The sequence below is a fragment of the Bacillus sp. LUNF1 genome, assembly GCF_011008975.1.
Lineage (GTDB): Bacteria > Bacillota > Bacilli > Bacillales > Bacillaceae > Bacillus > Bacillus velezensis.
Map to the genome: position 1 here is coordinate 12,501 of NZ_CP048876.1, position 57,671 is coordinate 70,171.

Consider the following 57,671-nt stretch of genomic DNA (forward strand, 5'->3'; position numbering starts at 1 on the left):
GAAGCAAGACCGGAAGGACTTGTGGAGCGCTTAGAAGTGAGAATGCCGGTATGAGTAGCGAAAGAGGGGTGAGAATCCCCTCCACCGAATGCCTAAGGTTTCCTGAGGAAGGCTCGTCCGCTCAGGGTTAGTCGGGACCTAAGCCGAGGCCGAAAGGCGTAGGCGATGGATAACAGGTTGATATTCCTGTACCACCTCCTCACCATTTGAGCAATGGGGGGACGCAGGAGGATAGGGTAAGCGCGGTATTGGATATCCGCGTCCAAGCAGTTAGGCTGGGAAATAGGCAAATCCGTTTCCCGTGAAGGCTGAGCTGTGATGGCGAGCGAATTATAGTAGCGAAGTTCCTGATTCCACACTGCCAAGAAAAGCCTCTAGCGAGGTGAGAGGTGCCCGTACCGCAAACCGACACAGGTAGGCGAGGAGAGAATCCTAAGGTGATCGAGAGAACTCTCGTTAAGGAACTCGGCAAAATGACCCCGTAACTTCGGGAGAAGGGGTGCTCTGTTAGGGTGCAAGCCCGAGAGAGCCGCAGTGAATAGGCCCAGGCGACTGTTTAGCAAAAACACAGGTCTCTGCGAAGCCGTAAGGCGAAGTATAGGGGCTGACGCCTGCCCGGTGCTGGAAGGTTAAGAGGAGCGCTTAGCGTAAGCGAAGGTGCGAATTGAAGCCCCAGTAAACGGCGGCCGTAACTATAACGGTCCTAAGGTAGCGAAATTCCTTGTCGGGTAAGTTCCGACCCGCACGAAAGGCGCAACGATCTGGGCACTGTCTCAACGAGAGACTCGGTGAAATTATAGTACCTGTGAAGATGCAGGTTACCCGCGACAGGACGGAAAGACCCCGTGGAGCTTTACTGCAGCCTGATATTGAATGTTGGTACAGCTTGTACAGGATAGGTAGGAGCCTTGGAAACCGGAGCGCCAGCTTCGGTGGAGGCATCGGTGGGATACTACCCTGGCTGTATTGACCTTCTAACCCGCCGCCCTTATCGGGCGGGGAGACAGTGTCAGGTGGGCAGTTTGACTGGGGCGGTCGCCTCCTAAAAGGTAACGGAGGCGCCCAAAGGTTCCCTCAGAATGGTTGGAAATCATTCGCAGAGTGTAAAGGCACAAGGGAGCTTGACTGCGAGACCTACAAGTCGAGCAGGGACGAAAGTCGGGCTTAGTGATCCGGTGGTTCCGCATGGAAGGGCCATCGCTCAACGGATAAAAGCTACCCCGGGGATAACAGGCTTATCTCCCCCAAGAGTCCACATCGACGGGGAGGTTTGGCACCTCGATGTCGGCTCATCGCATCCTGGGGCTGTAGTCGGTCCCAAGGGTTGGGCTGTTCGCCCATTAAAGCGGTACGCGAGCTGGGTTCAGAACGTCGTGAGACAGTTCGGTCCCTATCCGTCGCGGGCGCAGGAAATTTGAGAGGAGCTGTCCTTAGTACGAGAGGACCGGGATGGACGCACCGCTGGTGTACCAGTTGTTCTGCCAAGGGCATCGCTGGGTAGCTATGTGCGGACGGGATAAGTGCTGAAAGCATCTAAGCATGAAGCCCCCCTCAAGATGAGATTTCCCATTCCGCAAGGAAGTAAGATCCCTGAAAGATGATCAGGTTGATAGGTCTGAGGTGGAAGTGTGGCGACACATGGAGCTGACAGATACTAATCGATCGAGGACTTAACCAATTTGAATGTATGCTTACTGTTATCTAGTTTTGAGAGAACACTCTCAATGGTTTGGTGGCGATAGCGAAGAGGTCACACCCGTTCCCATGCCGAACACGGAAGTTAAGCTCTTCAGCGCCGATGGTAGTCGGGGGTTTCCCCCTGTGAGAGTAGGACGCCGCCAAGCTATCATTACGGTAAAGGCAGCTCATAATGAGCTGCCTTTTTTGTTTATAAGTATTGCTTCAGGAAATTAGAAACGTAATACGGAAATTTGCGTTCCGTGACATCTAAGAACCGGCGGATCATCACATAATCATCACTGACATGCTGTGTCAGCAGTTCATACCACCACTCCGTTTCATATCTCGCAATCATCCCGATATTGTAGAGAACCAAATAATGAGTAATCATTTCCGGAAGATGCAGGAAGTGATCACGCTGAGAGGGAATATAATATTGATTTTTCTCCAAGTGAAACAATAAATTTGGCGAAGACCAAGGTTCTCTGTCTATCGGGTCAGCCTCAAAAACCAAGTGGTTATGGTCTTTCCTCAGAAAAGACCACTTCAAATGTTGGCTGATATACTCAGCAAAGCGGGAATCAGACATATTGTAATGAATCACCGCATGCTCAGGCACTGAAATAAGGTCATCTTTCAGCTCTACTCGGGTCAGCCAATTCTTTTTCTCTTGGAAGTAAAAGACAGTATGCAATTCAGGTATGGCTGTCAGCAATTTCTTCATTGTGTACCGTTCTTCCTCAAGACCAGCTATCCCGAATAAGTGCTTCATTACATGAATACATAAGCCATTGCGCTGCACCTTCACTTCATCATCCCTAAAGGAGTAATTTTGCTTTTTGCGTTTCCGGGCAGTCACGCCATGCGCGAGTACTGAGGCGTGGCTTGGATAGCTTGGATCTGTGGTCAGAAGGCAGGCTTTCAGCAATTGTGACATCCCGTAAAACAACAGAATAGGCTTAATTTCTAAAGGGGAAAGAGATGCCTGCTTATAGAAGGACTCGGCGTGTTTGATAAAGAATATGAAGCGCTCACTGTTCTTAAACGCATATCGTTTTGGTTCTTCCATGCCGCTTTCTGTATAGACTTTATTTAGAAATTTCTGGGAAGATTCTACGGAATAAAATAATGATAACTCTTTCCACTCATGATCTCTCATATGTATTTTTAAACCCTTTCCTTTATCTAAATATTTCAACTCTTTTTCGCTTCCTTGACATGCTGTTTTCTAGTTGATAATCTACATATAATATTTTGCCGAAAAGAGGGGGATTTACTAATGTGGGAAAGTAAATTTTCAAAAGAAGGCTTAACGTTCGATGATGTACTGCTCGTACCGGCTCAATCAGACGTACTTCCGCGTGATGTGGATTTATCTGTTGAACTGACAAAGACGTTAAAGCTTAACATTCCTGTCATCAGTGCGGGAATGGATACAGTAACAGAATCAGCTATGGCGATTGCGATGGCCAGACAGGGCGGCTTGGGCATTATCCATAAAAACATGTCCATCGAACAGCAGGCTGAACATGTTGACAAAGTCAAACGTTCTGAACGGGGCGTTATTACAAATCCCTTCTTTTTAACACCTGATCATCAAGTATTCGATGCGGAGCATTTGATGGGGAAATACAGAATTTCCGGTGTTCCGATCGTAGATAATAAAGACGATCAAAAGCTTGTCGGTATCATTACAAACCGTGATCTTCGCTTTATCTCTGATTATTCAATGAAAATCAGTGATGTCATGACAAAAGAAGAGCTGGTTACGGCTTCTGTGGGAACCACATTAGACGAAGCAGAAAAAATCTTACAGAAACATAAAATTGAAAAACTTCCGTTAGTGGATGACCAAAACAAATTAAAAGGTCTTATCACGATCAAAGACATTGAAAAGGTTATCGAATTCCCGAATTCATCTAAAGATGAACACGGACGCCTTATTGTCGGCGCTGCGGTAGGCGTGACAGGCGATACAATGACACGCGTCAGCAAGCTTGTTGAAGCGAATGTCGACGTTATCGTGGTTGATACGGCTCACGGACATTCCAGAGGCGTACTGAACACAGTTGCGAAAATCCGTGAAACATATCCTGAACTGAACATTATCGCAGGAAATGTTGCAACGGCTGAAGCGACAAAAGCTCTGATTGAAGCCGGAGCAAATATTGTCAAAGTGGGAATCGGACCTGGTTCTATCTGTACGACACGCGTCGTTGCAGGTGTAGGCGTACCGCAGATCACTGCCATTTATGATTGTGCCACTGAAGCGAGAAAACACGGCGCGACAATTATCGCAGACGGCGGTATTAAATTCTCCGGAGATATTACGAAAGCGTTGGCTTCAGGCGGACATGCCGTAATGCTCGGAAGCCTGCTTGCCGGTACTTCAGAAAGCCCGGGAGAGACTGAAATCTATCAAGGCAGAAGATTTAAAGTGTATCGCGGTATGGGTTCTGTCGCTGCCATGGAAAAAGGCAGTAAAGACCGATATTTCCAAGAAGAAAATAAGAAATTCGTCCCTGAAGGTATCGAAGGACGGACTCCGTACAAAGGTCCTGTAGAAGAAACAGTGTATCAGCTTGTCGGCGGTCTTCGTTCAGGTATGGGATATTGCGGTTCAAAAGACTTGCGCGCTTTAAGAGAAGAGGCACAATTTATCCGTATGACAGGTGCCGGACTTCGCGAAAGTCATCCGCATGATGTCCAAATTACGAAAGAATCACCAAACTACACAATCTCATAATTGTTACAAATAAAAAACATTTGACAGGGTCGCTGACTCTGTCTATTTTTTTTATATCGAGTGTGATAAAATTTATACTGTTGTATTTTGAATTTGAATATGTCCTTAACGGCTTAATTATAGATTTAAAATGAATGACGGAGGTCGTAAGATTGAACATCACGAAATGGAAACAGCTGTTGGTGTCATTAGTGGTACTGGCACTGGCCGCAACTTGCTTTGTTCCAATGTCTAAAGCGGAGGCAGCCGGCAATGACCCGATTGATGTCAACGCATCAGCTGCGATAATGATTGAGGCTTCATCGGGAAAAATTTTATACAGTAAAAATGCAGACAAAAGACTGCCGATTGCCAGTATGACAAAAATGATGACTGAATATCTGCTTCTGGAAGCCATTAAAGAAGGAAAAGTGAAATGGGATCAAACGTATACTCCTGATGATTATGTCTATGAAATTTCTCAAGACAACAGTTTATCAAACGTCCCCCTTCGAAAAGACGGCAAATACACGGTTAAAGAACTGTATCAGGCTATGGCGATTTACTCTGCCAACGGAGCCGCGATTGCAGTTGCCGAAATTCTTGCCGGAACTGAAACGAAATTTGTCGCTGAAATGAATGCGAAAGCCAAAGAATTAGGCATGACAAACTATGATTTTAAAAATGCCACAGGGCTTGTGAATGAAGACCTTCACGGCAAGCAGCCGCAAGGAGAAGGCGTTAAAGAAGAAAGTGAAGTTTCTGCTAAAGACATGGCGCTTCTTGCAGACCGCCTGATCACTGATTATCCGGAAGTTCTCAAAACAACAAGCATCGCTAAGACGAAATTCAGAGCCGGCACTGATGATGAAATGGACATGCCGAACTGGAACTTCATGTTAAAAGGTCTTGTTTCTGAATACCCTGGCGTTGACGGCTTAAAAACGGGTTCTACCGATTCTGCGGGATCTTGTTTTACAAGCACAGCACAGCGGAACGGAATGCGGGTCATCACCGTTGTACTAAACGCAAAAGGCAACCTGCATACCGGACGTTTTGATGAAACGAAAAAAATGCTCGATTACGCATTTAAAAGCAATTTCTCAATGAAAGATCTTTACCCTGAAGGCTCTCAAGTAAAAGGGCACGAAACGATTGACGTTGAAAAAGGGAAAGACAAGCAAGTCGATATTGTTACTGACAAGGCGCTTTCTATTCCTGTGAAAAGCGGGGATGAAAAGAACTATAAAGCCGAAGTGACTTTAGATAAAAAAGAAATCACGGCTCCTGTGAAAAAGGGAACGAAAGTCGGAACGCTGACAGTTACATACAAAGGCAGTGACAAAGACTATGGCTTCCTCAAATCCAAAGAGTTCAGCGTGAATCTTGTAACGAAAAATGATGTAGATAAAGCGAACTGGTTTGTTCAGATGATGCGCGGCATCGGCGGATTCTTCTCCGGAATCTGGAACAGCGCCGTTGACACGGTAACAGGCTGGTTTTAAGAAATAAGAAAGAGCTCTGATGAAAGTTAGGGCTCTTTTGCTTAATATACTGAAAAAACCAAATTATTAGTAAAAAATGATATCTATCTTATTCATCTCGCTGTAAAATAAGAATACCCATATGAAATATTGTATTTCTGGGATACAATAAGAGATAGAAATTATCTAACTATACATTGACTAGGGGGACCAAATAATGGCTCAAACAGGTACTGATCGTGTAAAACGCGGCATGGCGGAAATGCAAAAAGGCGGCGTCATCATGGACGTTGTAAATGCTGAACAAGCGAAGATTGCGGAAGAGGCGGGAGCTGTTGCCGTAATGGCGTTAGAACGCGTTCCGGCTGATATTCGCGCTGCCGGCGGTGTTGCCCGCATGGCTGATCCGACAATCGTTGAAGAAGTAATGAATGCTGTATCCATTCCCGTAATGGCAAAAGCGCGTATCGGACATATCGTTGAAGCGCGTGTCCTTGAAGCAATGGGAGTAGATTACATCGATGAAAGTGAAGTTCTGACTCCTGCTGACGAAGAATTTCATTTAAATAAAAACGAATATACAGTCCCGTTCGTATGCGGCTGCCGTGATCTCGGCGAAGCAACGCGCCGTATCGCCGAAGGAGCTTCCATGCTTCGTACAAAAGGCGAACCAGGAACAGGAAACATTGTGGAAGCTGTCCGCCATATGAGAAAAGTAAACGCGCAAGTGCGCAAAGTTGTTGCGATGAGCGATGATGAGCTGATGACTGAAGCTAAAAACCTCGGCGCTCCTTATGAACTGCTTCTTCAAATCAAGCGTGACGGCAAACTGCCTGTAGTGAACTTTGCTGCCGGCGGAGTAGCGACGCCTGCTGACGCGGCATTGATGATGCAGCTTGGCGCTGACGGCGTATTTGTCGGTTCAGGTATTTTCAAATCAGACAACCCTGCTAAATTCGCCAAAGCAATTGTTGAAGCAACGACTCATTACACAGACTACAAACTGATCGCTGAGCTTTCTAAAGAATTAGGCACAGCAATGAAAGGCATCGAAATCTCAAATCTATTGCCGGAACAGCGTATGCAAGAACGCGGCTGGTAAAACCATAGGAGAGCTGGAAGCATGTTAACAATTGGTGTACTTGGACTTCAAGGAGCAGTAAGAGAACATATTCGTTCAATTGAAGCATGTGGTTCAAAAGGTGTCGTCATTAAGCGTCCTGAACAGCTGAATGACATCGACGGCTTAATCCTGCCGGGCGGGGAAAGCACGACGATGCGGCGTTTAATGGATACGTATCATTTTATGGAGCCGCTTCGCGAGTTTGCCGCCCAAGGCAAGCCGATGTTCGGCACATGCGCCGGTCTGATTATTTTAGCCAAAGAGATAGCAGGAACGGATAACGCTCATTTAGGGCTGTTGAACGTTGTCGTCGAGCGTAATTCCTTTGGCCGTCAGGTCGACAGCTTTGAAGCTGATCTGACGATTAAAGGCCTTGACGAGCCGTTTACGGGTGTATTTATTCGCGCGCCGCATATTTTAGAAGCTGGAGAAGATGTTGAAGTGCTTTGTGAGCATAACGGACGCATCGTGGCTGCAAAGCAGGGGAATTTCCTCGGCTGCTCGTTCCATCCTGAACTGACGGATGATCACCGGGTGACAGAGCTGTTTGTGAAGATGGCGGAAAAGCATAAGCAGGAAACAGCTGTATAAAACAGTTGAAAACCGCTGATACTTATAGTACATTATAAACACAAATAAAGATCGAAAAGCGTTGACAGGAAGCAGTAGGGAGCCCCTCTTTCAAAGAGAGCCGATGGGTGGTGCGAATCGGTGAAAGATGCTGTCCGAATCCGTCCTTGAGCGAAATGCTGAAAACAAGTAGGCATTTACGGGAAAACCGTTATGTGTTAAAGCGGGAAGCAAGTGTGAGCTTGTTTTCAATCAGGGTGGCAACGCGAGAGCTCTCGTCCCTTTTAGGGGATGAGGGCTCTTTTTTATTTTCGATAAAAACAGATAGGAGTTGTTAGGCATGATTGATACGAAGGTGCTGAGAGCCAATTTTCAAGAGGTAAAAGCGAAGCTCATTCCAAAAGGCGAAGACTTATCTGACTTTGACAAGTTTGAAGAGCTGGACGAAAAGAGAAGAGAGCTTATCGGTAAAGTAGAAGAACTGAAGGGAAAACGCAATGAAGTGTCTCAGCAGGTCGCCGTTTTGAAACGGGAGAAAAAAGACGCTGATCATATTATTAAAGAGATGCGTGAAGTGGGCGAAGAAATTAAGAAGCTTGATGAAGAGCTTCGTACTGTCGAAACGACGCTCGAAACCATCCTTCTGTCCATTCCGAACATCCCGCACGATTCAGTGCCCGTCGGGGAAACGGAAGATGATAACATTGAAATTCGCAAGTGGGGAGAGGCGCCGGCATTTTCATATGAGCCGAAACCGCATTGGGATATCGCAGACCATTTAAACATTCTTGATTTCGAACGCGCTTCAAAAGTAACAGGCAGCCGGTTTGTGTTTTATAAAGGATTAGGCGCCCGCCTCGAACGCGCGCTCTACAACTTTATGCTGGATCTTCACGTTGATGAATATGATTACACAGAAGTCATCCCTCCTTATATGGTAAACCGTACGAGCATGACAGGTACGGGACAGCTTCCTAAATTTGAAGAGGATGCTTTTAAAATCAGAGAAGAGGATTATTTCTTAATTCCGACGGCGGAAGTGCCGATTACAAATATGCACCGCGATGAAATCTTATCCGGTGAGAAGCTGCCGATCAATTATGCCGCATTCAGCGCCTGCTTCCGTTCAGAAGCGGGATCTGCCGGCCGTGATACACGCGGTTTGATCCGCCAGCATCAGTTCAACAAGGTTGAGCTTGTGAAATTCGTGAAGCCGGAAGATTCTTATGAGGAGCTTGAAAAACTGACAAATCAAGCCGAGCGGGTGCTTCAGCTGCTCGAACTGCCGTATCGTGTCATGAGCATGTGTACCGGTGATCTCGGCTTTACAGCCGCGAAAAAGTACGATATTGAGGTATGGATTCCAAGCCAAGACACATACCGTGAAATTTCTTCTTGCAGTAACTTTGAGGCCTTCCAGGCGAGACGCGCAAACATTCGATTCAGACGCGAAGCGAAAGGCAAGCCGGAGCATGTGCATACATTAAACGGTTCAGGCCTTGCAGTCGGCAGAACAGTAGCTGCCATCTTAGAAAACTACCAGCAGGAAGACGGAAGTGTCATCATTCCGAAAGTGCTTCGTCCTTATATGGGAAATAAAGAAGTCATCAAACCGTAAAAGGTGCGCCCTAGAGGCGCGCCTTTTTTGCTGCCCGGTATAGAGCGGCGGCATTCCGGGCTGTGCTTTCAAGGTTAAAACGGCCGGATGCTAAGGCGTCTTCAAGACTTACAGCGCCGGGTACGATAGAAAATACAGCTGTTATTCCTGCGCTGTAAACATGCTCGAAATTTTTGCCTAAGGAGCCCGCCAATGCGATAACGGGAATTTCTTGAGCAGATGCGCGTGCGGCGATCCCGGCGGGGGTTTTGCCGAATATCGTTTGTTCGTCTATCTGCCCCTCTCCGGTAATGACAAGGTCAGCGCCTCTTATCTGATCTGAGAAGGACAGTGTATCTAATACAACATCAATCCCGCTTTGAAGTTCTGCCTGTAAGAAAGCGATCAGTCCGGCGCCCAGTCCCCCTGCGGCGCCCGCGCCTTTTACGGTATCCGCTTCGATATCGTGCTGACGTCTCAATATGTCAGCGAAATGGCGTAAGTTGCGATCCAATACAACTTTAGTCTTCTCGGACGCCCCTTTTTGCGGGCCGAAGACATATGATGCGCCGTTTTCGCCGGTCAGGGGATTTTCGACATCACATGCGGCACGGATACGGATATGTTTCAGTTCAGGGGAGAGACCGCCTATATCAATAGAAGCTAGGGTGTGCAGAGCGCCTCCGCCGTCAGGTATCTCCTGACCTTCCTTATTTAAGAAACGCACACCGAGCGCGCTCGCCATTCCTGTTCCGCCGTCATTGGTTGCGCTCCCGCCAAGCCCGATGATGATCTCACCCGCCCCGCGGGAAGCTGCATCTGCTATCAGTTCACCCGTTCCTCTTGTCGTTGTGTTCAACGGATCTCTGAGATGGCGGGGAATGAGATGAAGCCCTGATGATTCCGCCATTTCAATGACTGCCGTGCGTCCGTCTCCCAGAAGTCCATATGCGGCGTTTACCGGCGTTCCCAGCGGACCGGTCACAGTTTTTTTGATGATGCTTCCGCCAGTGGCATCCGTCAAAGCCTGAACGGTTCCTTCTCCGCCGTCGGCCGCGGGTATCTTGATATATTCCGCGTCAGGGAAGACCGCTTTGAATCCTATTTCTATACTGTCAGCGGCTTCTTTTGATGTCATGCTTTCTTTGAAAGAATCGGGTGCAATGATGATTTTCATTATGTTCTCCACCTTTATGAGCAGGTTATCTGTTTGAATATATTCTTGATTTTTACTGTGTTTTCCTGCCCGTATGGCATACTGAGGTTGAATTGAACGCAAGACTTTTGTATGATAGTAAAGCTGACGGACAAGCCGTTTAAGAAATGAAATAAAAAATATGAAAAAGCGCTTGACTGAAATTTAGGTCATGTGGTATATTATTAAATGTCGATACGGAGGAATACCCAAGTCTGGCTGAAGGGATCGGTCTTGAAAACCGACAGGGGTGTCAAAGCCCGCGGGGGTTCGAATCCCTCTTCCTCCGCCATATTGATTTTAAACCTAATGAAACTCGAGCATATATTGGAGATTGTTTTGTCCGCTGCATGTGATGCAGCGGATTTTTTATATGCAAAAAAAGCGATTTTCTCTGTTCGGGGAAAATCGCTTTGCTATTTTTATTTATTTCTGTTTTCGTTGATCACGTGACTGATTTTTTCGATCAAAGGTTCCAGTGACTGTTCATCAGCTTCAAGGTCATAATCTTCAATGCGTACTTTCAGCACAGGGCAGGCGTTAAAACCGCTGATCCAGTCTTCGTACCGTGTATACATCTCTTCCCAATAGGAGCGGTTTGTCTGCAGCTCCATCTCGCGGCCCCGCTTTTCAATCCGGTTTATAATGTTTTCAAGGTCGCCTTCTAAATAGATCAAAACATCAGGATGCGGGAAGTACGGCGTCATGACCATCGCCTCAAATAGGCTTGTGTATGTTGTGTAATCTGTCAGCGACATGGTTCCTTTATCGGCATGCATTTTTGCGAATATGCCTGTATCTTCATAAATCGAACGGTCCTGCACGAATCCGCCGCCTGATTCAAACATGTTTTTCTGCTCTTTGAACCGCTCAGCCAGAAAATAAATTTGCAAATGGAAGCTCCAGCGTTCAAAATCGTGATAAAACTTCTCTAAATAAGGGTTTTCATCCACTTCCTCAAGTGAGGTATGAAACCCGAGCCGTTTTGCCAAAGCTTTGGTCAAAGTCGATTTTCCGACTCCTACCGTTCCCGCTACTGTTATAATGGCGTTGTTTGGAATATGAATGTCTTTCATTTAATAAGCTCCTTTACCTGACGGGCAATTCTTTCATAGTCTGTCTTATTCAAAACAAAGTCTTCAGTATCACCGTCAATGGTCAGTACAGATATATCCGGATCTTCTTCCTGAAGCTGTCTGATGGCTGTGTCGTAATCTGCAATGAGACGTTCCAGATATTGATGTTCGATATTTTTTTCAAACGGGCGCCCGCGTTTTTCAATGCGTTGAAGCAATGTCGGCAGGCTTGCCTTTATGTATACAATAACATTCGGTTTCGGCAAGTCGTGAGTGAGCAGATGATAAATCTGCTTATATTTCTCAAGCTTTTGGCCGTGCAATGTACGCTCTGCGAAAATAACATTTTTATAAATATGATAATCGGACAAAACGGGCTGTCCTTGTTTTAAATAATCTCGGTCGGTGTCTTCAAGCTGTTTATACCTGTGACATAGAAAAAACATTTCAAGCTGGAAACTCCACTCCTCGATATTGTCATAAAACTTATCGAGATAAGGGTTGTCTTCCACAATCTCATTAATCATAGGAAAACCGAGCTCTTCAGAAAGCATCGTAGCGAGTGTCGTTTTTCCTGCCCCGATAGGACCTTCTACCGCGATAAAAGGGGCTCTGTTCATTGAAAATCCTCCTTAATTCTGCAAACATCCGTCAGCTGCCGGCCTTTATATTGTATCACAATCTCAGAAAAGCCCATGAAAAAAGACGCTTCCAATTAACGAAACGTCTCTTTTACAATATGAAATTGATCGTTGAGCAAAAGCCAGTTTTGCGGGAAAGAGAGGCCGAGTTTCCAATAGCTGATTCCTCTTAAATGAAGTTCTTTAATTAAATTGAATTTCGCTTGAATGGATCGTGCGTCTTCAAACCATACTTCATGCCGTCTCTGATTTTCATCCGTGTAACGAAAGAATGGAGCCTGGGCGGTTTCGTCATATTGAATGTCGACTTTATGGCGTGCTGCCAGAGCGATTGCCTGCTGAGGACTGACGGCTTTCGCTGTCGTTCCCTGTTTGAAAGGCAGTGTCCAATCATAGCCGTACATATTCTGGCCCATGACGATTTTTGAAGAGGGCATTTCTGTCAGCGCATACTCAATGACATTCCTTACAGGGCCGATTGGTGATACGGCCTGAGCCGGGCCCCCGCTGTATCCCCACTCATATGTCATGATGACGACAAAATCGACGATTTCTCCATGTGCCCTATAGTCATGTGCTTCATACCATTTGCCGGCCTGGGTCGCGCTCGTTTTCGGAGCAAGCGCCGTTGAAATCTTCCAGCCTTGACGGTGAAAAATGGTCCTCGCTTCACGTAAAAAACGATTGTAGGCTTCTCTGTCCTGAGGACGTAAATATTCGAAATCAAAATGAATATCGCGAAAGCCGTGCTGCTTAGCCGTGGAGACGATTTCCTGAAAGAGTTTTGTTTTCACAGTATTATCATTCAAAATGAGCCGCCCGAGATCATCGCTGAATGCGTCATTTTCAAGGTTGGTGATGATCATCATCAGTGCGGTGTTGTGCCTGTCACTGATGCTTCTTAAATTGGTGAGAGGCGGTTCCTTTAAAGTCCCGTTCCGCTGCACTTGAAAACTGAATGCGCCGAGGTATGTTAAATAAGGAGAGGCCTCCCTTGCCGCCTGCTGGAGATTAGCGCTTACGCTCGTTCCCCGCGGTTCTATATATGCGTTTGATTCGATGTCGGGCTTATTCGCCTGCTGCGGAATGTAAAGGCGGGTTCCGACTCTCAATGTGGTGCTGGGCTGAATTCCGTTCACCCTCGCAAGCTCCGCGGCCGATATATGAAAACGGCCGGCGATTGCCGCGAGAGTATCACCTTGTTTCACTTCGTAATATTGACCCTCAATCGGGATGACAAGGGTTTGTCCGACAACCAATGTATTCGGATTAGGCAGTTTATTTGCTTCTGCAATGACATTTGCGGCTGTCCGGTAGCGCGCCGCAATAGCGGAAAGTGTGTCGCCCCGTTTCACTATATAGATCTGAATGAAAAACGCCTCCTTTCATATCCGCTATCAAATATATGAAAAAAGGAGGCTGATCATGTTTATTTTTCGGCGGTAATTTGTTTTTCCGTGGTTATTTCTGCGAAGAGAACATTCTCCATCATCGTCAAAGCGAAATCATTGTCTTCGTCGTTATTGGAAGCGGTGCAGTCTTTCGGAATGGTAATGCTGTATTCTCTCATATAAGCGTCGTTGGCCGTGAACAACACACAAATGTTCCCGGCAATCCCCGTGATGATTAATCGGTTCACCTGTAATTCGGTCAGAAGGGTGTGAAGCGCCGTTTCGTAAAAAGCGGAATGCTTCGGTTTAATGAGAAAATAATCATCCGGCTGAGGCGAAATATCTTTTATAATGGGCGCGCTTCTGTCATTGCTGCATTCCTCCCTGATGGCATCAATATCAGCCTTCCAGAGCCCGTAATGATCATTAATATAAATAATCGGCCAGTTGCTTTGTTTTGCATGCTTCTTTAATGATAAAATACGGGGGACAATTTGTTTGGTTTTTTCAGCAAGACGTTCGCCCATATCAAATTGAAAATTGTTGATCATATCGACAATCAGAAGGGCTGTGTTGTTAGGTTCAGACAATACCGGCAACTCCTTTCTGCTGGGGTATTCCTATTTTAACCTTTATGAGACATGAAAAAACTTAAGAAGAGAGCTTGAACCGATGAATGATGAATATTATATGAGAGAAGCCATAAAAGAAGCGAAGAAAGCCGAAGCGAAAGGTGAAGTGCCGATCGGAGCAGTTCTTGTTCTGCATGATGAGATTGTGGCGCGGGCGCATAATCTGCGGGAGACTGAACAGAGGTCGCTTGCCCATGCCGAAATGCTGGCGATTGACGAAGCGTGCCGTAAGCTGGGGACATGGAGACTTGAGGATGCCGTTCTTTATGTCACTTTGGAGCCGTGTCCGATGTGCGCGGGAGCCGTCGTGCTTTCGAGAGTCGATAAGGTCGTATTCGGCGCATTTGATCCCAAGGGGGGCTGTACAGGAACGCTGATGAATCTCTTGCAGGAAGAGCGGTTCAACCACCAAGCGGAAGTGGTGAGCGGCGTGCTCGGAGAAGAGTGCGGAGAAATGCTCAGCGCTTTTTTCAGAAAGCTGCGCCGGCAAAAGAAAGACATGAGGAAAAAGTTGTCTGAGTAGTAAGGTTGCATTTTCTGCCTGAAGCAGATATACTTATGTGTGCATCATGAATGGTGCGCATATAAAAATTTGATATTTATTTTGCCGTGCTAAGCGGGGAGGTAGCGGTGCCCTGTACCCGCAATCCGCTCTAGCGGGGCCGAATCCCTTCTCGAGGTTCGTTTACTGTAAGGTCTGCCTTAAGTAAGTGGCGTTGACGTCTGGGTCCTGCGCAATGGGAATTCATGAACCATGTCAGGTCCGGAAGGAAGCAGCATTAAGTGAAACCTCTCATGTGCCGCAGGGTTGCCTGGGCTGAGCTAACTGCTTAAGTAACGCTTAGGGTAGCGAATCGACAGAAGGTGCACGGTAAATCAATCATCAAATTTCAGACTCACCTGTTTATGGCAGGTGAGTTTTTTCGTATATGAAAAACGGGTTTTGGCGTTAAAAGCACGTTCATGTATAATAAACATGATGAATAACAGAGGAGGGCGCATCCTGTGGGTTACCAAGCTTTATATCGAGTATTTAGGCCTCAGCAGTTTGAAGATGTGGTCGGACAGGAACACATTACGAAAACGCTGCAAAATGCCCTTTTGCAAAAGAAATTTTCTCATGCATATCTGTTTTCTGGACCGCGGGGAACGGGAAAAACCAGTGCAGCTAAAATATTTGCGAAAGCAGTCAACTGTGAGCACGCCCCCGTAGAAGAACCGTGCAATGAATGTGCGGCGTGCAAGGGGATCACAAACGGCTCTATATCAGATGTGATTGAAATAGATGCGGCGTCGAATAACGGCGTAGACGAAATCCGCGATATCCGTGACAAAGTAAAATTTGCCCCGTCGGCCGTCACCTACAAAGTATATATTATAGATGAGGTGCATATGCTCTCTATCGGCGCATTCAATGCGCTTCTGAAAACGCTGGAAGAACCGCCGGCACATTGCATTTTCATATTAGCTACGACTGAGCCTCATAAGATTCCTTTAACCATTATCTCCAGATGTCAGCGTTTTGACTTCAAACGGATTACATCCAAAGCAATTGTCGGACGAATGAAGACAATCGTCGATGCAGAGCAGCTGAAGGTGGAAGAAGGAGCCCTTGATATCATAGCGAGTGCTGCGGACGGAGGAATGAGGGACGCGCTGAGCCTGCTCGATCAAGCCGTATCATTCAGCGGTGAGGAGCTGTCGGTGGATGACGCATTGCTCATTACCGGAGCCGTTTCTCAGCACTATATTGGGAAACTTGCATCTGCTCTTCACAGCAAACAGGTTTCCGAGGCATTGGAAACACTGAATGAATTGCTCCAGCAGGGGAAAGATGCGGCCAAACTGATTGAAGATATGATTTTCTATTTCAGGGATATGCTCTTGTACCAGGCCGCTCCCGGTTTAGAAGGAGTCCTGGAGAAGGTGAAGGTCGATGAAACGTTCCGGAATCTGAGCGGTGATATACCGGCCCCCGCTTTATATGAAATGATTGATATCCTGAATAAAAGCCATCAGGAAATGAAGTGGACGAACCACCCAAGAATCTTTTTTGAAGTGGCTGTCGTGAAAATATGCCAGACGGCACAGCAATCCGCGGGAGATATCCCTGAGGTCGGCATGCTGATGAATAAGATCCAGCAGCTTGAGCAGGAAGTGGAAAGGCTGAAAACCTCCGGTGTGAAGGTTCAGATGGAAAGCGCTCCGAAAGAAGCTCCGCGTCCTCAAAAAGGCGGAAAAAGCCATTACAAAGCTCCAGTCGGAAGAATTCATGAGATATTGAAGGAAGCCACAAGACCTGATCTTGAACAGCTTAAAAGCAGCTGGGGCAAGCTGCTGGCACACCTGAAACAGCAGAATAAGGTGTCTCATGCGGCTCTTTTGAATGACAGTGAACCGGTGGCTGCTGCTCAAAAGGCATTTGTGCTTAAATTTAAATACGAAATCCATTGTAAAATGGTTGCAGAAGACAATAACGGAGTCCGTACGAATCTTGAACAGATTCTCGAATCAATGCTCGGGAAAAGAATGGATTTGATTGGCGTTCCGGAAGCACAATGGGGTAAAATAAGAGAAGAATTTTTAAATGATCACCAGCAGGAAAGTGAAGGATCAAACGAACCGGCTGAAGAAGATCCGCTGATTGCAGAGGCGAAGAAACTTGTCGGAGCGGATTTAATCGAAATAAAAGACTAATAAGATGAAAGAGAGTGATTGAATATGCGTGGCGGAATGGGAAACATGCAAAAAATGATGAAACAAATGCAAAAAATGCAAAAGGATATGGCGAAGGCTCAGGAGGAGCTTGCTGAAAAAGTGCTTGAAGGCACAGCGGGCGGCGGAATGGTGACTGTAAAAGTCAACGGCCAAAAAGAAGTTGTAGACGTTGCCATTAAAGAAGAAGTCGTTGATCCGGAAGATATCGAAATGCTTCAGGACCTGATTCTTGCCGCAACAAACGACGCCCTCAAAAAAGTGGATGACATGACGAATGAGACAATGGGACAATTTACAAAAGGAATGAACATACCGGGTTTATTCTAGGGGGATAAATAAACATGCAGTATCCTGAACCAATATCAAAGCTGATTGACAGCTTTATGAAATTGCCAGGGATCGGACCGAAAACAGCGGTTCGTCTGGCTTTTTTTGTTCTAGGTATGAAAGAAGACGTGGTATTAGATTTCGCGAAAGCATTAGTAAATGCGAAGCGCAACCTGACATATTGTTCGATTTGCGGACATATTACAGATCAGGACCCTTGTTATATATGTGAGGACACAAGAAGGGATAAGTCTGTTATTTGTGTCGTGCAGGACCCTAAGGATGTTATCGCAATGGAGAAAATGAAGGAATATAACGGCCAGTATCATGTTCTTCACGGCGCGATTTCACCAATGGACGGCATCGGCCCGGAGGATATTAAGATTCCGGAGCTGCTGAAACGTCTTCAGGATGATCAAGTGACAGAAGTCATTCTCGCAACCAACCCTAATATTGAAGGGGAAGCAACAGCGATGTATATATCAAGGCTGTTAAAGCCCTCAGGCATCAAGCTCTCCCGTATTGCCCACGGTCTGCCCGTCGGCGGTGATTTGGAATATGCTGATGAGGTCACTCTTTCAAAAGCTCTTGAAGGAAGACGTGAATTGTAAGGGAGGAAAAGGCAAGGCATGGGTTTTCTTCGCAGAAATACATTAAGAAAAGAGTTTGACGAGAAGCTGATAGAACAGCTCTTTAAACAAAAAGAAGAATGGAACAGGCAGAAGAGTCTGGTCGAGAAAAGTCTCGAGCCCTCCGCTGAGGTGTTGTTTGAGCTGAAAGTCGCTGAATCTAAATACTTTTTCTATTTAAAAGAAGCGAAGCAGCGGAATTTGAAAATGAGCAGATGGAAGTAAAAGGTCTATTCTCCGGGGTCTTCTCATAAGCTTGTACTAAACAAGCGAGGGGGAAGATTCATGGAGCCTTTTTTCATTATCGGTTTGATTGTCGGTCTGGTTGCTTTGCTTTTTTTATGGGGAGTATCTTCAAAACCGCTAAGATGGATTGGTGTGACTGCGATTAAGTTTATTGCCGGCGCGATTTTGCTGGTGGGTGTGAACTTGTTCGGAGGCAGTCTCGGTATTCATATCCCTGTTAACCTGATTACAACGGGCATCAGCGGGATTCTGGGGATTCCCGGCATCGCTGCTTTGATAGTCATTAAACGCTTCATCATTTAATTTGTCGATTATTGTTGACATGTCGGATTAAGGGTGGTATTCTAATATACGTCGCTGATGACGAAACGAATTTTTGAAAAAGAAATTTTAAAAAGTTGTTGACGGCACTAACACTGATGTGTTAAGATAATTAAGTCGCTTCAAGAGCGGTGGACAAAGTTCTTTGAAAACTAAACAAGACAAAACGTACCTGTTAATTCAAAGTTTTAAATAAATCGCACAGCGATGTGCGTAGTCAGTCAAACTACTTTATCGGAGAGTTTGATCCTGGCTCAGGACGAACGCTGGCGGCGTGCCTAATACATGCAAGTCGAGCGGACAGATGGGAGCTTGCTCCCTGATGTTAGCGGCGGACGGGTGAGTAACACGTGGGTAACCTGCCTGTAAGACTGGGATAACTCCGGGAAACCGGGGCTAATACCGGATGGTTGTTTGAACCGCATGATTCAGACATAAAAGGTGGCTTCGGCTACCACTTACAGATGGACCCGCGGCGCATTAGCTAGTTGGTGAGGTAACGGCTCACCAAGGCGACGATGCGTAGCCGACCTGAGAGGGTGATCGGCCACACTGGGACTGAGACACGGCCCAGACTCCTACGGGAGGCAGCAGTAGGGAATCTTCCGCAATGGACGAAAGTCTGACGGAGCAACGCCGCGTGAGTGATGAAGGTTTTCGGATCGTAAAGCTCTGTTGTTAGGGAAGAACAAGTGCCGTTCAAATAGGGCGGCACCTTGACGGTACCTAACCAGAAAGCCACGGCTAACTACGTGCCAGCAGCCGCGGTAATACGTAGGTGGCAAGCGTTGTCCGGAATTATTGGGCGTAAAGGGCTCGCAGGCGGTTTCTTAAGTCTGATGTGAAAGCCCCCGGCTCAACCGGGGAGGGTCATTGGAAACTGGGGAACTTGAGTGCAGAAGAGGAGAGTGGAATTCCACGTGTAGCGGTGAAATGCGTAGAGATGTGGAGGAACACCAGTGGCGAAGGCGACTCTCTGGTCTGTAACTGACGCTGAGGAGCGAAAGCGTGGGGAGCGAACAGGATTAGATACCCTGGTAGTCCACGCCGTAAACGATGAGTGCTAAGTGTTAGGGGGTTTCCGCCCCTTAGTGCTGCAGCTAACGCATTAAGCACTCCGCCTGGGGAGTACGGTCGCAAGACTGAAACTCAAAGGAATTGACGGGGGCCCGCACAAGCGGTGGAGCATGTGGTTTAATTCGAAGCAACGCGAAGAACCTTACCAGGTCTTGACATCCTCTGACAATCCTAGAGATAGGACGTCCCCTTCGGGGGCAGAGTGACAGGTGGTGCATGGTTGTCGTCAGCTCGTGTCGTGAGATGTTGGGTTAAGTCCCGCAACGAGCGCAACCCTTGATCTTAGTTGCCAGCATTCAGTTGGGCACTCTAAGGTGACTGCCGGTGACAAACCGGAGGAAGGTGGGGATGACGTCAAATCATCATGCCCCTTATGACCTGGGCTACACACGTGCTACAATGGACAGAACAAAGGGCAGCGAAACCGCGAGGTTAAGCCAATCCCACAAATCTGTTCTCAGTTCGGATCGCAGTCTGCAACTCGACTGCGTGAAGCTGGAATCGCTAGTAATCGCGGATCAGCATGCCGCGGTGAATACGTTCCCGGGCCTTGTACACACCGCCCGTCACACCACGAGAGTTTGTAACACCCGAAGTCGGTGAGGTAACCTTTTAGGAGCCAGCCGCCGAAGGTGGGACAGATGATTGGGGTGAAGTCGTAACAAGGTAGCCGTATCGGAAGGTGCGGCTGGATCACCTCCTTTCTAAGGATTTTAACGGAATATAAGACCTTGGGTCTTATAAACAGAACGTTCCCTGTCTTGTTTAGTTTTGAAGGAACTTTGATTCTTTCATATGGTAGATGGGCCTGTAGCTCAGCTGGTTAGAGCGCACGCCTGATAAGCGTGAGGTCGGTGGTTCGAGTCCACTCAGGCCCACCATCTTTACCCAATACGGGGCCTTAGCTCAGCTGGGAGAGCGCCTGCTTTGCACGCAGGAGGTCAGCGGTTCGATCCCGCTAGGCTCCACCAACGTGTTCTTTGAAAACTAGATAACAGAAGTAATTCACATTCAATTAGTAATGCAAGATATCACGTAGTGATTCTTTTTAACGGTTAAGTTAGAAAGGGCGCACGGTGGATGCCTTGGCACTAGGAGCCGATGAAGGACGGGACGAACACCGATATGCTTCGGGGAGCTGTAAGCAAGCTTTGATCCGGAGATTTCCGAATGGGGAAACCCACCACTCGTAATGGAGTGGTATCCATATCTGAATACATAGGATATGAGAAGGCAGACCCGGGGAACTGAAACATCTAAGTACCCGGAGGAAGAGAAAGCAAATGCGATTCCCTGAGTAGCGGCGAGCGAAACGGGACCAGCCCAAACCAAGAGGCTTGCCTCTTGGGGTTGTAGGACACTCTGTACGGAGTTACAAAGGAACGAGGTAGATGAAGAGGTCTGGAAAGGCCCGCCATAGAAGGTAACAGCCCTGTAGTCAAAACTTCGTTCTCTCCTGAGTGGATCCTGAGTACGGCGGAACACGTGAAATTCCGTCGGAATCCGGGAGGACCATCTCCCAAGGCTAAATACTCCCTAGTGACCGATAGTGAACCAGTACCGTGAGGGAAAGGTGAAAAGCACCCCGGAAGGGGAGTGAAAGAGATCCTGAAACCGTGTGCCTACAAGTAGTCAGAGCCCGTTAACGGGTGATGGCGTGCCTTTTGTAGAATGAACCGGCGAGTTACGATCCCGTGCAAGGTTAAGCAGAAGATGCGGAGCCGCAGCGAAAGCGAGTCTGAATAGGGCGAATTGAGTACGTGGTCGTAGACCCGAAACCAGGTGATCTACCCATGTCCAGGGTGAAGTTCAGGTAACACTGAATGGAGGCCCGAACCCACGCACGTTGAAAAGTGCGGGGATGAGGTGTGGGTAGGGGTGAAATGCCAATCGAACCTGGAGATAGCTGGTTCTCTCCGAAATAGCTTTAGGGCTAGCCTCAAGGTAAGAGTCTCGGAGGTAGAGCACTGATTGGACTAGGGGCCCCTACCGGGTTACCGAATTCAGTCAAACTCCGAATGCCGATGACTTATCCTTGGGAGTCAGACTGCGAGTGATAAGATCCGTAGTCGAAAGGGAAACAGCCCAGACCGCCAGCTAAGGTCCCAAAGTATACGTTAAGTGGAAAAGGATGTGGAGTTGCTTAGACAACCAGGATGTTGGCTTAGAAGCAGCCACCATTTAAAGAGTGCGTAATAGCTCACTGGTCGAGTGACTCTGCGCCGAAAATGTACCGGGGCTAAACGTATCACCGAAGCTGCGGACTGTTCTTCGAACAGTGGTAGGAGAGCGTTCTAAGGGCTGTGAAGCAAGACCGGAAGGACTTGTGGAGCGCTTAGAAGTGAGAATGCCGGTATGAGTAGCGAAAGAGGGGTGAGAATCCCCTCCACCGAATGCCTAAGGTTTCCTGAGGAAGGCTCGTCCGCTCAGGGTTAGTCGGGACCTAAGCCGAGGCCGAAAGGCGTAGGCGATGGATAACAGGTTGATATTCCTGTACCACCTCCTCACCATTTGAGCAATGGGGGGACGCAGGAGGATAGGGTAAGCGCGGTATTGGATATCCGCGTCCAAGCAGTTAGGCTGGGAAATAGGCAAATCCGTTTCCCGTGAAGGCTGAGCTGTGATGGCGAGCGAATTATAGTAGCGAAGTTCCTGATTCCACACTGCCAAGAAAAGCCTCTAGCGAGGTGAGAGGTGCCCGTACCGCAAACCGACACAGGTAGGCGAGGAGAGAATCCTAAGGTGATCGAGAGAACTCTCGTTAAGGAACTCGGCAAAATGACCCCGTAACTTCGGGAGAAGGGGTGCTCTGTTAGGGTGCAAGCCCGAGAGAGCCGCAGTGAATAGGCCCAGGCGACTGTTTAGCAAAAACACAGGTCTCTGCGAAGCCGTAAGGCGAAGTATAGGGGCTGACGCCTGCCCGGTGCTGGAAGGTTAAGAGGAGCGCTTAGCGTAAGCGAAGGTGCGAATTGAAGCCCCAGTAAACGGCGGCCGTAACTATAACGGTCCTAAGGTAGCGAAATTCCTTGTCGGGTAAGTTCCGACCCGCACGAAAGGCGCAACGATCTGGGCACTGTCTCAACGAGAGACTCGGTGAAATTATAGTACCTGTGAAGATGCAGGTTACCCGCGACAGGACGGAAAGACCCCGTGGAGCTTTACTGCAGCCTGATATTGAATGTTGGTACAGCTTGTACAGGATAGGTAGGAGCCTTGGAAACCGGAGCGCCAGCTTCGGTGGAGGCATCGGTGGGATACTACCCTGGCTGTATTGACCTTCTAACCCGCCGCCCTTATCGGGCGGGGAGACAGTGTCAGGTGGGCAGTTTGACTGGGGCGGTCGCCTCCTAAAAGGTAACGGAGGCGCCCAAAGGTTCCCTCAGAATGGTTGGAAATCATTCGCAGAGTGTAAAGGCACAAGGGAGCTTGACTGCGAGACCTACAAGTCGAGCAGGGACGAAAGTCGGGCTTAGTGATCCGGTGGTTCCGCATGGAAGGGCCATCGCTCAACGGATAAAAGCTACCCCGGGGATAACAGGCTTATCTCCCCCAAGAGTCCACATCGACGGGGAGGTTTGGCACCTCGATGTCGGCTCATCGCATCCTGGGGCTGTAGTCGGTCCCAAGGGTTGGGCTGTTCGCCCATTAAAGCGGTACGCGAGCTGGGTTCAGAACGTCGTGAGACAGTTCGGTCCCTATCCGTCGCGGGCGCAGGAAATTTGAGAGGAGCTGTCCTTAGTACGAGAGGACCGGGATGGACGCACCGCTGGTGTACCAGTTGTTCTGCCAAGGGCATCGCTGGGTAGCTATGTGCGGACGGGATAAGTGCTGAAAGCATCTAAGCATGAAGCCCCCCTCAAGATGAGATTTCCCATTCCGCAAGGAAGTAAGATCCCTGAAAGATGATCAGGTTGATAGGTCTGAGGTGGAAGTGTGGCGACACATGGAGCTGACAGATACTAATCGATCGAGGACTTAACCAATTTGAATGTATGCTTACTGTTATCTAGTTTTGAGAGAACACTCTCAATGGTTTGGTGGCGATAGCGAAGAGGTCACACCCGTTCCCATGCCGAACACGGAAGTTAAGCTCTTCAGCGCCGATGGTAGTCGGGGGTTTCCCCCTGTGAGAGTAGGACGCCGCCAAGCTATGTTACGGTAAAGGCAGCTCATTATGAGCTGCCTTTTTTGTTTTTGAATAAAAACAAAACAAACACCGAAATACGGAAACACCCATATACTAATTGCAAACTTCAAAAAGGTCCAAATTGTGTATACAATCAACAGCTTAAGGGAAGGCTATTCATACGGAGGTGGGCAAAATGAATGAAACGTCCAGCCATGAAGAAACATGTATTGTGTGTGAAACCAAAAAAAGCAGGGGAATCCATATTTATACGAAATTTATATGTTTAGAGTGTGAGAAGAAAGTAGTTTCCACTCCGACCTCTGATCCAAATTATGAATTTTTCGTTCGTAAACTGAAAAGCCTTCATACACCGACGTTATATTCTTAACCCTGAAAAGGGTCTTTTTTTTGCCTGAAATCAGAGGAGTTTTTACACTTTTTATAAAAGAACTGATACGATAAGAAGAGGAACTTGTTTAGACATGGAATGTAATAGATAATACTGATAAAAGTGAATAAATAGGAGTCGATCAAGTATGAAACCGTTTATTCAATATATGAAATGGACGCTTTGCGGCAGCACAGTTTTTGTATTAGCGGGGATAACCTTCTTTACGATAGGGCATCAGCCTTTTCTGTATTCGCTTTTATACGGGGCGGCCGGCGGAGCCGCTGTCAGTGCGGCCGGCCTGTGGAATGCGAAGCGTCTCTTTTTGAAAAAACACCGGCTGACAAGAAAAGAATATGCTTATATCAAGGAAAATCTTGAGGAAGCAAAGGGTAAAATCATCCGATTACGCAGGGCGCTTTTTCGCTCTAAAAGTATACAAATGCTGAAGCAGAATGCAGAGATACTGCGGATAACCCGACGAATATATCTGCTCACAAAGCAAGAGCCGAAGCGTTTTTATCAGGCAGAGCGTTTCTATTATCAAACGCTTGATTCTGTTGTGGAACTGACGGAAAAGTATGCTCTGCTCTCCTCACAGCCGCGAAAAAATAAAGATTTATCAATGTCCTTGAGTGAGACGAGGATGACTCTAGCAGAGCTTTCCAGAAGGCTGGAAGAGGATCTTCATGAACTGATGAAGGAGGACATCGACGACCTGCACTTTGAATTAGATATGGCAAAGCATTCACTGAGAAAATAAGAAAGGAAGAAGGAAATGGCCAAAGACCGTTCCGACGACAGCATGGACGCCCAAAATGACCAGACCCCTCTAAAGCTTGCAGATACGCTGCCGGAAGAAAAAAGGGAAGCGGCACTTCGGCTCGCTGAAAAACTGGACCCTGAGAACATGCAAAGCATTGTTCTGTTTGGTTCACAGGCGCAGGCGAATCTTCTGGAATTTTCCCACACGATGATAGAGCACGTGCAAAGAAAAGATGCAGGAGAGATGGGACAGATACTGGCTGATTTGATGCTGAAGCTTGACCAGGTCAACTCTGATGATCTGCAGATGAAGAACAAAGGGTTTTTCGCCCGGCTGTTTAAAAGGGTGTCCGGTTCTGTACAGGAAGTGCTTTCGAAATATCAAAAGACAAGTGTGCAGATTGACCGTATCAGCAGAAGGCTGGAACATTCTAAAAATGTGCTGTTGGGTGACAATAAATTGTTAGATCAGCTGTACGCCCAAAATAAACAATACTTTTCTGATTTAACTATGTATATAGCAGCGGGGGAATTAAAATTAGATGAGCTGAAAACAAAGCTGATACCCGAAGCGGCAAGAAAAGCCGAATTACAAGAACACAATCAAATGGCCGCGCAGGGAGTGAATGATCTTCGCCAGTTTGCCGACCGTCTGGATAAGAGGGTGCATGATCTGCTGCTGAGCAGGCAGATTACGCTTCAGAGTGCGCCGCAAATCCGCCTGATTCAAAACACGAATCAGGCACTGGCAGAGAAAATTCAGTCCTCCATTGTTACGGCTATTCCTTTATGGAAGAATCAAGTCGCCATCGCGCTGACGCTTATGAGGCAGCGGAGTGCGGCAGATGTGCAGCAGAAGGCGGCGGATACGACAAATCAATTGCTGCTGAAAAACGCCGAACTTCTGAAAACAAGTACAGTCGAGACCGCCAAAGCCAATGAGCGCGGACTTGTTGAGGCAGAAACCCTCAAAAAAGTGCAGGAAAGCTTAGTCAGCACACTTGAAGAAATCATGTCTATTCAAGAAGAAGGCAGGATGAAACGCAGGCGTGCCGAGGAGGAGCTTATTATCATGGAAGGCGATTTAAAAAAGAAGCTGCTTGATATGGGGTCAGGCCGGGATAACGGCTAGATGGCAAAAAGTCTTAGCTTTAAGTTGGCTCGCAGTCACGATATAATAAGAAAGACAGGCAAAGGATTTGTTTAAAAATGGACACACCTTTATATACAGCGCTGATGAAGCATGCGCACCGAAATACGTATTCTTTTCATGTTCCGGGACATCACAATGGAGATGTCTTTTTTGATGAAGCCAAATCTGTATATCAATCTCTTTTATCTATTGATATGACTGAGATCACGGGTCTTGATGACTTGCATCACCCGACGGGGGTCATTAAGGAAGCGCAGGATTTGGTGAGCAGATTTTACGGCTCTCAGGAAAGTTTCTTTCTCGTCAATGGAACGACCGTCGGCAATCTGGCGATGATTTTAGCTGTTTGTGAACCGGGAGAACCCATTCTGATCCAGCGTAATTGTCACAAGTCTGTTTTCCATGCGGCGGCATTGACGGGAGCCAAGCCGGTTTATTTGGCACCGGAAATCGATGAAAACATGCATGTGCCGGCACATGTATCCCTTTCAGTCATCGAAAAAGCGCTGGCGTCATATCCGAACGCGAAAGGACTTGTTCTGACCAATCCGACTTACTACGGGCATGCCGCCGATTTGACTGCGGCAGTTAAAAAAGCCCATTCATACGGCGTTCCTGTACTGGTGGATGAGGCTCATGGGGCTCACTTTGTGTTAGGGCAGCCTTTCCCGCCTTCATCATTGGCTATGGGGGCGGACGCCGTTGTTCAATCGGCTCATAAAACGCTTCCGGCTATGACAATGGGGTCTTACTTTCATTTGAACAGCACCAGAATTGACAGAGATCGATTAACTTATTATATAAGCAGTTTGCAAAGCAGCAGCCCGTCATACCCGATTATGGCATCTTTAGATACGGCGCGCGCTTATGTGCAGGATATTGCTGAAAAAGGGACACTTCCCGTTCATATGGAGCACATTGAGAAAATCAAACGAAGGTTCGCATCAATTTCTTCTATTGAAATAATCGAGCCTTCCGGATATGGACTGCGGGCGGACCCGTTAAAATTAATTCTTCGGTCAAAGCTCGGACATTCCGGCTATTCATTACAACGGATTTTGGAGAGTGAAGGCATTGTTGCCGAGCTGGCTGACGAGTACCAAGTATTGCTCGTACTGCCGATAGGCGGCCGGCGGATGATAGAACAGGCAGCCGTAAGAAACATACAGCAGAAACTGGAGAATACACCGCCCGATAAATTGCCGGATGCCGTGAGATGGACATTTCCGTCCATATCGACACTTGAATACCCGCAAAATGAGATGCGGAAGTTTAAAAAAGAGCTTACAGATATAAATAAGGCTGCCGGGCGCTTGCATGCGGGGAACATTATTCCTTATCCGCCGGGAATTCCGCTGATCATGGACGGAGAACGGATAACAGAAGAGATCGTACAAAAGCTTTCCCGTTTAATCGGCATGGACACGCATATTCAAGGCTTGTTAAACGGGGAACAATTACTTGTCTATATAGAAGAGGAGAAATCATGAGCGGTTTATTTATAACATTTGAAGGTCCTGAAGGTGCAGGGAAAACGACTGTGCTTCAGGAAATGAAAGAGATTCTGTCGGCAGAGGGGCTCCCGGTGACAGCGACAAGAGAACCGGGCGGCATCGACATTGCGGAACAGATCAGAGAAGTGATCTTAAATAAAAACAATACACTGATGGATGCAAAAACGGAGGCGCTGCTTTACGCCGCGGCGAGAAGACAGCATTTAGCCGAAAAGGTGCAGCCTGCATTGAAAGAAGGCCGCATTGTGCTGTGCGATCGTTTCATCGACAGTTCGCTGGCTTATCAAGGCTATGCGAGAGGGCTCGGCATTGATGAAGTCCTTTCTATTAATCAGTTTGCAATCGGCGATACGATGCCTGATGTCACCATCTATTTTTCTATTGAGCCGGAAGAAGGGTTGAAACGGATTACGTCGAATGATTCAAGAGAGAAGAATCGTCTCGATCTCGAGGCCCTGCACTTTCACACGAAAGTACGGGAAGGATACCAAAAGGTCATGCAGCGTTTTCCGGAAAGATTTCATACAATCGACGCTTCGAAAAAGAAGGAACTCGTCATTCAGGACGCACTTCAAGTGATAAATGAAGCATTGAAAAAAATTCAGTTGTGACCTGTTTCTCATAAGTTGCTATAATGAATGTAACGACAATGTTCTTTCCAACCTAAAGGGGGCCTAGAGAATGAAACTAATAGTGGCAGTGGTGCAGGATCAGGACAGCAACAGGCTTTTGAAAGTATTAACCGACCACAACTTCAGGGTGACGAAGCTTGCGACAACAGGCGGATTCCTTAAATCAGGCAATACGACGTTTATGATCGGGGTGGAAGATATCCGTGTCGATAAAGCGCTCAGCCTTATTAAAGAGAATGGCTGTAAACGTGATCAGATGATTGCCCCGGTATCCCCGATGGGCGGGAATGCGGATTCCTACGTTCCATATCCCGTCGAAGTGGAAGTCGGCGGAGCGACGGTCTTTGTCCTCCCGGTCGATGAATTTCATCAATTTTAAGGATTTGACGACGTGAAAATAAATTCTGACTTACGTACATTTATTGAGAAAAAGCAGCAGCCTGCTTATAAAGCGGCAGAGCTTTCCGGAACATTTAAAAGTTCAATGGACAGCCAAAGCAGCAAGCTGAAATTTGATCAGCTGAGCAGGTTCTTAACGGATATAGAAACGTTCGGGAAAAGGCTGACGAAGTCGAGAAACTTCAAAGACTTAGCGAAATTCAAAGGATTGGTAAAACGTTTTGTAAAAGAGGCCGTAGACAGCGGATTATCGCATGAGACGGAGAAAAGCTTTGACCTGTACGGCAGCAGCCGGACTCTGGGGCTTGTGAAAGAAATAGATGAAAAACTGCTCCAGCTGACAGAAGAAATGTTAGATCAGGAAAAACCGGCAATTGATTTGCTGGATCGAATCGGAGAAATAAAAGGTTTATTGATTAACCTTTACACATAGAGAGTGATACAATGGCAATATCATGGAAGGAAATGACCGGGCAGCAGCCCAGAGTAATGCGGCTTTTGCATAACAGTATTGAAAAGAAAAGGCTTTCTCACGCCTATCTGTTTGAAGGCAAAAAAGGTACGGGCAAATTGGATGCCGCACTGCTTCTCGCAAAAAGCTTTTTTTGCCTTGAAGGCGGGACTGAGCCTTGCGGGAAATGCCGGAACTGTAAGCGTATTGAATCCGGAAACCATCCCGACCTGCATGTGGTTCAGCCCGACGGATTATCCATTAAAAAGGCTCAGATCCAATCGCTTCAGGAAGAGTTTTCTAAAACAGGACTGGAATCGCATAAAAAGCTATACATTATATCCCATGCGGATCAAATGACGACAAATGCGGCAAACAGTCTGCTGAAATTTTTAGAGGAGCCGAGTCAAGACACCATCGCAATTCTTATTACTGAGCAGCTCCACCGAATACTGGATACCATCGTTTCGAGATGTCAGGTTCTTCCGTTCCAGCCGCTTCAGCCGAAAGCCATAGAAGAAAGACTGATTGAACAGGAAGTGAGCCCTCACATGGCCCGGCTCTTAGCAAATATGACAAATAATATTGCGGAAGCAGTCGAATTAAGTCGAAATGATGAGTTTGCAGAGTCCAGAGCGAAAGTGATAAAATTGTATGAAGTCTTACATCAGCGGAAAGGACATGCCTTTTTCTTCATTCAGGATCAGTGGGTGCCCTTTTTCAAAGAAAAAACCCATCAAGAAATGGGTCTTGATATGCTCTTATTGATATACCGTGATGTATTATCCATCCAAATTGGAAATGAAGATAAACTGATTTATCAAGACTTATTCCAATCAATAAAACAGCATGCGCTGCAATTTACACAACAAAGCGTTACGAACCAAATTCTCGCTGTTTTAGAAGCAAAAAAACGGCTTCATTCCAATGTGAATGTGCAGGGATTAATGGAGCACTTGGTGTTAACGTTGCAGGAGGGATAAGCTTGTACAACGTAATAGGCGTCCGCTTTAAAAAAGCGGGGAAAATTTATTATTTTGATCCGAACGGATTTGATATAGAACAAGACAGCTGCGTCATTGTTGAAACCGTAAGAGGTGTCGAATACGGGCAGGTTGTCATCGCAAATAAACAAGTGGACGAGCATGATGTTGTGCTTCCGCTTCGAAAGGTCATTCGCGTTGCTGATGAACGCGATCTTCTCATTGTAGAAGAAAACAAACAGGAGGCCCTGTCCGCTTTTGAAGTCTGTCAGAAAAAAGTGGCTGACCACGGCTTAGATATGAAGCTGGTTGATGTTGAATTTACGTTTGACCGCAATAAAGTCATTTTTTACTTTACGGCAGACGGACGGGTTGATTTCAGGGAATTGGTCAAAGACTTGGCTTCTATCTTTAAAACGAGAATCGAATTGCGCCAAATCGGGGTGAGGGACGAGGCGAAAATGCTCGGCGGTATCGGACCATGCGGGAGAATGCTTTGCTGCTCCACGTTCCTCGGTGATTTTGAACCGGTGTCCATCAAAATGGCGAAGGATCAAAATTTATCGTTGAACCCAACGAAGATCTCCGGTCTGTGCGGCCGTTTGATGTGCTGTTTGAAGTACGAAAATGATGAGTATGAGACGGCAAAAGAACAGCTGCCGGATTTAGGCGAAATGATTACGACGGCAAACGGCCCCGCAAAGGTTGTCGGTCTTAATATTCTGGAACGGGTGCTTCAGGTGGAACTGAAGAATCGTGAAAAAGTGATAGAATATACTTGGGAAGAGCTCTTGGAAGAGGGCGTCGTATCCGCACAAACCACAGATTAACGAGGTGTGGAACCTTGGATAAAAAAGAGTTATTTGATACTGTCATAAACCTGGAGGAACAAATCGGTTCGCTGTACCGTCAGCTGGGTGACTTAAAGCAGCATATCGGCGAAATGATTGAAGAGAATCACCATCTTCAGCTTGAAAATAAGCATTTGCGTAAGCGGCTTGATGACACGACGGAGCAAATTGAGAAATTCAAAGCCGATCAGAAAGAAACAAAAACACAGAAGGCAGAGCAGAGTGATATAGGAGAAGGGTACGACAATCTGGCCCGGCTGTATCAAGAAGGCTTTCATATTTGCAACGTCCATTATGGGAGCGTCCGCAAGGGAGATTGCCTTTTTTGTCTGTCCTTCTTAAATAAAAAATAAGGAAAAGGCTTCCGCTGATGTCGGAAGCCTTTTTCAAAGAGTGCCGAAAGGAATAAGATTATGGTTTCATTACGTGATGATGAAAGATTGGATTATTTATTAGCAGAGGATATGAAAATAGTACAGAGTCCGACGGTTTTCGCTTTTTCATTAGATGCCGTGCTGCTGTCTAAGTTTGCATACGTTCCGATTCAAAAGGGGAACATCGTTGATTTATGCACGGGGAACGGCATTGTGCCGCTTTTGCTCAGCACAAGGTCAAAAGCCGATATCACCGGGGTTGAAATTCAGGAACGCTTGTATGATATGGCGCTCCGAAGCGTGGAATACAACGGGCTGGGCGGTCAGATCAGTCTCATTCATGATGATCTGAAAAATATGCCGGAAAGACTCGGACATAATAAATACGATGTTGTCACCTGCAATCCGCCTTATTTTAAAACACCGAAAGAGGCGGAGCAGAACCTGAACGAGCATCTCAGAATCGCAAGGCACGAAATCCTTTGCACGCTTGAAGATGTGATTTCCGTCAGCAGCAAACTGCTGAAGCAAGGCGGAAAAGCGGCTCTCGTTCATCGGCCGGGGAGGCTTTTGGAAATCTTTGAACTAATGAAAGCGTACCGAATAGAACCGAAACGGGTTCAGTTTATTTATCCGAAACAAGGTAAAGAAGCGAATACCATTTTGGTTGAAGGAATTAAAGGCGGCCGCCCTGATCTCAAAATTCTTCCCCCGCTCTTTGTATACAATGAACAAAATGAATATACGAAAGAGATCCGCACGATTTTATATGGAGACAAATAGCCATTTCTTTTATGTGCTGCTGTGCAATGACAACAGTCTGTATGCCGGTTATACAAATGATCTGCAAAAACGGCTGAAAACCCACAATGAGGGAAAGGGCGCGAAATATACAAGGGCGAGAAGGCCGGTTTCGTTATGCCATGCGGAATCATTTGAAACAAAACGGGAAGCGATGCAGGCGGAATACCGTTTTAAGCAGCTGACCCGAAAGAAAAAAGAGCAATATATAGAAGAAAAACGACGCAGCAAGGAGGCTGTATATGTTAAGACGCCAGATGAGTTTTAACGGAAAATCTGAAATGGGAACTCTGTACCTTGTTCCTACACCGATCGGCAATTTGGAGGACATGACCTTTCGTGCAGTAGAGACGCTGAAATCGGCTGATGTCATAGCTGCCGAAGATACGAGACAGACGAAAAAGCTGTGCCATGTTTATGATATAGAAACATCTCTCATCAGCTATCATGAACATAATAAAGAAAGCAGCGGCCATAAAATCATTGAATGGCTGAAAAGCGGAAAGAATGTGGCATTGGTCAGTGATGCCGGCATGCCGACAATTTCCGACCCGGGGGCTGAGATTGTGAGAGATTTCACCCAAATCGGCGGATATGTCGTTCCGCTTCCGGGTGCAAATGCGGCATTAACCGCGCTGACCGCATCAGGCATCACCCCGCAGCCGTTTTTCTTCTACGGATTTTTAAACAGACAGAAAAAAGAAAAGAAGAAAGAACTCGAAATCCTGAAAAAACGGCAGGAAACGATGATATTTTACGAAGCGCCGCACAGATTGAAAGAAACATTAACAGCAATGCATGACGTTTTGGGTAATCGAACCATCGCCGTCACGAGAGAATTAACGAAAAAGTATGAGGAATTCATCAGAGGAACCATCGCCGAGGTGATTGAATGGGCAAATGAAGATCAAATCCGCGGTGAGTTCTGTCTCGTTGTCGAAGGAAATCAAACCGCAGAACCGGATGAAGATGAAAAGCCTTGGTGGACGGAGCTTTCTGAGACAGAGCATGTGGAGCATTACATAAACGAAGGAGCATCTTCCAAACAGGCCATAAAACAAACAGCGGTAGATCGGGGCGTTCCGAAACGCGAGATTTATGACGCTTATCACATTCAATCATAAAAAAAACCGTTCTTGTATCGTAACAAGAACGGTTTTTGTATGAAATAGCTTATTTTTGGTTTTGAAGCTGGTTTTGAATTTCAGAGATGATTTGCTCAGCGCCTTCTTTGCTGAGTACCAATTTGCCGCCGGCAAGTTTAAGGTTATCATCAGAAACTTCACCAGTTACTTGGCAAGTCATGTTTGGTTTATATTTTTTAAGGATGATTTTTTCATCATCAACATAAATTTCAAGAGCGTCTTTTTCTGCGATGCCCAGTGTACGGCGAAGTTCGATAGGGATAACTACGCGTCCAAGTTCATCAACTTTACGTACGATACCAGTAGATTTCATTAACAGTCTCCTCCCGAGAGATAATTATTTTGTAGTTTATATTTTTCTTCGTCATTATTCGACAAAATTCCTTACATTCCTAGCATAACAAGGTTTCCAATAATCGTCAATCTTTTTGTTTACTATTGATTGTAAGAATTAGTTCTTATAGTAAGTAAAGCCTTGGAAATCCTGAAATAACAGGCTTTTTGACTGCTTTTTCGAACCTATTATCCTACTGAAAATCCTTTTAAATCAAGACTTTCGAACCAAGATGTTTTATATTAGTAGATTATATACGACAAATTTCGACATGTTAAGACTTTTTTTAATTTCAATAAAAATTTTTAATTTTATTTACTCTTTTACGCGCAGTACGTATATATCCTTGATCTTAAAGGCTAAGATGGTATCATAGATAGAGGACAAATATCAATATTGTATATCAAATAAAACCGCTCTCGTCCTTTGGGCGTGAGCTTTTCGACATTCTGAATGGGAGGTTGCAACATGCCGCAAGACAATAATACTTTTTATATTACAACCCCGATATATTATCCGAGCGGAAAATTACATATCGGCCATGCTTATACTACCGTGGCCGGCGATGCGATGGCGCGTTACAAAAGATTAAAAGGATTTGACGTACGCTACTTAACCGGAACGGATGAGCACGGACAGAAAATCCAGCAGAAAGCGGAGGAAGAGAATATCACGCCTCAAGCTTATGTGGATCGTGCAGTTGCTGAAATCCAAAAACTATGGAAGCAGCTCGACATTTCTCACGATGATTTCATCCGGACGACGGAAAGCCGGCACAAAGAAATTATCGAGAAAGTGTTTCAAAAACTTCTTGATAATGGTGACATTTACCTGGATGAGTATGAGGGCTGGTACAGCATCCCTGATGAAACATTCTATACGGAAACACAGCTGGTGGATGTGGAAAGAAATGAGAAGGGTGAGGTTGTCGGCGGAAAAAGCCCGGACAGCGGCCACCCGGTCGAATTAATCAAAGAGGAGTCATACTTCTTCCGCATGAGCAAATACGCAGACCGCCTGCTGAAGTTTTATGAGGAAAATCCTTCTTTCATCCAGCCTGAATCACGCAAAAATGAAATGATTAACAACTTCATTAAACCGGGGCTTGAAGATTTGGCCGTTTCCAGAACGACGTTCGACTGGGGCGTAAAGGTGCCGGGAAATCCGAAGCATGTCGTGTATGTATGGATTGACGCACTGTTCAACTATATTACAGCGCTCGGTTACGATACGGAAAATGATGAGCTTTACAAAAAGTACTGGCCGGCTGACGTCCATCTTGTCGGTAAAGAAATTGTCCGTTTTCATACCATTTACTGGCCGATTATGCTGATGGCGCTTGATCTCCCGCTGCCTAAGCAAGTATTCGCGCATGGCTGGTTATTGATGAAAGACGGAAAAATGTCGAAATCAAAAGGAAATGTCGTTGATCCGGTAACGTTAATTGAACGCTACGGCTTGGATGAACTTCGCTATTATCTGCTTCGCGAAGTACCGTTCGGTTCAGACGGTGTCTTTACGCCGGAAGGTTTCGTAGAACGAATTAATTATGACTTGGCGAACGACTTAGGAAACCTTCTGAATCGTACAGTCGCAATGATCCAAAAATATTTTGACGGCGAGATTGGTTCATATGAAGGAAATGTGACCGATTTTGATTCAGAGCTTTCTTCTGTAGCCGGTGAAACGGTTAAAGCTTATGAAAAGGCAATGGAAAACATGGAGTTTTCAGTCGCTTTATCAACGCTATGGCAATTAATCAGCCGTACGAACAAATATATTGATGAAACTGCTCCGTGGGTGCTTGCTAAAGACCAGGAAAAAGAAAAAGAATTACGTTCTGTCATGTATCATTTAGCTGAATCTTTACGTATCTCAGCCGTATTGCTCCAGCCTTTCTTGACGCAAACGCCTGAAAAAATGTTTGCCCAGCTCGGAGTTGAGGATCAGTCTCTAAAAGCTTGGGACAGTATTCAGACATTCGGCCAATTGAAGAACACGAAAGTGAAAAAAGGGGAACCGCTTTTCCCTCGTCTTGAAGCTGAAGAAGAAGTAGCTTACATCAAGCAAAAAATGCAAGGAACTGCTCCTGCTAAAGAAGAAAAGGCGGAAGAGCCGCAAGAAGCAGAGCGTCTTCCTGAAATTACGTTTGATCAATTTATGGATACAGAACTTCGCGTCGCAGAAGTCTTGTCCGCAGAGCCGGTGAAAAAAGCAGATCGGCTGCTGAAATTGCAAATTGATCTGGGCTTTGAACAGCGCCAAGTTGTATCAGGTATCGCAAAGCATTACACACCGGATCAGCTTGTGGGAATGAAGATCATTTGTGTAACGAATCTAAAACCGGTAAAACTGAGAGGCGAGCTTTCTCAAGGAATGATACTGGCAGGAGAATCGGACGGCGTTCTCAAAGTTGTAGCTGTCGACCAGTCATTACCGAAAGGCACTCGAATTAAATAAATAGATGCAAAAGGTGTTTCACGTGTAACATTCCGTCGAACACCTTTTGTTTTTCAACAAGAAAGGAGTTTTTATGATGCTTTTTGATACACATGCGCACTTAAATGCCGAGCAATTTGACACAGACTTAGAGGAAGTCATTGCGCGTGCAAAGGCTGAAAAAGTTGAACGGATCGTCGTTGTCGGTTTCGACAAACCCACTATCACGCGTGCGATGGAGCTGATTGAGGAATATGACTTTATATACGCTGCGATCGGCTGGCATCCGGTAGACGCAATTGACATGACAGAGGAAGATTTATCATGGATTAAGGAACTGTCCTCTCATGAAAAAGTCGTGGCAATCGGAGAGATGGGCCTTGATTATCACTGGGATAAATCACCAAAAGACGTTCAGAAAGAAGTATTCCGGAAACAAATCGCTCTCGCCAAAGAAGTGAACCTTCCAATTATCATTCATAATCGTGATGCAACGGAAGATGTTGTCACAATTTTGAAAGAAGAGGGAGCGGAAGAAGTCGGCGGTATTATGCACTGCTTTACGGGGAGCGCGGAGGTTGCGCGGCAGTGTATGGCTATGAATTTCTATATTTCATTCGGCGGACCGGTTACCTTCAAAAATGCGAAGAAACCAAAAGAAGTAGCAAAGGAAATTCCGAATGACCGTTTGCTGATTGAAACGGACTGTCCTTTCCTGACACCGCATCCTTTCCGCGGTAAACGGAATGAGCCAAGCTACGTAAAATATGTTGCTGAACAGCTCGCCGAATTAAAAGGACTGACGTATGAGGAAATTGCCTCAATTACAACCGAAAACGCAAAAAGACTTTTCCGCATGAACTGACAGAATGCGCTGTCATAACGTGTAAAAGCTTGTCCGATTCAGTGGATATGTGAAACGGTTCTACAAGCTTCCTTCTCCTCATAAGATAGGTTGTCGATATGTCTCTCTTCCTTTTTTTGCTTTGTTTTTGCATAATGAGGGATACGCTGAAGGTTTTTCATCTTCGAGATGGGAGGGTTGACAGCATTTTAGATACTCTATATAATCTCTCCGAGGAGAAGGAGGCGTTTTTCATCACACAAAAAATGAAAAAACTGTTTTCCGTAAAGCTTGGTAAAAGCAAGGTTATTCTTATTGCAGCTATTATTCTGCTGGGCGGAACCGGGACTGCATACGGGGCACATGAGCTCTCAAAACAATCAGTTTCTGTTTCCATCAATGGCAAGAAAAAGCAAATACGCACTCATGCAAAAACGGTTGGGGAACTTCTGGAAGATTTACATATAGAGACGAGAAATGAAGACCGGATTACCCCGTCTAAGCAGACAGCATTGGCAGACAACATGAATGTCGTGTATGAAGCTGCAAAGCAGATCCGTGTGACAAGAGGCGGAGAAGAAAAGACTTTATGGTCAACGGCAAAAACAGTCGGCGCATTTCTGAACGAACAGCATACACCTGTGAATCAGCACGATAAAATAGATCCAGCAGCAGATACGAAAGTGACAAACGGCATGAAAGTCACGGTCGACCCGGCTTTTCAGGTCACTGTAAATGATGCGGGAAAGAAAAAGAAAATATGGACGACTTCGACTACGGTCGCTGACTTTTTAACGCAGCATAAGATGGACATGAAAGACGAAGATAAAGTAAAACCGGCATTACACGAAAAGCTCACAAAAAATCAGGCCGGTATACAAATCACTCGTATCGAAAAAGTCACCGATGTAGTTGAGGAAAAAATAGCGTATCAAGTGAAAGAAAAAGAAGATGCGTCTCTCGACAGCGGGAAAGAAAAGATCGTTCAAAAAGGAAAAGAAGGCAAACTTAAAAAGCATTTTCATGTTGTCAAAGAAAATGGAAAAGAAGTTTCAAGAAAGCTTGTTAAAGAAGAAACATCTGAAAAAAGCAAAGATCAGATCATTGCGGTCGGCACAAAGCGGCACAGTCCCAAGATTGAGCAGCTCAGTGCACCTGTGAAGGCATCTTCGAGCGAAACCGGATCTTCCGGTAAAGTGATTACCGTGTCTTCCACGGCTTATACCGCAAGCTGCAGCGGCTGTTCCGGCCATACGGCTACAGGCGTTAACCTGACAAGCAATCCGAATGCCAAAGTCATTGCGGTAGACCCAAGCGTCATCCCGCTCGGCACAAGAGTCCACGTAGACGGATACGGGGAAGCCGTGGCCGCTGATACGGGCTCAGCCATTAAAGGAAGACGGATTGATGTCTTTTTCCCTGAAAAATCTTCAGCTTACCGCTGGGGAAAGAAACAGGTCAAAATAAAAATCTTAAATTAATTCCGATTCACTCAGAGGGTTTTGCGCCCTCTGTTTTTTTCGTTATAATAGGTAAAGTGTATTTTCAGTATATTAGACGTGACATGCAAGCAAAGGTTTCGTTTTGGATATAAAAAGTTTTTTTGGAGGAAGTAATGAAAATTAAAGAAATTATTGTAGTCGAGGGACGCGATGACACTGCGCGCATAAAACTTGCCGTTGATGCGGATACGATCGAGACAAACGGTTCCGCAATCGGAGACGAAGTCATCAGGCAGATTCGGCTGGCGCAGGAAACGAGAGGGGTCATCGTGCTGACGGACCCGGATTTTCCGGGGGAAAAGATCCGGAAAACCATTTCTGAAGCAGTACCCGGCTGTAAACACGCATTTCTGCCCAAACATCTTGCCAAACCGAAAAACAAGCGCGGCATTGGCGTTGAGCACGCATCCATTGAAAGCATCAGAGCATGTCTGGAAAATGTGCATGAAGAGATGGAGGCAAAGCCGAGTGAGATTTCAGCTGAAGATGTCATACAGGCCGGTCTGATCGGCGGACCGGCTGCCAAAAGACGCCGCGAACGATTGGGCGACCTGCTGAAGATCGGCTATACAAACGGCAAGCAGCTTCAAAAACGGCTGCAAATGTTTCAAATCAAAAGAAGTGATTTTATTGATGCGCTCGATGCTATGAGGCAGGAGGAACAGGATGAACAATAAAGATATCGCGACACCTATCAGAACGAAGGAAATTCTGAAAAAGTACGGTTTCTCTTTTAAAAAGAGTCTGGGACAGAATTTCTTAATTGATACAAATATATTGGACAGAATTGTGGACCATGCGGAAATTACGGATCGGACCGGAGTCATTGAAATCGGGCCCGGAATCGGCGCGCTGACAGAGCAGCTTGCCAAACGGGCGAAAAAGGTCGTCGCGTTTGAAATTGATCAGCGCCTGCTGCCCATTCTCAATGATACGCTGTCTCCATATGACAATGTAACGATCATTCATCAAGATGTGCTGAAAGCAGACGTAAAATCTGTCATTGAAGAGCAGTTTCAGGATTGTGATGAAATTATGGTGACGGCGAATCTCCCATATTATGTGACGACGCCTATCATCATGAAGCTATTGGAAGAACATCTTCCGTTAAAAGGAATTGTCGTGATGCTGCAAAAAGAGGTCGCTGAGCGGATGGCCGCTGATCCTTCCTCTAAGGAGTACGGATCGCTTTCCATTGCGGTTCAGTTCTATACGGAGGCCAAAACCGTCATGACCGTCCCGAAAACGGTGTTTGTGCCTCAGCCTAATGTCGATTCAGCCGTCATCCGTCTCTTGCTTCGTGACGGCCCGGCGGTTGACGTCGATAATGAACCGTTTTTCTTCCAGCTGATTAAAGCAAGCTTCGCACAGCGCCGGAAAACCTTGCTGAACAACCTTGTGAACAATCTTCCGGGCGGAAAAGAGAAAAAAGCTCAAATTGAAGAAGTTCTTCAAGAAACGAATATTGACGGAAAGCGGCGCGGTGAATCCCTGTCCATAGAAGAATTCGCGCTCCTGTCCAACGGATTGCATAAAGCCCTTTTCTAAGAGGGCTTTTTGTTTTGCGTCACCACTTGGACTGCCGCTACATAGGCTAGAGGAGAACCTTATTCATTCAACTGCAAGAAAAGCTTGAAACGTCAAGCGCCGCAGCGGAAAGAGGTGTATTTGCCAAGACTTCTTTCATGATGAGGCTTAGTCTATTTGTGGAGTGGGTAACGTGCAATTTCAAATAGGAGATATGGTAGCCAGGAAATCCTATCAAATGGATGTTTTATTTCGCATTATCGGTATAGAGCAAACAAGCAACGGAAATTCAATTGCCATCCTGCATGGTGACGAAGTCAGATTGATTGCGGATGCTGATTTTTCTGATTTGGAGCCTGTCAGAAAAGACGAACAGGCCATGAGAAAGAAAAGAGATGAAAGCAGGATGAATGAATCTCTCGAGCTGCTCCGCCAGGATTATAAGCTGCTTCGGGAAAAACAGGAATATTATGCGACAAATCAATATCAGCATCAGGAGCACTACTTTCATATGCCCGGAAAGGTATTGCATCTGGACGGCGATGAGGCCTATTTGAAAAAGTGCCTGAACTTTTATGAAAAAATCGGTGTGCCGGTATACGGAATTCACTGCCATGAGAAAAAAATGCCGGCATCAATTGACGAGCTGCTTGATAAATACAGGCCGGATATTTTAGTCATCACCGGCCATGATGCATATTCCAAGCATAAGGGTGACGTGAACGATTTAAGCGCCTACAGGCATTCTAAACACTTTGTCGAAACCGTTCAAAAAGCGAGGCGTAAAGTCCCTCATTTGGATCAGCTGGTCATATTCGCGGGGGCCTGTCAATCTCATTTCGAGTCTTTAATCAGAGCAGGCGCGAATTTTGCAAGTTCGCCCTCACGCGTCAATATCCATGCGCTTGACCCGGTATATATTGTCGCGAAAATCAGCTTCACTCCGTTTATGGAGCGGATCAATGTATGGGATGTCCTGAGAAATACGCTGACGAGAGAGAAAGGGCTGGGAGGAATTGAAACGAAGGGTGTGCTGCGTGTCGGTATGCCGTATAAATCAAATGGATGAGTGATAAAACCCGCATATATTTCGCTATGCGGGTTAATTATTTTACATATTGATACATAAATTTCCGGAACTTGTGAAAAATAACGCAGAAATCAATAGAATTTTGTCAAAATAATTTTGTTGACAATGACTTATTAACGTTGATATAATTTAAATTTTATTTGACAAAATTGGGCTCTTGTTGTACAATAAATGTAGTGAGGTGGATGCAATGGCGAAGACGTTGTCCGATATAAAAAGATCGCTTGATGGGAATTTAGGTAAACGGCTTACGTTAAAAGCAAACGGCGGCCGCCGAAAAACGATTGAGCGTTCGGGCATTTTAGCTGAGACGTACCCTTCTGTTTTTGTGATACAACTAGATCAAGACGAGAATTCGTTTGAAAGAGTTTCATACAGTTATGCTGATATTCTGACTGAGACTGTTGAATTGACATTCAATGACGATACGGCAAGCTCAGTAGCATTTTAATGGGCAGTGAACCTTTTGTTTACTGCTTTTTGTTTTGCCTTCTAAAGCTCTTCTAATTATTCCCTCGAAAGTTTCTGCCGATTAAACGAAAGCTATAGGTGTCACATGTTTTATCGTGGCGTGCACGAATGGTGATCAATTCTATAAAAGGGGTTGTTTCGTTTGGGCAGACGTCGTGGAGTTATGTCAGATGAGTTCAAATATGAGCTGGCGAAGGACCTTGGTTTTTACGATACGGTGAAAAACGAGGGCTGGGGAGGCATTCGGGCGCGTGACGCCGGGAATATGGTAAAGCGCGCGATTGAGATTGCCGAACAGCAGATGGCGGCTCAGAACCAAAATAACCGATAATGCAGTGGCCCGGGGGACAATCCGTTCCCCGGTTTTTTCTATCGGCTGTCAAAACCGGCGTCAATTTCGGATAAGTACCTCCGGGTCTCCAAATGTGATACAATGTTCATACTTATGTTTAGATGGAGAAGTAGGTGAAAGCTATGCGTATTTTAGAAAAAGCGCCGGCCAAAATCAATCTGTCCCTCGATGTGACGAGTAAACGCCCGGATGGTTATCACGAAGTGGAGATGATCATGACGACAATTGATTTGGCAGATCGGATTGAACTGACAGAACTGCCCGAAAACGTTATCAGAGTGGCGTCGCATAACCGCTTTGTTCCGGATGATCAAAGGAATCTGGCTTATCAGGCAGCCAAACTGCTTAAAGAACGGTTTCAAGTCAAAAAAGGCGTTTCCATTATGATTACAAAAGTGATCCCTGTAGCGGCAGGGCTTGCCGGCGGAAGCAGCGATGCGGCAGCCACGCTCAGAGGGCTGAACAGGCTTTGGGATTTAAAGCTTTCTGTCGAAGAGCTCGCGGAGCTTGGAGCTGAAATCGGTTCAGACGTGTCCTTCTGTGTATACGGAGGCACTGCCCTGGCCACCGGACGCGGTGAGAAGATCAGGCACATCAGTGCTCCGCCTCATTGCTGGGTCGTGCTCGCCAAACCGACGATCGGGGTATCGACTGCCGAAGTATACCGCCGGCTGAACTTACAGCAGGTTCGGCATCCTGATGTGCAGGCGATGATTGACGCGATTGAAGAAAAAAGCTTCCAAAAGGTATGCGGACAATTAGGAAACGTATTGGAGTCGGTTACGCTCAGCCTCCATCCCGAGGTGGCGATGATTAAAAATCAAATGAAACGCTTCGGCGCTGATGCGGTGTTAATGAGCGGAAGCGGACCGACTGTATTCGGTTTGGTTCAATACGAATCGAAAGTGCAGCGGATTTATAACGGGTTAAGAGGTTTCTGTGATCAAGTGTACGCAGTGCGGATGATCGGCGAACAGAATGCTCTTGATTAAATCCGTATGTTAAGTTATATTATTTTTAAATTATTCGGATTTTGGGGGTAAGTTCATGAAGTTTCGTCGCAGCGGCAGATTGGTGGACTTAACAAATTATTTGTTAACCCATCCGCATGAATTAATACCGTTAACGTTTTTCTCAGAACGGTATCAATCAGCAAAGTCATCAATCAGTGAAGATTTAACGATTATTAAACAGACCTTTGAACAGCAAGGCATTGGGACGCTGCTTACAGTGCCGGGAGCTGCCGGAGGCGTCAAATACATTCCGAAAGTGAAACAGGCTGAAGCAGAAGCGTTTATACAGGAGCTGGGACAGTCTTTAGTAAATCCTGAGCGTATCCTTCCGGGCGGTTATGTATATTTAACGGATATCTTAGGAAAACCATCTGTCCTCTCTCATGTAGGCAGGCTTTTTGCTTCCGTTTTTGCGGAGCGGGAGATTGATGTGGTGATGACCGTTGCGACAAAAGGAATCCCTCTTGCTTACGCAGCGGCCAGTTATCTGAACGTTCCGGTTGTCATCGTGCGAAAGGACAATAAAGTGACGGAAGGCTCCACGGTGAGCATCAATTATGTATCAGGGTCATCTAACCGCATTCAAACGATGTCACTTGCGAAAAGAAGTTTGGCTACGGGTTCGAACGTTTTGATTATTGACGACTTTATGAAAGCCGGCGGCACCATTAACGGCATGATCAGTTTGCTTGATGAGTTTAATGCAAACGTCGCGGGAATAGGTGTCTTGGTTGAAGCCGAGGGAGTGAATGAACGGCTTGTCGATGAATACATGTCACTGCTCACGCTTTCAACCATCAATATGAAAGACAAAACGATTGAGATTCAAAACGGCAATTTTCTGCGATTTTTTAAAGAACAGCATTTAAAGAATGGGGAGACAGAAAAATGACAAAAGCAATCCATACAAAACACGCGCCGGCAGCGATCGGGCCATATTCACAGGGAATCATCGTAAACAACATGTTTTACAGCTCAGGCCAGATTCCTCTTACTGCTGAAGGAGAAATGGTAAACGGTGATATCACAGAACAAACGCATCAGGTGTTCAGCAATTTAAAAGCTGTGCTGAAAGAAGCGGGCGCTTCTCTCGAGACGGTTGTAAAAGCAACGGTATTTATTGCTGATATGGAGCAGTTTGCGGAAGTGAATGAAGTGTACGGACAATACTTTGATGTACATAAGCCGGCAAGGTCTTGTGTGGAAGTGGCGAGACTGCCGAAAGATGCTCTCGTGGAAATTGAAGTCATTGCGCTGGTGAAATCTTAAATCTCAGAAAAGTGGTTCCGGTCTCCGGGATCACTTTTTTTATGCAGTATATGATCCCCAAATATGGTTTATCACCTAATTGTGTATGTATATCCTATATTTTCAAAAAAACTTTTTGAAACGTGCAGGAATTTAAAAAGAATCGTGGAATTGTTAGACTAATGCTTTTATATAGGGAAAAGGTGGTGAACTACTGTGGAAGTTACTGACGTAAGATTACGCCGCGTGAATACCGATGGTCGCATGAGAGCGATTGCATCCATCACGCTGGATCACGAATTTGTCGTACATGATATTCGTGTGATTGATGGAAACAATGGTCTTTTCGTTGCGATGCCGAGTAAACGCACCCCTGATGGAGAATTCCGCGATATTGCTCATCCTATTAATTCCAGCACGCGGGGCAAGATCCAGGATGCTGTTTTAAATGAGTATCATCGTTTGGGTGATTCTGAAGCATTAGAATATGAAGAAGCCGGGGCTTCTTAAACATAACAAAATGTAAGGACTGCTGATAAAGGCTGACACAAGGCCTTTTCCGGCAGTCCTTTTTTAAATCTGATTTTTCAGTAATAAAGCGATTACATAGAAAATTCTTGCACTTTTTGATGTCTTCTTGAAATCAACAGCTATTTAGGATATATTTTTCTATGGATAAAAGGGATATTGGAGGCCATTAAATGGATAAGCGGTTTGCAGTGATTTTAGCTGCCGGAAAAGGAACGAGAATGAAATCGAAGCTTTACAAGGTCCTTCATCCGGTATGCGGAAAGCCTATGGTAGAGCACGTCGCAGACGAAGCTCTGAAATTATCTTTAGCGAAGCTTGTCACCATCGTAGGACACGGCGCCGAAGATGTGAAGAAGCAGCTCGGACAGAAAAGCGATTACGCTATCCAAGCAGAACAGCTCGGTACGGCTCATGCGGTCAAACAGGCAAAACCATTTCTTCACGGAGAAAAGGGTGTCACGATCGTTATTTGCGGCGATACACCGCTTCTGACGGCGGAGACGATGGAAGCCATGCTGAATGAACATACAGACAAAGGTGCAAAAGCCACGGTGTTAACGGCCGTTGCCGACGATCCCGCCGGATACGGAAGAATCATCCGCAGTGAAGACGGCGCCGTTCAAAAAATAGTGGAGCACAAGGATGCTTCGGAACAAGAACGTCTTGTGAAAGAAATTAACACGGGAACGTACTGTTTTGATAACGAGGCTCTTTTTCGTGTCATCGAACAGGTTTCGAATGAAAATGCCCAAGGCGAGTATTATCTGCCGGATGTGATCGAAATCCTCAAAGACGAAGGCGAAACTGTTGCCGCTTACCAGACTGGTAACTTCCAAGAGACGCTCGGAGTGAATGATAGAGTCGCTCTTTCTCAGGCTGAAATGTATATGAAAGAGCGTATTAACAAACGGCATATGCAGAACGGAGTCACTTTAATCGATCCGATGAATACGTACATCTCACCTGACGCACGTATCGGACAAGATACAGTTATTTATCCCGGAACTGTGTTAAAGGGACAAGCTGAAATCGGCGATGAATGTGTCATCGGCCCTCACACTGAGATAGAGGACAGCTCAATCGGCAGCCGCACTGTGATTAAACAATCCGTTGTCAATCGCAGCAAAGTTGGGAATGATGTAAATATCGGTCCTTTTGCTCACATCAGACCCGATTCCGCAATCGGCAATGAAGTGAAGATCGGAAACTTTGTTGAAATCAAGAAAACACAATTCGGCGACCGGAGCAAAGCATCTCATTTAAGCTATATCGGTGATGCCGAAGTGGGCACGGATGTGAATCTGGGCTGCGGCTCCATCACGGTCAATTATGATGGGAAGAAAAAGTATTTAACCAAAATTGAAGACGGCGCCTTTATTGGCTGCAACTCCAATCTGGTCGCTCCTGTTACAGTAGGAGAAGGCGCGTACGTCGCTGCGGGTTCAACCGTAACTGAAGATGTGCCGGGCGAAGCGCTTGCCATTGCCAGAGCAAGACAAGTAAATAAAGAAGATTATGTGAAAAATATTCATAAAAAATAATCCTAAAATCGGAGGTTTACCATGTCTAACGAATACGGAGATAAGAATTTAAAGATTTTTTCTTTGAATTCAAATCCAGAACTTGCAAAAGAAATCGCGGATAATGTAGGGGTTCAATTAGGAAAGTGCTCTGTTACAAGATTCAGTGACGGAGAGGTCCAGATCAACATAGAAGAAAGTATTCGCGGCTGTGATTGCTATATCATTCAGTCTACAAGTGCGCCGGTCAACGAGCACATCATGGAATTGCTGATTATGGTTGACGCTTTAAAGCGCGCTTCCGCGAAAACAATCAACATTGTCATTCCGTACTACGGTTATGCGCGCCAGGACAGAAAAGCAAGATCACGTGAACCGATTACGGCAAAACTTTTTGCAAACCTGCTTGAAACAGCGGGTGCGACACGCGTGATCGCGCTTGATTTACACGCGCCGCAAATTCAAGGTTTCTTTGATATTCCGATTGACCACTTAATGGGTGTTCCGATTTTAGGCCATTACTTTGAAGGTAAAGACTTGAAAGATATCGTCATTGTTTCTCCTGACCACGGCGGTGTGACGCGCGCCCGCAAACTTGCGGACCGTCTGAAAGCGCCGATCGCGATTATCGACAAACGCCGTCCTAGACCGAATGAGGTAGAAGTGATGAACATCGTCGGTAACGTGGAAGGAAAAACAGCGATTCTGATCGATGATATTATTGATACGGCCGGCACAATCACACTTGCCGCTAACGCGCTGGTTGAAAACGGAGCTGCAGAAGTGTATGCATGCTGTACGCACCCTGTACTGTCAGGTCCTGCCGTTGAGCGGATCAATAACTCTAAAATCAAGGAGCTTGTCGTAACGAACAGCATTAAGCTTCCTGATGAGAAAAAAATCGACCGCTTTAAGCAGCTTTCTGTCGGACCGCTTCTGGCTGAAGCGATTATCCGCGTTCACGAGAAACAATCTGTCAGCTATTTATTCAGCTAAGCCGAAACTTTAAGGTTTAAATCCCAGTTATTGTGGGTATTGTTCTAATAGGACGATAAAACGATAATTAGGATGGTGCTGAATATGGCAACTTTAAAAGCAAATGAAAGAACAGATTTTAAACGTTCGACGCTTCGGAAAATCCGTCATTCAGGACATGTTCCAGGGATTATATACGGTAAAGAAACAACGAATACGCCTGTCTCTTTAGACAGTGTCGAATTGCTTAAAACATTGCGGGACGAAGGAAAAAACACGATTATCACAATTGATGTCAACGGAAATCAGCAATCGGTTATGGTGACTGATCTTCAGACAGACCCGCTCAAAAACGAATTGACGCACGCCGATTTTCAAGTCGTGAATATGAGTGAGGAGCTGGAGGCCGAGGTGCCGATTCAGCTGACGGGAGAGGCGAAGGGAGTCAAAGACGGAGGCGTCATCCAGCAGCCGCTGCATGAGCTTTCGATTAAGGCCAGACCGAAGGACATCCCTCAGACAATCAATGTTGATATTTCAGGACTTGAGATGAATGATGTGCTGACCATCGCAGATCTGACTGCTGACGGCAATTATACATTTGCAAACGATCCGGAAGAAGTCGTGGCTTCCATCCTTCCTCCTAAGCAGGAAGCATTCGAAGAAGATGCAGAACCGTCTCCTGGGGAAGAGCCCGAAGGAGAAAATCAATAAGCGCTTTAAGACGTAACCCGCCCGAGGTTACGTCTTTTGTGCTAGAATGAGAAGAATTACAGCGATGTTGAGGGAGGATTTACGATGCTTGTGATTGCCGGTCTCGGTAACCCCGGGAAAACCTACGAGAACACGAGACATAATGTCGGCTTTATGGCCATTGACGAGCTTTCTAAAGAATGGAATATTGAATTGAATAAAACGAAATTCAACGGACTTTACGGAATGGGGTTTGTTTCCGGAAAAAAAGTTCTACTTGTTAAACCGCTTACATATATGAATTTATCAGGGGAATGTTTGCGGCCGCTACTGGATTATTATGATGCCGATCATGAAGATCTGAAAGTCATATACGATGACCTTGATCTTCCGACGGGAAAAATCAGACTTCGGACGAAGGGGAGCGCAGGCGGACATAACGGAATTAAATCGCTTATACAGCACCTCGGAACCCCTGAATTTGACCGGGTCAGAATCGGAATCGGCCGCCCCGTCAACGGAATGAAAGTCGTTGACTATGTACTGGGAGCTTTTACGAAGGAAGAAGCGCCGCATATCAATGATGCCGTCTCAAAAACCGTAAAAGCCTGCGAAGCTTCCTTAACGAAACCATTTTTAGAAGTCATGAACGAATTTAATGCAAATGTATAAGATAAATAATGGGAGACCATACTAGGGAAAAATGATTTTTTCACATCAGGAGGTCCAACGTATGGCTTTGCATTATTTCTGCCGCCACTGCGGCTTTAAGGTAGGGAGCCTGGAATATTCGACGGTGCCGACACAGTCACTTGGATTTCAGCACTTAACAAATGAGGAAAGAAACGATATGATTTCATATAAAGACAATGGAGATGTCCATGTTCTTACAATTTGTGAAGACTGCCAAGAGGCGCTGGAGCGCAATCCGCACTACCATGAACACAACACATTTATTCAATAAGAAGCTTTGGTGTAGATTCTAGACCAAAGCGTTTTTCTGTTCTTGCAGAAAATAGAGAGGAGGGCCCATATGGACAACATTCAAACCTTTATTAAAGAAAGCGATGATTTTAAATCCATTGTCAACGGTTTACATGAGGGGCTGAAGGAACAGCTGCTTGCGGGTCTGTCAGGTTCCGCGCGTTCTGTTTTTACCTCCGCCCTTGCACAGGAAACGAAAAGGCCGATTTTCTTTATCACCCATAATTTATATCAGGCCCAAAAAGTGACGGAAGATCTGACGGCGCTTCTCGGGGATCAATCTGTTTTTTTATACCCCGTGAATGAATTGATTTCTTCAGAAATTGCGGTAGCGAGCCCTGAACTGCGCGCTCAGCGGCTTGATGTCATTAATAGATTAACAAACGGAGAAGCGCCGGTCGTTGTGGCGCCCGTTGCGGCAGTGAGAAGAATGCTTCCGCCGAAGGAGCTGTGGAAAAGCAGCCAGCTCGTCATTTCACTCGGAGACGAAATAGAACCGGATCAGCTGTCCGCGCGCCTTGTAGAGGTGGGGTATGAGCGTTCCGATATGGTTTCTGCACCCGGTGAATTCAGTATTCGCGGCGGAATTATCGACATTTATCCGCTGACGTCGGAGCATCCGGTGCGAATTGAACTGTTTGATACGGAGGTCGATTCCATCAGAAGCTTCAATTCTGATGACCAGAGATCAATTGAGACGCTCAAACATGTGGCGATCGGACCGGCGAAGGAATTGATCATCAGGGCGGAAGAAAAAGCCCGGGCAATGGAAAGGCTCGATAAAGGGCTTGCCGACAGTCTGAAAAAGCTGAAGCAGGACAAACAAAAGGAAATGCTTCATATCAATATCTCACATGATAAAGAACGGTTATCAACGGGACAGACTGATCAGGAACTTGTGAAGTATCTCTCGTACTTTTACGAAAAACCTGCTAGTTTGCTAGATTATACACCGGCAGACACGTTGTTACTGTTAGACGAGGTCAGCCGCATTCATGAAATGGAGGATCAGCTGCAAAAAGAAGAGGCCGAATTTACGACAAGTCTGCTCGAGGAAGGGAAAATTCTGCATGACATTCATTTATCCTTCAGCTTTCAGGAGCTTATGAGCGAAAAGCGGCGCCCGGCTATTTATTATTCATTATTTTTGCGTCATGTCCAGCATACAAGCCCTCAGAATATCGTGAATGTGACAAGCCGGCAGATGCAGAGTTTTCACGGGCAGATGAATGTGCTCGCAGGTGAAATGGAGCGCTTTAAGAAATCAAACTTCACCGTCGTCTTTTTAGGCGCAAATAAGGACAGAACCGACAGATTGGCATCCGTGCTGGCTGATTACGAAATTGAAGCCGCAAAAACGGACAGCTCCAAAGCGCTTGTGCAAGGACAGGTCTATGTCATGGAAGGCGAGCTGCAATCCGGTTTTGAACTGCCACTGATGAAGCTGGCCGTTATTACGGAGGAAGAGCTGTTCAAGAACCGAATTAAGAAAAAGCCGAGAAAGCAGAAGCTGACAAATGCCGAACGGATCAAAAGCTATTCCGAGCTTCAGGTCGGTGACTATGTCGTCCACGTCAACCACGGGATCGGTAAGTATTTGGGGATCGAAACACTAGAAATCAAAGGCATTCATAAAGATTACCTCAACATTCATTATCAGGGCAGCGATAAGCTGTACGTCCCTGTAGAACAAATCGACCAGGTGCAGAAGTACGTCGGCTCTGAAGGAAAAGAACCGAAGCTTTATAAACTGGGCGGCAGTGAATGGAAACGGGTGAAGAAAAAAGTTGAAAACTCCGTTCAGGATATTGCCGATGATCTGATTAAGCTTTATGCGGAACGGGAAGCAAGCAAGGGCTATGCGTTCTCGCCGGATCATGAAATGCAGCGGCAGTTCGAATCTGCTTTCCCTTATCAGGAAACAGAGGACCAGCTCCGTTCCATTCAGGAGATTAAAAAGGATATGGAAAGAGAGCGCCCGATGGATCGTTTGCTTTGCGGTGATGTCGGTTACGGGAAGACGGAGGTAGCCATCCGAGCGGCCTTTAAAGCGATCGCCGACGGAAAGCAGGTCGCGCTTCTTGTGCCGACGACAATACTCGCGCAGCAGCATTATGAAACCATTATGGAGCGTTTCCAAGACTATCCGATTAACATCGGTCTTCTCAGCCGATTCAGAACGAGAAAAGAATCCAATGAAACGATAAAAGGCTTGAAAAACGGAACGGTAGACATCGTAATAGGAACCCACAGGCTCTTATCTAAAGACGTCGTCTATAAAGATCTCGGCTTGCTCATTATTGATGAAGAGCAGCGCTTTGGCGTAACGCATAAGGAAAAAATCAAACAGATCAAAGCCAATGTCGATGTGCTGACTCTTACAGCGACGCCGATACCGCGTACGCTTCATATGTCCATGCTCGGTGTGCGGGACTTATCTGTTATTGAAACGCCGCCGGAAAACCGTTTCCCTGTTCAGACATATGTCGTGGAATACAACGGCGCGCTTGTGCGGGAAGCCATCGAAAGAGAACTGGCGCGCGGAGGACAGGTATATTTCTTGTACAACCGCGTGGATGACATCGAGCGGAAGGCTGATGAAATTTCCATGCTTGTTCCCGATGCGAAAGTGGCATATGCCCACGGAAAAATGACCGAAAATGAATTGGAAAGCGTCATGCTCAATTTTCTGGAAGGGGAATCAGACGTCCTTGTCAGCACGACTATTATTGAGACAGGCGTAGATATACCAAATGTCAATACCTTGATTGTGTTCGACGGAGACAAAATGGGGCTGTCTCAGCTGTATCAGCTGAGAGGACGGGTCGGCCGTTCCAACCGCGTCGCTTACGCGTATTTTACGTACCGCAGAGACAAAGTGCTCACTGAGGTGGCGGAGAAACGGCTGCAGGCGATTAAAGAATTTACCGAGCTGGGGTCAGGCTTTAAAATCGCCATGCGTGACTTGACGATCAGGGGAGCGGGGAACCTTCTCGGCGCCCAGCAGCACGGCTTTATCGACTCAGTCGGTTTTGACCTGTACTCGCAAATGCTCAAGGAAGCGATTGAAGAGCGGAAAGGCGATATTCCGAAAAGCGAACAGTTTGAGACAGAAATCGATATCGAGCTGGACGCGTATATTCCTGAAAACTATATACAAGACGGCAAGCAAAAAATCGACATGTACAAACGCTTCAGGTCAATCGCCACAATTGAGGAGAAAAATGAGCTTCAAGATGAAATCATCGACAGGTTCGGCAGCTATCCTAAAGAGGTTGAATGGCTGTTTACGGTTGCTGAGATGAAGGTATACGGAAAATATGAACGCGTCGAACTCATCAAGCAGGATAAAGACGCGATCAGATTTACCATTTCTGAAGAGGCCAGCGCACAGATTGACGGCCAGAAATTGTTCGAACTCGGCAATAAATACGGCCGGCAGATCGGACTGGGAATGGAAGGGAAAAAGCTGAAAATCTCAGTACAGACGAAAGGCCGCAAAACGGAAGAGTGGCTGGAGACCGTGCTCGGCATGCTGAAAGGCCTTCAGGATGTGAAGAAAGAAACAATCGCGTCTTCATAAAAATTGTTACTCTCTGGTGTATATTACATTTGATGTGACGGATACTAATTTCAAGCGAGTGGCGGAAGCTACATAAAGTAAAGAGCTTTAGTACTTTCCCTTAAATATCATCACATGAAAGAGAGGCACCAGAGAGATGAAAGCTACAGGTATCGTACGTCGTATTGATGATCTAGGACGGGTCGTCATCCCTAAAGAAATTCGGAGAACACTGCGGATCAGGGAAGGAGACCCGCTTGAAATATTCGTTGACCGCGACGGAGAAGTTATATTGAAAAAATATTCTCCTATCAGTGAGCTTGGCGATTTTGCGAAAGAATATGCAGATGCATTGTATGACAGTCTCGGCCATTCCGTCTTGATTTGCGACCGTGACGCGTATATTGCCGTTTCAGGCAGTTCGAAAAAAGAATTTCTGAACAAAGCCATCAGCGATTTGCTCGAAAAAACGATGGATCAGCGCAGCTCAGTGGTAGAAAACGACGTGAAGTCCGCGCAGCTTGTTAATGACATTGATGAAGATATGAGCTCCTATACAATAGCTCCGATCGTGGCAAATGGCGATCCTATCGGCGCCGTGGTCATCTTTTCCAAGGAGCAGGCACTTGGAGAAGTAGAACATAAAGCAGTAGAAACGGCAGCCAGTTTTTTGGCGAGACAAATGGAGCAGTAGGTCTTATTACCATTATTGAAATAAGAAAACGGAGAAAGAGCAGCTCTTTTACAAGTGCTGTTCTTTTTCATATTCATATGTGCTCTCTATCGGTTCGGCCGTTAGGATTGTGATATAATAAGCTCGTTTTATAGACGTAATTTTCTAGCGGCTGGAAGGAGCTTTTGGATGAACGATTCAGTTGGCGCCAAGCGGCAATCGGCATGGAAAGGTGCTTTTGTGCTCGTCGTTGCGGGTATCGTGACGAAGATATTAAGCGCCGTGTACAGGGTTCCTTTTCAGAATATTGTCGGTGACGTCGGATTTTACATTTATCAGCAGGTGTATCCGTTTTTAGGGATCGCGGTCATGCTGTCAACATCCGGTTTTCCGGTAATCATCTCAAAATTAATGAACGATTATAGCAATCATAAACAAAAAATAATGAAAATTTCCGCCCTTTATGTCACGGCGGCCGGACTTGTTCTGTTTGCGCTCATGTATGCCGGCGCGGCGCCGTTGGCCGGTTTTATGGGTGACGCCCGCCTTGTGATGCTGATAAGGGTCGCGGCGTTCGGTTTCATACTGTTTCCGTTCACGGCGGTTTTCAGGGGGTATTTCCAAGGTGTGCATGATATGATGCCGTCAGCCTTATCCCAGATTACGGAACAGCTTCTTCGCGTGGCGGTGCTTCTCGGTTTATCCTTCTGGCTTTTGAAAAGCGGCCGTTCATTATACGCGGCGGGTGCGGGGGCGGCCTCGGGATCAATTGCCGGAAGCTTGGCGGCGCTTTGTGTATTGGCTGTTTTTTGGTATAAGCGGGAAGAAAGCAAGAAAGACGGCGGACATATCGAAACGGCCGTCATTGTAAAAAAGCTGCTGCTTTATTCAGTCACCATCTGTATCAGCAGTGTACTCATGCTTTTGATTCAACTTGTAGACGCCTTAAACTTATATTCACTGCTTTCAGACGGGACGGAGAGCCATGCCGCGAAACGGCTGAAAGGCATATATGACCGCGGACAGCCGCTCCTTCAGCTGGGAACTGTGTTTGCCGTCAGTATTGCCGCGTCATTGGTTCCTTCAATTTCAAAAGCGGTGCATGAGAATAAGCCGTTTATCATAAAAGAGAAAGCAACATCAGCCGTCAAGCTCTGCCTTGCGGTAGGGATCGGTGCATCAGCCGGGCTTTTTTGCATTTTAGAGCCGGTGAATATCATGCTTTTCCAAAACAGTGAGGGGACGCAGACCTTACAAATATTCAGCTTATCTATCTTTTTTGCCTCAATTGCGCTTACGGCAGCCGCGATTCTGCAAGGAGCGGGACATACCGTTTTCCCCGCCGTATCCGTTTTGGCGGGAGGGGCGCTGAAATGGGTGCTGAATGTTTGGCTGGTCCCCGGCTGGGGTATTACAGGAGCGGCACTGGCGACCGTCTTGGCATTTGCCGCAGTTGCGTGCCTGAATCTCCGGAGAATTTGGTCGAAGGGCTGGCTGACGAATATCGGAGGCGTGATTGCCCGTCTGTGCTGGTGCAGTCTGCTGATGGTCTTCTTTCTGCTCGTATATATGAAGCTATGGCAGTTATTTGTTCCCGTCAGCAGGGCCGGAGCTGTATGCGAGAGTCTGTCTGCGTCAGTCATCGGAGGGCTATTGTTTATTTATTGTATGATAAGAATGAAGATTTTCACGGACGAAGAGCTGAGCGGCCTTCCTTTCGGCAGTGCTTTAAGCAAATTGAAAAAGAGGAGAGAAAAACATGGCAGGTAACATTACGGTCGTCGGCCTCGGCGCCGGAGACATGGATCAGTTGACAGTGGGCGTACATAAGCTGCTGACTCAGGCGAAGCATTTATATATAAGAACGAAAGACCACCCTTTGATTCCGGAATTAGAGCAAGAGACGGAAGCGGACATCCGGTATTTTGATGATATTTATGAAAAACATGATCAGTTTGAAGCGGTCTATGAAGAGATCGCGGACATTCTGTTTGAAAAAGCGAAGCAAGAGGATGTCGTCTACGCTGTGCCCGGGCATCCGTTTGTCGCTGAGAAAACCGTTCAGCTGTTATTTGAACGCCGGGAAGAACAACAGGTAGCTGTTCATACTGCCGGAGGGCAAAGCTTTTTGGATGCCACTTTTAATGCATTGCGAATTGATCCGATTGAAGGGTTTCAATTTACGGATGCGCAAACAATGACGCCGGATGAGCTCGAACTCCGCCATCACCTGATCATTTGCCAGGTTTATGACCAAATGACGGCCTCTGAGGTGAAGCTGACGCTTATGGAGAAATTGCCTGACGACTATGAAGTGGTCATCGTCACGGCAGCCGGAAGCAAGGGAGAAAAGATGACCAAGGTGCCTTTGTTTGAACTTGACCGCAATGTAGAAATAAATAACTTAACAAGCGTGTATGTTCCGCCGATTAAAAAAGAAGAACTCCTTTACCAGGAATTTTCTGCATTCCGAAGTATTATTCGCGAGCTTCGCGGGCCGAACGGCTGTCCGTGGGATCAAAAGCAGACACACCAGTCATTAAAGAAATATATGATTGAGGAATGCTACGAACTGCTTGAGGCCATTGACGAAGAGGACACGGATCACATGATAGAAGAACTCGGGGACGTCATGCTTCAGGTTATGCTGCACGCCCAGATAGGAGAAGACGAGGGGTATTTCTCAATTGATGATGTCATCAGAGACATCAGTGCGAAGATGGTCAGACGGCACCCGCATGTGTTTAAGGATGTTAAGGTTCAGGATGAACATGATGTCGTCGCCAACTGGGAAGAAATCAAAAAGGCGGAAAAGCAAACAACATCCTCTTCATTGCTGGATGCCGTGCCGAAAACACTGCCTTCTCTTGCGAAAGCGGCCAAGCTTCAGAAAAAAGCCGCGAAAACCGGCTTTGACTGGGATGACGTTCAGGATATATGGGATAAAGTAAATGAAGAGCTGAAGGAATTTTCTGCAGAGGCTTCCGCCGAATCAGCAGATGAAATCAGCTTAAAAGCTGATTTCGGCGATGTTTTATTTGCATTGGTCAATATCGGCCGATACTATAAAATTGAGCCTGAGGAAGCGCTCGCCATGACAAATGACAAATTCCGCAGACGCTTTGCTTATATTGAGAAAGAAGCGGCAGCAAAGGGACTTGAATTGACCGCAATGTCACTTGAGGAAATGGACAAATTGTGGGATGAAGCAAAAGAAATGGAGAGGAGATTCTGATATGAGACTTGATAAGTTTTTAAAAGTATCCAGATTGATTAAACGCCGCACATTGGCGAAAGAGGTCGCCGATCAAGGGAGAATCACCGTTAACGGGAATCAGGCGAAAGCCAGCTCAGACGTAAAAGCCGGTGATGAACTGACGGTCCGCTTCGGCCAGAAGCTTGTCACCGTGAAGGTAAACGAATTGAAAGAAACAACGAAAAAAGAAGAAGCCGCGGGCATGTATACAATCGTCAAGGAAGAAAAACTCGGCGAATAGGCTTGTTCTAAACAAAGCTCCCGCCTCATACAATGCAGTAATAATGCTAAAAGTATCGAGGATATGGGGGCTGAATAGATGAATTCATATTATGAGCAAAAAGGTTCTTCTTCTGTTCCGGAACAGCATGATGTAACGATGAAAGGGAGAAAGCATTTAGACATTTCGGGCGTCAAGCATGTAGAAAGTTTTGACAACGAAGAGTTTTTGCTGGAAACGGTTATGGGAATGCTTTCCGTCAGAGGCGAGAACCTGCAGATGAAAAATCTTGATGTGGAAAAAGGGATTGTATCTATAAAAGGCAGGGTGTTTGACCTTGTATATTTAGACGAGCAGCAAGGGGATAAAGCTAAAGGGTTTTTTAGCAAGTTGTTTAAATGACGCTGACGACCCAATTTTATACGATGCTGGCAATGACCGGTATGGGCGCCTGGCTCGGAGCGTCGCTTGATACATACAGGCTGTTTGTCAGCCGCGCCAAAACGGCCAGATGGCTGTTATTCATTCATGACATTCTCTTTTGGATTGTACAAGGTCTGCTGTTTTTCTATGTGCTGCTCAACGTGAATGAAGGAGAACTCAGGGTATACATTTTCTTGGCTGTCTTACTGGGTATTGCGACGTACCAAAGCCTGTTTAAACGAATGTATATAAAAATACTGAAATTTGCCATTCATCTTGCGGTGTCTCTTTACCAATTCGCAAAAAAGCTCATTCAGCACGTGCTGTTCCGTCCGGTGCTTCTGCTCTTTAAGCTGCTCATCGGGCTGATCACGGCTATTTCTTTATACTCCTATCGGGTGAGTGCCTTTTTTGCGAAGTGTCTTTTTAAGATCGTAGCGTTTTTGCTGTATCCGCTGTTTTTCCTGTTGAAACAATTATTGAAACTTCTTCCTGAAAAGTGGCGTCTTACTTTCAAACGATATTTTCAAAAAAGTGCAGGATTTTTACAAAAGAGCAAGAAACTAATCATAACAATCAGATCGACCATGATACGTATTTTGAAAAGGTGAAAGGAGGACCGTCTGATTTGAATCTATCTAGAGAACGTACAATAACTGAAATTCAAAACGACTATAAAGAGCAGGTTGAACGGCAATCCCAGCTTATGAAAAGAAGGCGGAAAGGGCTTTTCAGACGGTTGATCGTATTCGGCGCCCTTGTGTTGTTGACGGCTATTGTCTTAGCGGGTTCTCTTTGGTCACAGACCTCTTCCCTTAGCGCAAACGAAGAAAAGAAAGCTCAGCTGGAAAACCAAGTGAAAAAATTGAACGCAAAACAGGCTGATTTAAAAGATGAAATTTCCAAATTAAAGGATGAGGATTACGTCACAGAGCTTGCCAGAAGAGACTTGTTTATGTCAGGAAATGGTGAGATTCTCTTCAATGTAGAGAAGAAG

The 57,671-nt window shown here is 46.1% G+C and carries 56 protein-coding genes, 3 tRNA genes, 5 rRNA genes, 1 other RNA gene and 1 other annotated feature (2 of these 66 cut by a window edge); of the genes, 58 read left to right on the forward strand and 7 right to left on the reverse strand.

Annotated features, from left to right (window positions below):
- Together G4O42_RS00055 and rrf (G4O42_RS00060) are read left to right on the forward strand one after the other, a co-directional pair.
- A 23S ribosomal RNA gene (locus G4O42_RS00055) occupies positions 1-1,678 on the forward strand (it extends 1,252 nt beyond the left edge of the window).
- Between the two features lie 50 nt (positions 1,679-1,728).
- Positions 1,729-1,844, forward strand: a 5S ribosomal RNA gene (rrf, locus tag G4O42_RS00060).
- A gap of 44 nt (positions 1,845-1,888) precedes the next feature.
- Here the strand turns inward: rrf (G4O42_RS00060) and G4O42_RS00065 are convergent.
- Positions 1,889-2,839, reverse strand: coding sequence for a YaaC family protein (locus G4O42_RS00065; protein WP_032872151.1), 951 nt, complete (start codon positions 2,837-2,839; stop codon positions 1,889-1,891).
- 120 nt (positions 2,840-2,959) lie between these two features.
- On the opposite strand from G4O42_RS00065, the gene guaB reads away from it, so the two are divergent.
- The 5 genes from guaB (at position 2,960) to serS (ending at position 9,200) form a co-directional block, all read left to right on the forward strand.
- Complete coding sequence (gene guaB, locus G4O42_RS00070) at positions 2,960-4,426, forward strand: IMP dehydrogenase (RefSeq protein WP_007408741.1); 1,467 nt, start codon at positions 2,960-2,962, stop codon at positions 4,424-4,426.
- Positions 4,427-4,578: 152 nt separating this feature from the next.
- Positions 4,579-5,910: a D-alanyl-D-alanine carboxypeptidase gene (gene dacA / locus G4O42_RS00075; protein ID WP_029326157.1), complete on the forward strand. Its 1,332-nt coding sequence runs from the start codon at positions 4,579-4,581 to the stop codon at positions 5,908-5,910.
- A gap of 196 nt (positions 5,911-6,106) precedes the next feature.
- Positions 6,107-6,991, forward strand: coding sequence for a pyridoxal 5'-phosphate synthase lyase subunit PdxS (gene pdxS, locus G4O42_RS00080; RefSeq protein ID WP_003150714.1), 885 nt, complete (start codon positions 6,107-6,109; stop codon positions 6,989-6,991).
- Between the two features lie 21 nt (positions 6,992-7,012).
- The gene (gene pdxT / locus G4O42_RS00085; RefSeq protein ID WP_007615126.1) at positions 7,013-7,603 is read left to right on the forward strand and encodes a pyridoxal 5'-phosphate synthase glutaminase subunit PdxT; all 591 of its coding nucleotides are present in this window, start codon (positions 7,013-7,015) and stop codon (positions 7,601-7,603) included.
- Positions 7,604-7,655: 52 nt separating this feature from the next.
- Positions 7,656-7,868 (forward strand) — a binding site (T-box leader).
- A gap of 54 nt (positions 7,869-7,922) precedes the next feature.
- Complete coding sequence (gene serS, locus G4O42_RS00090; protein ID WP_032872141.1) at positions 7,923-9,200, forward strand: serine--tRNA ligase; 1,278 nt, start codon at positions 7,923-7,925, stop codon at positions 9,198-9,200.
- 10 nt (positions 9,201-9,210) lie between these two features.
- Here the strand turns inward: serS and G4O42_RS00095 are convergent, their stop codons facing one another.
- Positions 9,211-10,356 carry a glycerate kinase gene (locus G4O42_RS00095; protein ID WP_032872144.1) on the reverse strand — a complete coding sequence of 382 codons (1,146 nt, stop codon included), beginning with the start codon at positions 10,354-10,356 and terminating at the stop codon, positions 9,211-9,213.
- Between the two features lie 217 nt (positions 10,357-10,573).
- Here G4O42_RS00095 and G4O42_RS00100 point away from each other — a divergent pair.
- Positions 10,574-10,666 (forward strand) — tRNA-Ser (locus G4O42_RS00100).
- 130 nt (positions 10,667-10,796) lie between these two features.
- Here G4O42_RS00100 and dck read toward each other — a convergent pair.
- From dck to G4O42_RS00120, 4 genes are all read right to left on the reverse strand, one after another.
- Positions 10,797-11,450, reverse strand: coding sequence for a deoxyadenosine/deoxycytidine kinase (gene dck / locus G4O42_RS00105; protein WP_007615132.1), 654 nt, complete (start codon positions 11,448-11,450; stop codon positions 10,797-10,799).
- Positions 11,447-12,070: a deoxyguanosine kinase gene (gene dgk / locus G4O42_RS00110; RefSeq protein ID WP_014416710.1), complete on the reverse strand. Its 624-nt coding sequence runs from the start codon at positions 12,068-12,070 to the stop codon at positions 11,447-11,449. Before dgk ends, dck begins: the two co-directional genes overlap by 4 nt.
- A gap of 95 nt (positions 12,071-12,165) precedes the next feature.
- Positions 12,166-13,449 carry a glycoside hydrolase family 18 protein gene (locus G4O42_RS00115; RefSeq protein WP_032872147.1) on the reverse strand — a complete coding sequence of 428 codons (1,284 nt, stop codon included), beginning with the start codon at positions 13,447-13,449 and terminating at the stop codon, positions 12,166-12,168.
- A 71-nt stretch (positions 13,450-13,520) separates the two neighbouring features.
- Entirely contained in the window at positions 13,521-14,072 is a 552-nt protein-coding gene (locus G4O42_RS00120) for a cysteine hydrolase family protein (protein ID WP_014416712.1), read from the reverse strand.
- Between the two features lie 82 nt (positions 14,073-14,154).
- On the opposite strand from G4O42_RS00120, the gene tadA reads away from it, so the two are divergent.
- The 25 genes from tadA (at position 14,155) to rsmI (ending at position 32,996) form a co-directional block, all read left to right on the forward strand.
- Entirely contained in the window at positions 14,155-14,637 is a 483-nt protein-coding gene (gene tadA / locus G4O42_RS00125) for a tRNA adenosine(34) deaminase TadA (RefSeq protein ID WP_007615141.1), read from the forward strand.
- 84 nt (positions 14,638-14,721) lie between these two features.
- Positions 14,722-14,986: signal recognition particle sRNA large type (gene ffs / locus G4O42_RS00130), an RNA gene on the forward strand.
- A gap of 133 nt (positions 14,987-15,119) precedes the next feature.
- On the forward strand, positions 15,120-16,811 hold the full coding sequence (gene dnaX / locus G4O42_RS00135) for a DNA polymerase III subunit gamma/tau (RefSeq protein ID WP_032872149.1): 1,692 nt from the start codon (positions 15,120-15,122) through the stop codon (positions 16,809-16,811).
- Between the two features lie 24 nt (positions 16,812-16,835).
- Positions 16,836-17,159: a YbaB/EbfC family nucleoid-associated protein gene (locus tag G4O42_RS00140; protein ID WP_029326155.1), complete on the forward strand. Its 324-nt coding sequence runs from the start codon at positions 16,836-16,838 to the stop codon at positions 17,157-17,159.
- 14 nt (positions 17,160-17,173) lie between these two features.
- Entirely contained in the window at positions 17,174-17,770 is a 597-nt protein-coding gene (gene recR, locus G4O42_RS00145) for a recombination protein RecR (RefSeq protein ID WP_007615147.1), read from the forward strand.
- Between the two features lie 18 nt (positions 17,771-17,788).
- Positions 17,789-18,013 (forward strand): YaaL family protein, encoded by a 225-nt coding sequence (locus G4O42_RS00150; protein ID WP_007408755.1) that lies wholly within the window; start codon positions 17,789-17,791, stop codon positions 18,011-18,013.
- 60 nt (positions 18,014-18,073) lie between these two features.
- The gene (locus tag G4O42_RS00155; RefSeq protein ID WP_003150686.1) at positions 18,074-18,337 is read left to right on the forward strand and encodes a pro-sigmaK processing inhibitor BofA family protein; all 264 of its coding nucleotides are present in this window, start codon (positions 18,074-18,076) and stop codon (positions 18,335-18,337) included.
- 249 nt (positions 18,338-18,586) lie between these two features.
- Positions 18,587-20,136 (forward strand): 16S ribosomal RNA (locus G4O42_RS00160).
- Between the two features lie 100 nt (positions 20,137-20,236).
- Positions 20,237-20,313 (forward strand) — tRNA-Ile (locus tag G4O42_RS00165).
- A gap of 14 nt (positions 20,314-20,327) precedes the next feature.
- Positions 20,328-20,403 (forward strand) — tRNA-Ala (locus G4O42_RS00170).
- A gap of 82 nt (positions 20,404-20,485) precedes the next feature.
- Positions 20,486-23,415, forward strand: a 23S ribosomal RNA gene (locus G4O42_RS00175).
- Positions 23,416-23,465: 50 nt separating this feature from the next.
- Positions 23,466-23,581: ribosomal RNA gene (gene rrf / locus G4O42_RS00180) — 5S ribosomal RNA — on the forward strand.
- Together the 16S, 23S and 5S rRNA genes with 2 tRNA genes alongside form the textbook arrangement of a ribosomal RNA operon.
- A gap of 173 nt (positions 23,582-23,754) precedes the next feature.
- Complete coding sequence (locus tag G4O42_RS00185; RefSeq protein WP_007409914.1) at positions 23,755-23,949, forward strand: sigma factor G inhibitor Gin; 195 nt, start codon at positions 23,755-23,757, stop codon at positions 23,947-23,949.
- Between the two features lie 148 nt (positions 23,950-24,097).
- Positions 24,098-24,712, forward strand: a complete 615-nt coding sequence (locus G4O42_RS00190; protein ID WP_032872166.1) for a 5-bromo-4-chloroindolyl phosphate hydrolysis family protein — start codon at positions 24,098-24,100, stop codon at positions 24,710-24,712.
- Between the two features lie 15 nt (positions 24,713-24,727).
- On the forward strand, positions 24,728-25,846 hold the full coding sequence (locus G4O42_RS00195) for a toxic anion resistance protein (RefSeq protein ID WP_032872168.1): 1,119 nt from the start codon (positions 24,728-24,730) through the stop codon (positions 25,844-25,846).
- Positions 25,847-25,923: 77 nt separating this feature from the next.
- Positions 25,924-27,357: an aminotransferase class I/II-fold pyridoxal phosphate-dependent enzyme gene (locus G4O42_RS00200; protein ID WP_032872170.1), complete on the forward strand. Its 1,434-nt coding sequence runs from the start codon at positions 25,924-25,926 to the stop codon at positions 27,355-27,357.
- Complete coding sequence (gene tmk / locus G4O42_RS00205) at positions 27,354-27,992, forward strand: dTMP kinase (protein WP_007615155.1); 639 nt, start codon at positions 27,354-27,356, stop codon at positions 27,990-27,992. Before G4O42_RS00200 ends, tmk begins: the two co-directional genes overlap by 4 nt.
- 70 nt (positions 27,993-28,062) lie before the next feature.
- Entirely contained in the window at positions 28,063-28,392 is a 330-nt protein-coding gene (darA, locus tag G4O42_RS00210; RefSeq protein ID WP_004264734.1) for a cyclic di-AMP receptor DarA, read from the forward strand.
- 12 nt (positions 28,393-28,404) lie between these two features.
- Complete coding sequence (locus tag G4O42_RS00215; protein ID WP_004264730.1) at positions 28,405-28,845, forward strand: YaaR family protein; 441 nt, start codon at positions 28,405-28,407, stop codon at positions 28,843-28,845.
- 11 nt (positions 28,846-28,856) lie between these two features.
- Positions 28,857-29,846 carry a DNA polymerase III subunit delta' gene (gene holB, locus G4O42_RS00220; protein ID WP_032872173.1) on the forward strand — a complete coding sequence of 330 codons (990 nt, stop codon included), beginning with the start codon at positions 28,857-28,859 and terminating at the stop codon, positions 29,844-29,846.
- A 2-nt stretch (positions 29,847-29,848) separates the two neighbouring features.
- The gene (ricT, locus tag G4O42_RS00225; protein ID WP_004264723.1) at positions 29,849-30,676 is read left to right on the forward strand and encodes a competence/sporulation regulator complex protein RicT; all 828 of its coding nucleotides are present in this window, start codon (positions 29,849-29,851) and stop codon (positions 30,674-30,676) included.
- Between the two features lie 14 nt (positions 30,677-30,690).
- A complete protein-coding gene (gene yabA, locus G4O42_RS00230; RefSeq protein ID WP_004264720.1) occupies positions 30,691-31,050 on the forward strand; it encodes a replication initiation-control protein YabA in 360 nt (119 codons plus the stop codon).
- A gap of 60 nt (positions 31,051-31,110) precedes the next feature.
- Positions 31,111-31,854, forward strand: a complete 744-nt coding sequence (locus G4O42_RS00235) for a tRNA1(Val) (adenine(37)-N6)-methyltransferase (protein ID WP_004264717.1) — start codon at positions 31,111-31,113, stop codon at positions 31,852-31,854.
- The gene (locus tag G4O42_RS00240; protein WP_007409921.1) at positions 31,841-32,140 is read left to right on the forward strand and encodes a GIY-YIG nuclease family protein; all 300 of its coding nucleotides are present in this window, start codon (positions 31,841-31,843) and stop codon (positions 32,138-32,140) included. Before G4O42_RS00235 ends, G4O42_RS00240 begins: the two co-directional genes overlap by 14 nt.
- Positions 32,115-32,996 (forward strand): 16S rRNA (cytidine(1402)-2'-O)-methyltransferase, encoded by an 882-nt coding sequence (gene rsmI / locus G4O42_RS00245; RefSeq protein ID WP_032872176.1) that lies wholly within the window; start codon positions 32,115-32,117, stop codon positions 32,994-32,996. The genes G4O42_RS00240 and rsmI overlap by 26 nt, the downstream gene beginning before the upstream one ends.
- 49 nt (positions 32,997-33,045) lie before the next feature.
- On the opposite strand, the gene abrB is transcribed toward rsmI, so the two are convergent.
- Positions 33,046-33,336, reverse strand: a complete 291-nt coding sequence (gene abrB / locus G4O42_RS00250) for a transition state genes transcriptional regulator AbrB (RefSeq protein ID WP_169510469.1) — start codon at positions 33,334-33,336, stop codon at positions 33,046-33,048.
- Positions 33,337-33,819: 483 nt separating this feature from the next.
- Here abrB and metG point away from each other — a divergent pair, with 483 nt between their 5' ends.
- From metG to divIC, 25 genes are all read left to right on the forward strand, one after another.
- Positions 33,820-35,811, forward strand: coding sequence for a methionine--tRNA ligase (gene metG / locus G4O42_RS00255; RefSeq protein ID WP_022552471.1), 1,992 nt, complete (start codon positions 33,820-33,822; stop codon positions 35,809-35,811).
- Between the two features lie 76 nt (positions 35,812-35,887).
- On the forward strand, positions 35,888-36,655 hold the full coding sequence (locus G4O42_RS00260; protein WP_032872179.1) for a TatD family hydrolase: 768 nt from the start codon (positions 35,888-35,890) through the stop codon (positions 36,653-36,655).
- A gap of 134 nt (positions 36,656-36,789) precedes the next feature.
- A complete protein-coding gene (locus tag G4O42_RS00265) occupies positions 36,790-38,115 on the forward strand; it encodes a resuscitation-promoting factor (RefSeq protein ID WP_087920785.1) in 1,326 nt (441 codons plus the stop codon).
- 134 nt (positions 38,116-38,249) lie between these two features.
- Positions 38,250-38,813, forward strand: a complete 564-nt coding sequence (gene rnmV, locus G4O42_RS00270) for a ribonuclease M5 (protein WP_004264696.1) — start codon at positions 38,250-38,252, stop codon at positions 38,811-38,813.
- The gene (gene rsmA / locus G4O42_RS00275) at positions 38,803-39,684 is read left to right on the forward strand and encodes a 16S rRNA (adenine(1518)-N(6)/adenine(1519)-N(6))-dimethyltransferase RsmA (protein WP_004264694.1); all 882 of its coding nucleotides are present in this window, start codon (positions 38,803-38,805) and stop codon (positions 39,682-39,684) included. Before rnmV ends, rsmA begins: the two co-directional genes overlap by 11 nt.
- A 172-nt stretch (positions 39,685-39,856) precedes the next feature.
- The gene (yabG, locus tag G4O42_RS00280; protein ID WP_032872185.1) at positions 39,857-40,732 is read left to right on the forward strand and encodes a sporulation peptidase YabG; all 876 of its coding nucleotides are present in this window, start codon (positions 39,857-39,859) and stop codon (positions 40,730-40,732) included.
- 211 nt (positions 40,733-40,943) lie between these two features.
- Entirely contained in the window at positions 40,944-41,204 is a 261-nt protein-coding gene (veg, locus tag G4O42_RS00285) for a biofilm formation stimulator Veg (RefSeq protein ID WP_007615173.1), read from the forward strand.
- A 162-nt stretch (positions 41,205-41,366) separates the two neighbouring features.
- Positions 41,367-41,555: a small, acid-soluble spore protein, alpha/beta type gene (locus tag G4O42_RS00290; RefSeq protein WP_011996172.1), complete on the forward strand. Its 189-nt coding sequence runs from the start codon at positions 41,367-41,369 to the stop codon at positions 41,553-41,555.
- Between the two features lie 143 nt (positions 41,556-41,698).
- Entirely contained in the window at positions 41,699-42,568 is an 870-nt protein-coding gene (gene ispE / locus G4O42_RS00295; protein WP_007409927.1) for a 4-(cytidine 5'-diphospho)-2-C-methyl-D-erythritol kinase, read from the forward strand.
- A gap of 55 nt (positions 42,569-42,623) precedes the next feature.
- A complete protein-coding gene (gene purR / locus G4O42_RS00300; protein WP_004264666.1) occupies positions 42,624-43,481 on the forward strand; it encodes a pur operon repressor in 858 nt (285 codons plus the stop codon).
- Positions 43,478-43,858, forward strand: coding sequence for a 2-iminobutanoate/2-iminopropanoate deaminase (gene ridA, locus G4O42_RS00305; RefSeq protein WP_004264663.1), 381 nt, complete (start codon positions 43,478-43,480; stop codon positions 43,856-43,858). The genes purR and ridA overlap by 4 nt, the downstream gene beginning before the upstream one ends.
- Positions 43,859-44,053: 195 nt before the next feature.
- Positions 44,054-44,347 (forward strand): septation regulator SpoVG, encoded by a 294-nt coding sequence (gene spoVG, locus G4O42_RS00310; RefSeq protein WP_004264660.1) that lies wholly within the window; start codon positions 44,054-44,056, stop codon positions 44,345-44,347.
- 191 nt (positions 44,348-44,538) lie between these two features.
- Positions 44,539-45,909: a bifunctional UDP-N-acetylglucosamine diphosphorylase/glucosamine-1-phosphate N-acetyltransferase GlmU gene (gene glmU / locus G4O42_RS00315; RefSeq protein ID WP_032872188.1), complete on the forward strand. Its 1,371-nt coding sequence runs from the start codon at positions 44,539-44,541 to the stop codon at positions 45,907-45,909.
- A 21-nt stretch (positions 45,910-45,930) separates the two neighbouring features.
- Positions 45,931-46,884 carry a ribose-phosphate diphosphokinase gene (locus G4O42_RS00320; protein WP_004264656.1) on the forward strand — a complete coding sequence of 318 codons (954 nt, stop codon included), beginning with the start codon at positions 45,931-45,933 and terminating at the stop codon, positions 46,882-46,884.
- Between the two features lie 84 nt (positions 46,885-46,968).
- Entirely contained in the window at positions 46,969-47,577 is a 609-nt protein-coding gene (locus tag G4O42_RS00325; protein ID WP_032872190.1) for a 50S ribosomal protein L25/general stress protein Ctc, read from the forward strand.
- Between the two features lie 84 nt (positions 47,578-47,661).
- Complete coding sequence (gene pth, locus G4O42_RS00330; RefSeq protein ID WP_004264652.1) at positions 47,662-48,228, forward strand: aminoacyl-tRNA hydrolase; 567 nt, start codon at positions 47,662-47,664, stop codon at positions 48,226-48,228.
- Between the two features lie 61 nt (positions 48,229-48,289).
- The gene (gene fin, locus G4O42_RS00335; RefSeq protein ID WP_004264650.1) at positions 48,290-48,520 is read left to right on the forward strand and encodes an anti-sigma-F factor Fin; all 231 of its coding nucleotides are present in this window, start codon (positions 48,290-48,292) and stop codon (positions 48,518-48,520) included.
- 69 nt (positions 48,521-48,589) lie between these two features.
- Positions 48,590-52,123 (forward strand): transcription-repair coupling factor, encoded by a 3,534-nt coding sequence (gene mfd, locus G4O42_RS00340; protein WP_025650339.1) that lies wholly within the window; start codon positions 48,590-48,592, stop codon positions 52,121-52,123.
- Positions 52,124-52,259: 136 nt separating this feature from the next.
- Positions 52,260-52,796: a stage V sporulation protein T gene (gene spoVT / locus G4O42_RS00345; RefSeq protein ID WP_004264646.1), complete on the forward strand. Its 537-nt coding sequence runs from the start codon at positions 52,260-52,262 to the stop codon at positions 52,794-52,796.
- Positions 52,797-52,964: 168 nt separating this feature from the next.
- Positions 52,965-54,545: a putative polysaccharide biosynthesis protein gene (locus tag G4O42_RS00350; RefSeq protein ID WP_032872192.1), complete on the forward strand. Its 1,581-nt coding sequence runs from the start codon at positions 52,965-52,967 to the stop codon at positions 54,543-54,545.
- The gene (gene yabN / locus G4O42_RS00355; protein WP_032872194.1) at positions 54,535-56,010 is read left to right on the forward strand and encodes a bifunctional methyltransferase/pyrophosphohydrolase YabN; all 1,476 of its coding nucleotides are present in this window, start codon (positions 54,535-54,537) and stop codon (positions 56,008-56,010) included. The genes G4O42_RS00350 and yabN overlap by 11 nt, the downstream gene beginning before the upstream one ends.
- Position 56,011: 1 nt before the next feature.
- The gene (locus G4O42_RS00360; protein WP_007409934.1) at positions 56,012-56,272 is read left to right on the forward strand and encodes an RNA-binding S4 domain-containing protein; all 261 of its coding nucleotides are present in this window, start codon (positions 56,012-56,014) and stop codon (positions 56,270-56,272) included.
- A gap of 78 nt (positions 56,273-56,350) precedes the next feature.
- Complete coding sequence (gene yabP / locus G4O42_RS00365) at positions 56,351-56,653, forward strand: sporulation protein YabP (RefSeq protein WP_004264638.1); 303 nt, start codon at positions 56,351-56,353, stop codon at positions 56,651-56,653.
- Positions 56,650-57,285: a spore cortex biosynthesis protein YabQ gene (gene yabQ / locus G4O42_RS00370; protein ID WP_032872196.1), complete on the forward strand. Its 636-nt coding sequence runs from the start codon at positions 56,650-56,652 to the stop codon at positions 57,283-57,285. The genes yabP and yabQ overlap by 4 nt, the downstream gene beginning before the upstream one ends.
- Positions 57,286-57,302: 17 nt before the next feature.
- Positions 57,303-57,671, forward strand: partial view of a cell division protein DivIC gene (divIC, locus tag G4O42_RS00375; RefSeq protein WP_032872199.1) — the 5' portion only. 9 nt of this gene lie beyond the right edge of the window; the window shows 369 of its 378 coding nt (coding positions 1-369); its start codon is at positions 57,303-57,305; its stop codon lies off the right edge, out of view.

Coding starts and splice junctions, on each gene's coding strand:
- G4O42_RS00065 (WP_032872151.1), bottom strand. CDS start 2,839: ATGAGAGATCATGAGTGGAAAGAGTTATCATTATTTTATTCCGTAGAA.
- guaB (WP_007408741.1), top strand. CDS start 2,960: ATGTGGGAAAGTAAATTTTCAAAAGAAGGCTTAACGTTCGATGATGTA.
- pdxS (WP_003150714.1), top strand. CDS start 6,107: ATGGCTCAAACAGGTACTGATCGTGTAAAACGCGGCATGGCGGAAATG.
- pdxT (WP_007615126.1), top strand. CDS start 7,013: ATGTTAACAATTGGTGTACTTGGACTTCAAGGAGCAGTAAGAGAACAT.
- serS (WP_032872141.1), top strand. CDS start 7,923: ATGATTGATACGAAGGTGCTGAGAGCCAATTTTCAAGAGGTAAAAGCG.
- G4O42_RS00095 (WP_032872144.1), bottom strand. CDS start 10,356: ATGAAAATCATCATTGCACCCGATTCTTTCAAAGAAAGCATGACATCA.
- dck (WP_007615132.1), bottom strand. CDS start 11,450: ATGAAAGACATTCATATTCCAAACAACGCCATTATAACAGTAGCGGGA.
- dgk (WP_014416710.1), bottom strand. CDS start 12,070: ATGAACAGAGCCCCTTTTATCGCGGTAGAAGGTCCTATCGGGGCAGGA.
- tadA (WP_007615141.1), top strand. CDS start 14,155: ATGAATGATGAATATTATATGAGAGAAGCCATAAAAGAAGCGAAGAAA.
- G4O42_RS00140 (WP_029326155.1), top strand. CDS start 16,836: ATGCGTGGCGGAATGGGAAACATGCAAAAAATGATGAAACAAATGCAA.
- recR (WP_007615147.1), top strand. CDS start 17,174: ATGCAGTATCCTGAACCAATATCAAAGCTGATTGACAGCTTTATGAAA.
- G4O42_RS00150 (WP_007408755.1), top strand. CDS start 17,789: ATGGGTTTTCTTCGCAGAAATACATTAAGAAAAGAGTTTGACGAGAAG.
- G4O42_RS00155 (WP_003150686.1), top strand. CDS start 18,074: ATGGAGCCTTTTTTCATTATCGGTTTGATTGTCGGTCTGGTTGCTTTG.
- G4O42_RS00185 (WP_007409914.1), top strand. CDS start 23,755: ATGAATGAAACGTCCAGCCATGAAGAAACATGTATTGTGTGTGAAACC.
- G4O42_RS00190 (WP_032872166.1), top strand. CDS start 24,098: ATGAAACCGTTTATTCAATATATGAAATGGACGCTTTGCGGCAGCACA.
- G4O42_RS00195 (WP_032872168.1), top strand. CDS start 24,728: ATGGCCAAAGACCGTTCCGACGACAGCATGGACGCCCAAAATGACCAG.
- G4O42_RS00200 (WP_032872170.1), top strand. CDS start 25,924: ATGGACACACCTTTATATACAGCGCTGATGAAGCATGCGCACCGAAAT.
- tmk (WP_007615155.1), top strand. CDS start 27,354: ATGAGCGGTTTATTTATAACATTTGAAGGTCCTGAAGGTGCAGGGAAA.
- darA (WP_004264734.1), top strand. CDS start 28,063: ATGAAACTAATAGTGGCAGTGGTGCAGGATCAGGACAGCAACAGGCTT.
- holB (WP_032872173.1), top strand. CDS start 28,857: ATGGCAATATCATGGAAGGAAATGACCGGGCAGCAGCCCAGAGTAATG.
- G4O42_RS00235 (WP_004264717.1), top strand. CDS start 31,111: ATGGTTTCATTACGTGATGATGAAAGATTGGATTATTTATTAGCAGAG.
- G4O42_RS00240 (WP_007409921.1), top strand. CDS start 31,841: ATGGAGACAAATAGCCATTTCTTTTATGTGCTGCTGTGCAATGACAAC.
- rsmI (WP_032872176.1), top strand. CDS start 32,115: ATGTTAAGACGCCAGATGAGTTTTAACGGAAAATCTGAAATGGGAACT.
- metG (WP_022552471.1), top strand. CDS start 33,820: ATGCCGCAAGACAATAATACTTTTTATATTACAACCCCGATATATTAT.
- G4O42_RS00260 (WP_032872179.1), top strand. CDS start 35,888: ATGCTTTTTGATACACATGCGCACTTAAATGCCGAGCAATTTGACACA.
- G4O42_RS00265 (WP_087920785.1), top strand. CDS start 36,790: ATGAGGGATACGCTGAAGGTTTTTCATCTTCGAGATGGGAGGGTTGAC.
- rnmV (WP_004264696.1), top strand. CDS start 38,250: ATGAAAATTAAAGAAATTATTGTAGTCGAGGGACGCGATGACACTGCG.
- rsmA (WP_004264694.1), top strand. CDS start 38,803: ATGAACAATAAAGATATCGCGACACCTATCAGAACGAAGGAAATTCTG.
- veg (WP_007615173.1), top strand. CDS start 40,944: ATGGCGAAGACGTTGTCCGATATAAAAAGATCGCTTGATGGGAATTTA.
- ispE (WP_007409927.1), top strand. CDS start 41,699: ATGCGTATTTTAGAAAAAGCGCCGGCCAAAATCAATCTGTCCCTCGAT.
- purR (WP_004264666.1), top strand. CDS start 42,624: ATGAAGTTTCGTCGCAGCGGCAGATTGGTGGACTTAACAAATTATTTG.
- ridA (WP_004264663.1), top strand. CDS start 43,478: ATGACAAAAGCAATCCATACAAAACACGCGCCGGCAGCGATCGGGCCA.
- glmU (WP_032872188.1), top strand. CDS start 44,539: ATGGATAAGCGGTTTGCAGTGATTTTAGCTGCCGGAAAAGGAACGAGA.
- G4O42_RS00320 (WP_004264656.1), top strand. CDS start 45,931: ATGTCTAACGAATACGGAGATAAGAATTTAAAGATTTTTTCTTTGAAT.
- G4O42_RS00325 (WP_032872190.1), top strand. CDS start 46,969: ATGGCAACTTTAAAAGCAAATGAAAGAACAGATTTTAAACGTTCGACG.
- pth (WP_004264652.1), top strand. CDS start 47,662: ATGCTTGTGATTGCCGGTCTCGGTAACCCCGGGAAAACCTACGAGAAC.
- fin (WP_004264650.1), top strand. CDS start 48,290: ATGGCTTTGCATTATTTCTGCCGCCACTGCGGCTTTAAGGTAGGGAGC.
- mfd (WP_025650339.1), top strand. CDS start 48,590: ATGGACAACATTCAAACCTTTATTAAAGAAAGCGATGATTTTAAATCC.
- spoVT (WP_004264646.1), top strand. CDS start 52,260: ATGAAAGCTACAGGTATCGTACGTCGTATTGATGATCTAGGACGGGTC.
- G4O42_RS00350 (WP_032872192.1), top strand. CDS start 52,965: ATGAACGATTCAGTTGGCGCCAAGCGGCAATCGGCATGGAAAGGTGCT.
- yabN (WP_032872194.1), top strand. CDS start 54,535: ATGGCAGGTAACATTACGGTCGTCGGCCTCGGCGCCGGAGACATGGAT.
- G4O42_RS00360 (WP_007409934.1), top strand. CDS start 56,012: ATGAGACTTGATAAGTTTTTAAAAGTATCCAGATTGATTAAACGCCGC.
- yabP (WP_004264638.1), top strand. CDS start 56,351: ATGAATTCATATTATGAGCAAAAAGGTTCTTCTTCTGTTCCGGAACAG.
- yabQ (WP_032872196.1), top strand. CDS start 56,650: ATGACGCTGACGACCCAATTTTATACGATGCTGGCAATGACCGGTATG.